This window comes from Hyphomicrobium sp., from assembly GCF_035687085.1.
Classification (GTDB): Bacteria; Pseudomonadota; Alphaproteobacteria; order Rhizobiales; family Hyphomicrobiaceae; genus Hyphomicrobium_B.
On sequence record NZ_DASRYS010000010.1, the window covers coordinates 57168 to 113838 of the forward strand.

Consider the following 56671-nt stretch of genomic DNA (forward strand, 5'->3'; position numbering starts at 1 on the left):
TCGCGAACTCGATCGACACGGCGGTTGGCTATGCGGGCACCGGCCTCGCGGCCGTGATTGCAATCTCGTATGCCGGCTTCAACATCACCAATCTTGCCATCGTCGCCGGTGCGCTTTCGGTTGGTATCGGTTTTGGCCTGCAGTCGATCGTCAACAACTTCGTCTCGGGCCTCATTCTGCTCATCGAGCGGCCGATCAAGGTCGGCGACTGGGTGGTCGTGGGCAACGAGCAAGGGACGGTGCGCAGCATCTCCGTGCGCTCTACCGAAATCGAGACGTTCGACCGCGCGAGCCTCATCGTGCCAAATTCCGAGCTGATCACGGGCCGCGTTCTAAACTGGACGCATCGCAGCGCGCTCGGCCGTGTGGTTCTGAAGTTCTCGGCGGGGCCGGACGTCGATCCGCGGCGGGTGCTTGCGATCTTGACCGAATGCGCCAACCGGCATCCCAACATCCTGCGCGAACCAGCGCCGGTCGCCGTCTTTGACGGGTATACCGCCGATACGACGGATTATTCGCTCAGGGTTCTGCTACCCGATATTACGCATGGGACCAGGGTGCAGTCGGATCTTCGCGTCGCCGTTTACGAGGCGTTGCGGCGTTCCGGCATTGTCGGCACCACCGGATTGCCCGCCGCGGCCTCGTGAGGGGCCGCTTCGACGCCTCCCGGCGGTGTGCGGCTTTCTGCCCGGAGATTCGACAACGGGGCCAGCCGCTTGCCGTTAGGGATTGACGGCGGCTTGCCGCTGCGGCTAACCCAAAAACCATGGATCACGTCGCGCACCGCTCTCTTTCGACGAGCCTGCCAAATATCCTGACTTATGGCCGGATGGTGGCGGTGCCCGTGCTCGCGGGCGTCCTGTTTTTCGGAAACAGCGAGGGCGCGCGTTGGCTGGCGTTCGCGATCTTCGTCGCGGCCTGCGTCACGGACTGGCTCGACGGCTATCTCGCGCGGATTTGGGAGCAGCAGTCCAATCTGGGCCGCATGCTCGATCCGATTGCGGACAAGCTGCTCGTCGGCGCGACGTTGCTCATGCTCGTTTACACCGACACGATTAATGGATGGGCGATCTGGGCGGCCATCATTATTCTCTCGCGTGAAATTCTGGTCTCTGGTCTCAGGGAATTCCTGGCCGAGCTCAACGTCAAAGTTCACGTCACGCAGCTTGCGAAATGGAAGACGGCTGTACAGTTCGTCGCCCTTGCCATGCTGCTCGTGGGGCCGGCTGCGGAACGCATTGTGCCGGGAACGACGAATGCCGGCGTTCTTTTGCTCTGGATCGCCGCACTCCTGACGCTGGTGACCGGCTATGACTATCTAAAGGCTGGAATACGCCACGCGATCGATCGCTGAGAGCGCCATGACCGACATTTCGAACACCGCAAAGCCCAGCGCCGACGAAGTCGTGCTGCGCTATTTCGCCTGGCTGCGAGAGCGTACGGGTCTCAGCGAAGAACGCCTGGTTCTGCCGCCTGAGATCCTGACCGTCGGTGATCTGCTGCTCTGGCAATCGCGGCGCGGCCATCCCTTCGATCATGCCTTTGCCAAGCCCGAAGCGATTCGCGTGGCGATCGATCATGCGCACGTCAAACCTGGCGCCAAGGTCGCCTCTGCGCGGGAGATCGCATTCTTCCCTCCTGTCACCGGAGGCTGAGATGACCGTTCGCGTCTCGACAGCCGACTTTGATATCTCCGCGGAGATGTCGCGGCTGACGGCGGGTGATACCGGGATCGGCGGCGTCGCTCTTTTCGTCGGCAAGGTGCGGGGCGAGGTGGACGGCGAGGCACTCGCCTCAATGACGCTCGAACATTATCCGGGCATGACGGAGGCCGAGCTCGAACGCATCGAAGGCGAGGCACAGCGCCGCTTCAAGCTCTCGGCTTCGTTAATCATCCATCGTGTGGGCGAATTGAAGCCAGGCGACAACATCGTGCTGGTTATGACGTGTGCACCGCATCGGAATGACGCGTTCGCTGCGGCAGAGTTCGTCATGGACTATCTTAAGACGTATGCCCCATTCTGGAAAAAAGAGACATTCGCCTCCGGCGTCACCAGATGGGTGGCTGCACGCGACAGCGATGATGAAGCGGCCGCTGCTTGGGCTGCGCAAAGCGAATAAGACCGCTCACGACGTCTCTCGAAAATTCATTTTATAGCCCTTAACGAGGGATTAACTGCTGTTGCCTGATAACCTTAACTTCCCTAACAACCGTTTATTCCGACCCGTAAAAAGCCATCATCCTTTTGCAAACAAGTACGTCTTCGGCGCACTAGGTTTGGTGAGCGCGCCTAGGGGGATTGCACTAATGCGTTCTATGGCTCGACGCGCATCACGCAGCGTCTTGGCAGCGGTTTTCGCCGCCGGGGCCGTGGGCTCTGCCTTCGCCAATGTCAAAGCTGGCACTCAGCCCGCCGATGTCCAGATGGCGGCGGTTACGCCCGATAATACGCCTGTTCCTGAAACTCCGGCTTTGGGAACGCGATTCGTCATCGGTCTTGCGAACAAGGTCGATTACAAAGTCTTTTCGCTTTCCAACCCGAACCGGGTCGTCCTGGAGCTGCCTGAAGTCAACGTGCGGCTGCCTTCGATCGAGGGCAACGGCCCCACGGGCCTCGTCAAGAGCTTCCGCGGCGGACTGGCGGCTCGCGGCAAGATGCGGATCGTGATCGACGTCACGCAGCCCGTCGTCGTCGAAAGCTCGAAGATGAGCAAAGACAAGGACGGTCACTACCGGCTCTCGCTCGCTATCGTTCCGGCGGACGCGGCGCTCGCCGGCTCTAAGAAGGCTTCCACGAAGAACTCCCTCGTCGGCGCCACCGCCGCCCTGCAGCCACCCGTTCCGCGCCTTGCGGAAAATCCGAAGGAGAGAGCGGCCAAGGCCTTCCGGCCGATTATCGTTCTCGACCCTGGCCACGGCGGCCACGACTCAGGCGCGATGAAATTCGGCACCGTCGAGAAGGATGTCGTTCTGGCTTTCGGCCACGTGCTGCGCGAAATCCTCGAAAAGAGCGGGCGATATCGTGTCCTCATGACGCGTAGCGACGACACCTTCGTACCGCTCGATCAGCGCCCGGCGTTTGCCGAGCGCAACAAGGCGAACCTCTTCATTGCCATCCATGCCGACTACTCGGACAACGGATCGCGTGCGCGCGGCGCCACGATCTATTCGTTGCGCGATGGCGTGGCCAAGTCGCTTGAGCGTTCCGCGAAGGGCAGCGTGGCCAGCAAGGTTCTGACGCCCGACGAGATCGATACCGTCAAGAGCGTCAACGGCGACGTCAATATGATCAAGGACATCCTTGCGGATCTCGCCAACCGCGACTTGGAAATGACGCGTGAACGCTCCGGCATGTTTGCGAAAACCGTCATCGAGAACATGGGTGAAAGCACACCGCTTCGTCAGGAGCCCGACCAGCAGGCGGCGTTCCGGGTGCTGAAGACGGCGCAGTTTCCGTCCGTTCTCATCGAGCTTGCTTACGTGACGAACAAGGAAGACGCGAACAACCTCAAGTCCGACGAATGGCGCGAGAAGGTTGCGCAGTCGATTGCGACGGCGATCGACAACTACTTCGCACAGAACATCGCACGGCTGCCTATGTAAGAGCTTTTCTTTGCGCCTTGCGACTCCCCTCCGGGGAGCCGGCCGCAAGGCGCAGAAAGCGGAAGCGAAAATAAAAAAGAGGCCGACTCGGGAGAGCCGGCCTCTTTTTTTATGCGTGGCAGAAGCTCGTCGCACCGGCTTCTGCATGCATCAGTTACCTCCTACATGGAGGATACTTGTGGTGTTGTCGCCAGAGCAGAAACAACCAACGTCTCCTCGACATATCGTGCGAGGGACGAGACTCGCGCGATGGGAGAAAACCGGTTGGCTGGTGACAGCGCTTCTGCATGAGGCACTCCATCTTCCAGGTATCCGCCACCACGCTCAGTAGAGCGGGTTGTCCAACACCGGGGCAACGCACGCAGTCTCTCAGCACACGGGCTCGCTGAGCGGCGCGCTAACGTTTCAATGCCGGAATTGGAAAAGCGGAAGGGGTTGGACAGGAACGTGAAGCTGCCGAACCTCGACCAGAACGCCGCTCCCTCGGACAGCCCTATCCATTGCTGCCACGCGCCGTTCGAAGCCATCTGCCGGTCCATCCGGACCCGGTTCAGAGAGAAAAAGGGCATCGACCCTTGGTTCTCGCTCTGACGCTCGCACAAAGTTGTAAGGACACGCCTTACAACACTTCACGATTCCTAAGCTAAGCGATTCGCGCTGGAATTCGTGAGATCAGCAACATAACGCGATGCAGCATATGGAAATGGCGGCACCCGAGGGCGCCGCCATGAATTCTTAGCGCGTAGACAGCGCGGCTTGCGCCACACTCAGTGGCGGGCGCCCTCCAGCAGGGCCGGCGATTCCGCCTGCCGAGCCGTGGATGTGACCGCCTTCTGCACCTTCTCAAAGGCTCTCACCTCGATCTGGCGGATGCGTTCGCGGCTGACGCCGAACTCTTCCGACAACTGCTCGAGCGTTGCCGGGTCCTCCGCGAGGCGGCGAGCTTCGAACACCCGGCGCTCGCGATCGTTCAGGACCGACATCGCCGACGACAGATAGGACTTACGCCGCGTCAGCTCTTCGTCCTCGACGAGGCGATCTTCCTGCGTCGGCGTGTCGTCGACCAGCCAGTCCTGCCATTCGCCCGATTCTGCCTCTGCCCGGATCGGCGCATTGAGAGATGCGTCGCCGCCCAGACGGCGGTTCATGTTGACCACGTCTTCCTCGGGCACGCCGAGGCGCGTCGCGATCTTCTTGACGTGCTCGGGCTTCAGATCGCCCTCGTCGAGCGCCTGGAGCTGGCTCTTGGCGCGCCGCAGGTTGAAGAAGAGCTTCTTCTGCGCTGCCGTGGTGCCCATCTTTACAAGGCTCCACGACCGCAGGATGTACTCTTGAATTGACGCGCGTATCCACCACATGGCGTATGTTGCCAGGCGAAAGCCCTTGTCCGGATCGAAACGTTTGACGGCCTGCATGAGGCCTACGTTTCCTTCGGAGATGACTTCGCCGATTGGCAAGCCGTAGCCGCGGTAGCCCATCGCGATGCGGGCGACGAGACGCAAATGCGACGTCACGAGCTTTTCGGCGGCGTCTGAATCCTGGTGTTCCTGCCAGCGCTTGGCGAGCATAAATTCCTCGTCAGGCGCAAGCATCGGGAATTTGCGGATCTCTTCCAGATACCGCGTGAGGCCGAGCGAACCGCCGGCCAGTGTCGGAAGACCTTTAGATGCCATTGCCCTCTGCCGGACCTTCACCCGTTTCCGGTTCGGCCCGTGCTCCCTTCAGATTGTGGGAGTCTCTACGCTCCCCCCACGTCTGATGTTACATAGTAGTCAAATCTAGAAATTCACTAGGAGTTCCCGTCACCTCATGTTGATCAGGCCGTGAAGGCTTCCCACATACGGAAACTTTTCATTTGGAACGCCGGCGGGTGCTCTTTTCCGTCGGCTCTCGTCGAGTAGGCTTCAAGGCCTCTCCAAGCCGTTCAAGGTCTGACGGCAATTTACTGCTAAATCTCAGTTTTTTGCCGGAAATGGGATGCTCGAACTCGAGCGCGGCAGCGTGGAGCGCTTGCCGGGTCAGGCTGGACGCCACGTCTTTCGCCCCCTCATGAAGCGCCGCCAGCCGCGTCTTGAATCCCGCGCCGTAAGTCGGATCACCAAGAACAGGATGGCCGATATGCGCCAGATGCACGCGAATCTGGTGGGTTCTGCCGGTCTCGAGCACTAGGCGCAAAAGCGAGACGTCGCCGGCCGGCTTTTCTCCTGGAAAAACATCGAGCACTTCATAATGCGTCTTGGCGCTGCGGCCGGCCTCCCCGCGGGTGACCGCGATTTTCATGCGATTGGCGCGGCTGCGCCCTAGCCGGGCATCCACGGAGCCCGACGGGAGCGGTAGCCGTCCCCAAACATAAGCAAGGTAGCTGCGGTGGAGACGCCCGTCGCGGCCGTGGCTTTGGAACTGTTCGGCCAAGCCCTGGTGCGCCTCATCGGTCTTGGCGACCACCAGCAGGCCCGAGGTATCCTTATCCAAGCGATGGACAATGCCCGGCCGTTTGACGCCGCCGATGCCTGAGAGGCTGTCGCCGCAGTGGGCAATCAGCGCGTTCACGAGTGTGCCCGTCTCGTGCCCCGCGGAGGGATGCACGACAAGGCCGGCCGGCTTATCGATTACGATCAGATCGTCATCTTCATAGACAACGTCGAGCGGGAGGGCCTCGCCCGCGACACCGGTTTCTTCCGCCTCTGGCAGACGGACCGTGTAAGTCGCGCCGGATTTGACCGGTGTGCGCGCCTCCCCTATCGTCTGCCCTGCCGCTACGAGCCCGTCGCGGATGAGCGTCTGGATGCGGGCGCGGCTCATGCCCTCGATTTTCGAGGCGAGCCACCGGTCCAAGCGCTGGCCGGCATCCTCGGGACCCGCCAGCACTTCGATGATGCTTGATATTTTCTCGTCGATGGGCACGGTGCTCAAAACTATCAGAAAGACATTCTCGTGATGACCAACGACCAGCCGCAGTCAACTACGGCCGACTTGATGCGCGAACAGCGCCTTCAGCGCAATCTCAAGATCGTTGTGGCCGGCCTGGCCCTGCTCATTCTCCTCGGTCTTGGGGCTGTGGCGGTCAAAGTCCTCGGATTCGTGCCGGATCGTTCAGCCGGGCAATCGGTTCAGACAGTTACCGTCTCGCCCGGTGCGACGCTGTCGTTGGAAATCCCTGCGGGTGCACGGATTGCGTCCGTCGCGCTGTCGGGCAATCGTCTCGCCGTGCATTATGAGGGCCCAAGCGGTCCTGGCATCGCGATCATAGATATCGGCACCGGCCAGCGCGTGGCCGATGTGAAGCTGATGGAAGCGTTGCCGCGGAACTAGCTGCTGCTGCTTGCCGGGAAACGGGAGATTTCTGTCATTCCCGGAAGCACAAAATCGGCTTGAGTTGCAGGGCCCGTCCTATGGGGACTTGATCGGGCAGGAATACTCGACTACACGTCCCTTGCGCCTGCCCCGTTCGTCTAGTGGCCTAGGACACCCGCCTCTCACGTGGGCAACAGGGGTTCGAGTCCCCTACGGGGCGCCACATCTCAACAAATCAGATTGTTGGCCCGGTGTTGCGGAGCAGTTGGTCAACTGCGTTCCGAATCCCTGCCGCTGTAGCGCGATGCCAAAGGCGGCCGCATGGCTGGAAAGCACGCCCAGCGCCTTGGCCCCTACGACCTTTACGGCAACGATTGTTGGCCGTTGGCGCCTCGGGCGAGACTTCCGCTCGCCGGTGATCATTTGATCTTCCGCGTTAGTCGCGCGTTGTCCTCTAAAATGTATGGGTGTTGAAAATCACCGACGCGCGAGGGCGATGGCATGCAGCACAATGCCGAGCGCCAGCCAATAGATCGGCGACAGTTTGTCGAGCGGCAGATCGAGGGCCGCGGTGTTCGCGACCCTCTCGTCCTCGATGCGATGCGAGCCGTGCCGCGCGAGACCTTTGTTCCGCATGAACTTGCCGCGGAGGCCTATGACGATACGCCTCTGCCCATCGGCGCCAGACAAACAATCTCCCAGCCCTACATCGTGGCCTTCATGATCGAAGCGCTCGGTTTGCGGGGCGGCGAGAAGGTCTTGGAGATCGGCTCGGGATCTGGTTACGCCGCTGCGGTTTTGGCGCAAATTGCGGGCGACGTTTACACGATCCAACGCATCGGCGAACTGGCGGCGCTAGCCAACAGAAATCTGGCGGCCGCCGGCTGCGGCCATGTACACGTGCGGCACGCCGACGGCACGCAAGGCTGGCAGCAGGAAGCGCCATTCGACGCCATTCTCGTCTCTGCAGGCGCGCCGGACGTGCCGGGCACGCTCCTGCATCAGCTCAAGATCGGCGGGCGGATCGTCGTACCGATTGGAGACAATCCGCGGGCCCAAGAACTCGTGCGCATCACGAGAACCGGCGATGACGACTTCGAGCAAGAAGATATAGCGGACGTCCGCTTTGTGCCGCTGATCGGAAAAGAAGGTTGGGAAACCGCGGAGGACGAATGGGAAGTCAAGCCACCGCGCGTCGTTCGGGCGCGACCAGCTGTGAGCATCTCGGTGCCATCCCTGATCGCGAAGCATTCGCAGATCTTCACTCAAATTCGCGATGCGAAGTTCGAACCTCTTCTCGACCGGATCGGCAACGCACGCGTCGTTCTGATCGGCGAAGCCAGTCACGGCACTTCCGAGTTTTACCGAATGCGGGCGCGCATTACCCAGCGCTTGATCGAAGAGAAGGGATACAGTTTCGTCGCTGCCGAGGCTGACTGGCCAGATGCTGCGCGCATCGACCACTATGCCCGGCACCGAAACGTCCCGCCGTCGGAATGGACGGCGTTTGCGAGGTTCCCGACGTGGATGTGGCGGAACGCTGAAACCCGCAACTTCGTCGATTGGCTCCATAAGCACAACGAAACGCGCTCCTACGATCAGCGGGCGGCTTTCTACGGGCTCGATCTCTATAGTTTATATAACTCCGTACGCGTTGTTCTTACGTATCTCGACGCTGTCGATCCAGAACTCGCGGCCGTTGCGCGCGAACGTTATGGCTGCCTCAGTCCTTGGGAAGCCGACCCGTCTGCATACGGTCGCGCGGCACTTTCCGGCGCCTATCGGGAGTGCGAGCAAGAAGTCTCACACGTCCTCGTGGCTTTACTTCAAAAGCAACAAGCCTATGCGATGGACGACGGCGAGCGCTTCTTCGATGCCGCACAAAATGCACGTCTGATTTCGAATGCCGAGCGCTACTATCGCACGATGTATTACGGCTCGCGCGCATCGTGGAACTTGCGTGACAGCCACATGTTCGAAACTCTGAACCAGCTGCTCGAGCATCATGGCGCCAGTTCGAAAGCGGTCATTTGGGCCCATAACTCCCATATTGGCGATGCATTGGGAACGGAGATGAGCCGGCGTGGCGAGCACAACATCGGACAGCTCTGCAGACGGAACTTCGGAACGGATTGCTACAGCATAGGCTTCGGCACGAACGACGGCACGGTTGCGGCCGCCTCGAACTGGGACGCCCCCATGCAGGTCATGAATGTCCAGCCGGCGCACGCGCAAAGCTATGAGCGGCTCTTCCATCTGACGAACGCACCGGGATTGATGCTTCCGCTTCAGGAAGAGAGCGAACTCCGCGAAAAGTTGCTGCGACCGCTGCTCGAACGGGCGATCGGCGTCATCTATCGCCCCGAAAGCGAACTCGCGAGCCACTACTTCGAAGCAACCCTGCCGCTGCAGTTCGACGAGTACATATGGATCGACCGGACGAGCGCCGTTAAGCCACTCGATAGCATCGAGCTTGAGGGTATGCCTGAGACTTATCCGTTTGGCGTTTAGACAGCGCAGGACAGGCCACGTTCAACGGAGGCGTGTGATAGCCAATGAAGGCACTTGTTTATAAAGGTCCCGGTCAGAAGGCCGTTGAAGACCGGCCCATTCCCGAAATCAGAGACCCTAACGACGCCATCGTCAAAATCTCCAAGACGACGATCTGCGGAACGGATCTTCACATCCTGAAGGGCCATGTTCCAACCTGCAGCCCGGGCAGGATACTTGGTCACGAAGGAACGGGAACGGTCGAGAAGACCGGCGCGGGCGTCACGGCCTTCCGGCCCGGCGATCGCGTACTCATCTCGTGCATCTCAGCCTGTGGCAGGTGCGAATACTGCCGTCGCGGCATGTATTCTCACTGCACGACGGGAGGTTGGATTCTCGGAAACGAAATCGATGGAACGCAGGCGGAGTATGTGCGAACTCCGCATGCGGATACGAGCCTCTATCACATCCCGGATGGCGCCGACGAGGAAGCGCTTGTGATGCTCAGCGATATCGTTCCGACCGGATTTGAGTGCGGTGTTCTCAACGGCAAGGTTGCGCCCGGCAGCACCGTTGCGATCGTCGGCGCGGGCCCGATCGGCCTTGCCGCCCTGCTGACGGCGCAGTTCTATTCGCCGGCCGAAGTCATCATGATCGATCCGGACAAAACTCGCCTGGAAGCGACCAAGCATTTCGGGGCAACAGCAACGGTCAGCGCGACGGGCCCTGAGGCGGCAGAGGCCGTCATGAAAATGACTGGTGGACGCGGTGTCGACACAGCGATCGAGGCTGTCGGCGTGCCCGCTTCGTTTTTGACGTGCGAAGATATTATTGCTCCGGGCGGTACGATCGCCAATGTCGGTGTGCACGGCGTCAAGGTCGATCTCCACCTGGAGCGCCTCTGGAGTCAGAACATCAGCATTACGACGCGGCTGGTCGATACCGTCACCACACCCATGCTGCTCAAGATCGTTCAGGCCCATAAAATAGATCCGGCGAAGCTGATCACCCACCATTTCAAGCTCGACAAAATCCTCGATGCCTACGAAACTTTCAGCCGCGCTGCCGAGACGCGCGCTCTCAAGGTCATCATCGAAGCTTGATGAAGATTGCGCGCGGTTTGGTTCTCCACCAGAAGGGCGATGAGCCGGAATACGCGCGCCAAGCGCGGATCGCGTCCCATTCCGCCTATTTCTTTTGAATGGACTTCACGTATTTCAGCAGCTCGATGACTGCGGTGCGCGAATAATTGCCTCCGGCTCTTCCTCCGCCACCTTTTTTGCTGAAGACCTTGCCCCAAAGCGGCATTTCGCGCGGTCCGTGGCCGGGAATATCGCCGCCGTAGCGGAGAATCTCGGCGATGCGCGCGGCTGGGAACTGTCCATTGGCGCGCTTGCTAATCGTGGTCAGGTCGGCTGGCTTAACCTTTAGGTACTGGGCCGTCGGCCCATTGCCGCTGCCATCTTTCCCGTGGCATTGGTAGCAGTATTCGAGGTAGAGGCCTTCTCCCAATCGCACAGTCTCCGGCGGAGCTGCGTGCACGGCGGTGAGGAAAAATCCTGACGGTGCGATGCCGGAAGCGGCGACAAGCGTGATCTTCCACATGCTGCTCATGATCACTCGCCCCGACCGCCATCTCAGATCATACGGGCGAAACAGCGAAGCTGCGGTCACTCACAATACCGCAAGCCAAAGCTTCAGTGGCGCTCTTCCAAATCCAATCTAACCAATTGGTGAAAGCCCGCCGGACCGCTCGACAGGCCGGCACACTTCGCCAGCTCTATGGAGCCGGGGCAGGAAGCGGCGCCAGACCGAGCACTTCTCTGACCGGTGCGAACGAGCGGCGATGTATGGGGCAAGCGCCGAGCGTCTTGAGAGCCGCGAGGTGCTCGCGAACCGGATAGCCCTTGTGTTTCGCAAAACCGTAGCCCGGGTGCTCGGCATCGAACTTGTCCATCAGCGCGTCGCGTGCCGTCTTGGCGAGAATGGATGCTGCAGCGATCGTCAGGCTTTTGCCATCTCCGCCGACGATCGCCTGCTGCTCTATTTCGATCTCCTTGATCCGCCGGGCGTCGATCAGAATATGCGCAGGCGGCGATTGAAGCCCTTCGACTGCGCGGCGCATTGCGAGAATACCGGCCCAGTAGATATTTATTGAATCGATCTCGGCAACTTCGGCGAAGCCGACCGACCAAGCGAGCGCGGATTCCTTGATTTGCACGGCCAGCCGGTTCCGGGCCGCCACGTTCAGCTTCTTGGAGTCATCGATGCCAGGAATGCGCGAGCCCGGTTTGAAAATGACGGCCGCTGCGGCGACCGGGCCTGCGAGCGGACTCATCCCCGCCTCGTCGACACCGGCAACGTGCACAATGCCTTTCGCCCACAGCGCGTTCTCATACCGCAGCAAGTTCCGAAGCCTCTGGCCTTCAGAGCGGTTGGCAAAGCGACGGCGCGCGATGGCTTCCAGGATGGCTTTGGCGCCCGGACGAGGGTCAGCCGAGAGCGCTAACTCAGTGGCCGTGTCGAGAGGCTGCGCTTCGATCAAATAGCGCTGTCGTATGTAGGCAAGTGAGATCGTCATAACCAATTATATTCAGAACGAAGGCCACGCGGTTAGCGTCATTTGATTGCAAATTTCGGTCAAGTTGTGCTCCGGAGACGCGAACATGCCTTATCCGACCAATAATAGCCTGCCGCCGTCGGTTCGGGATCACCTTCCCGAGCACGCACAGGATATCTATCGCGCCGCTTTCAACCATGCGTTTGACGCGCACATGGGTGATCCGCGACAGGAGGAAGCCGCGCACCGCATCGCTTGGGCGGCCGTCAAACGGGATTACGTCAAGGCCGGTCCCAACTGGGTCGCGCGAAGCGACCTCGGTTGACCCTGCTTCTCCAAACTTGGCGTGCGCGACTGCGTCTTACCGGGTGCGGACATCGCAATCAATTGTTGTCCATCCTATGGCGTTGGCCATGAACGATGCACGGGTTCGCAGGTTCTTCGTTCAAGTCGCGGCGCTAAAGACGCATCGCCGTGGTGATGACGTACGCCAGCCGCTCAAGAGTTTCGCGAACGCAATGCATGAAAAGGAGCCGTGCCATGAAAGTCAGGGAAGCCATGCACAAAGGTGCGGAGTGGGTCAGTCCAGATACGCCGATCGCCCAGATCGCGCAGACGATGAGAAACCTCGATATCGGCTGTCTTCCCGTCGGGGAAAACGACCGGCTCGTCGGCATGGTGACCGATCGTGACATCATATGCCGGGGGCTTGCTGATTCTTCCGATGCTTCGGACCTCACCGCCGAGAACGTGATGACGAGGGGTATTGTCTACTGCAATGCGGAAGAGGACCTTGAGGACGCCCTTCACCTCATGGAGGAGAAGCAGATCCGGCGCTTGCCTGTCATCGACGAGAACAAGCGGATGGTCGGAATGCTGAGCCTGGGTGACATCTCGCATGCGGTGGCTCGCGAGCTGTCGGGCGAGGTCGTCTGTGCGGTGTCTGCTCATCACCAGTGACGGGACGCCAAGGTCCGCATCAGAACCGGTTCGAGGACATCAAGCGGCGGCGGTGGCCGCCGAATAGCTTGGCTTCGACCGGAGCTTTTTCGCAAGTTCCCCGCCAAGAAGGTTCGATGGCCTCTCGATGGCTCGATGGATCACCCATGAGATCGCAAAGAACACAGCGACATAGGACACGACGATCGTGCTCGAGGAGAAGCCAAACTCGACCAGCATCCGCATGAAGCACCACCCCGCGTAACAGTGAAGAGCGTAGAGCGGATAACTTATGTTTGCCAGAAATGTCGTCAGTACCATTGCACGGAAGTAGTCGCGCAGGAGATAGCATGCCCAGAACACGCCGACTGCGACGACGTACGACCAAAGCACAAACGGTGCAAAGATCGCCGATTCCAACCGCAGATGCATCGCTACGAAGATCGAAAGTAGCGCTGCCACTATAGCGCAAAGTGTCTTCGTGCCGATCTCGCGCGCATAATGAAATTGGAACGCGACGCCAACCATGAGTATCGGCAGAAGAAGGGAAAAGAAGACGAACGACCAAAGCGTGCGAATGCCAAAGAGGCCGAGAGCAAGCCGATCCGGGTATAGTTGCCAAATTAGATATGGGCCGAGGCTCACGGCAAGGGCGACGGCGAACACCTTCAAATCAGCGCGCCGGAGCATGCCCACACACAAAGCAGCAAAAATATAGAACTTCAATTCAACCGCCAGCGACCACGATATGCCGTCTAGGCTCAGTACTCCGAAAATTTCATTCAGGCCGGGCACCAGGTGAACGAGGATTGCGAACTCGTCGAATGGAGGCGCTTTGCCGAAATACCGGCCTGTCGCATAGATCGACAGGAGCATGATCGCAAAGCACGTCAAATAAGTCGGCCACAAGCGGAAAAATCGTCTTACGGCGAACGCGGCAACTGGCGTCTTGACCAGAGATATCGAAATGACGAAGCCGCTGATGACGAAGAAAATGCCGACGCCAAACGAGCCGAGATCCAGGCCGATCGCATGAAGGTGATGGCCCACGAACCAAAGCGCGTTCGGCATTTCGGGAGGCGGGACGATTGCATCGGCGTTGATCGTTTGCGCAACGAAGGCCGGATTTCCCCAAAACCCAATCATGTGAGTCATCATCACGCAAAGAGCAGCGATGCCGCGCAATGTGTTTGCGAACTCGACTCGATCTTCCCGCATCCACTTCTGTCCCCCAGGGCGTAGATGTCAGCGCTGCTCAACTCGATCAATACACACCGAGCCGTTGTCCACGTGTTCGAGTTGCGTCATAGCGGCGGGCCGGCGCTTGAGCGGAGGTGGGCTTGCGAATGCGTGTCGTCAGCCCATGCAGGCCGCCGTGAAACTGCGAAGGCATTGGGGATTGCTTTCGCCGCCAAGCAAGAGCACTTACTTGACGCGCTCTTGAACTCCCGCTCGTGGATGCCCGATGATGCCGGCATTCCCGACGCTAGACGCCGATCGCATCATAACGCTGTGGATCACTCGATATTATCCAATGATAATGTCCGTGCGTCGGCTATGAACGCTGTTATGAAACTAACCGAACCAAGTACAACAGCGAAGTATGTTACCCCACGTATGGTCTTCCTGGCGGCGCAAGCAACGCCGCCGATATCAACGGCGGTTGGTCCAAGGTGACGCTCTCGCTCGTACATGGCCTAAGAAAGACGCCGAGTTCGATCCCCGCTCACAGCTGCGCTTCATCGGCGACACGGAGACGATCAACGGATTATCTCGTGCCTATCGCTACGAGGTCAGACGGCACATCCTGAAGCACGGCACGGCCAATGCTGACGGCAATCAGGTTCTGATTCTTGGCCAGCCTTGGGACTATCCTCGCCTGCTGGCAGACCCTCCGGATTGGTTCCACGATGCATACCGGATCGGCCTTTGGGTGTGGGAGCTAGATCAGTTCCCCGGTGACTGGAAGTTCGCCCTCGATATCGTCCACGAGATTTGGACGCCCTCATCATTCAGCGCCAACGCCCTCAGGCGCGGGACCGACTTACCGATCAGAGTCGTTCCCCACGCCGTCGAGTGTCCTGAGGTTCGTCCTCTGTCGCGCGCAGAATTCGGCGTGCGGGAGGACCAGTTCCTTGGGTTGGCGATCATGGATCTCGCCGCCTGCCCGGATCGCAAGAATCCTTTGGCCCATGTTCGCGCGTGGCGGCTTGCTTTTGGCAATGACACGTCCAGCCATCTCTTGATGAAGGTTCGTTTCAAAAAAAATACGAGCTTTGCTCAGCGAGAGCTTCTCAGGGAACTCGGCGACGCGAAAAACATAACTCTCGTGGAGCAGGTCTTCAGCGACAGAGAGATGGCCGCGTTTCAACGCATGGCCAACGTCTATCTTTCGCTGCACCGTGCTGAGGGCTACGGGTTGAACATCCATGAGATGCTCGAACTCGGTGTCCCGACTTTAGCCACGGCCTGGTCCGGAAACATGGACTATATGGAGCGCTACCCGCATTCCGTGCCGGTCCCCTTTCGTCTGGTTCCTTACAACGACAGAACCTTTGCCTATCAGGGAACGAACCTCGCTTGGGCTGAACCTGACATCGAGTTTTCCGCTCGCGCCCTACGTGAAATCAGGGCGCGCTGGCAGAAAGAGCGTTCAAGCACGACGGCCTCACGGGACCCGATCGATCTACCGCGCAACGTCATGCCCGCTTTAGTGGGCAACAGCGCCACTTCTCCAAATATCAATGAGGCTCTCCCGGCATGAGTGTCGCTCACGACCGATACTGGCAAGACGCGGCTGCATTTGTTGGCAGCTGCGATATCGACGACAAGCTGGCGGTGGGACCTGCTGACTTCCGAACTTTGGTTCCCGGCATTCTTCCATACGATCAGCTGCCGGGCATCGGCACGCCCGATCTCCTCGTCGTCCATAAAGGTCAGATGGACGTTATCGGCGCCGATAGCTTGGCGGAACTGACAAGGGATCTCGCGCCTGCGTTTGCAAACGAGGTTTTTGTGATATTCGCGCGCGACAAACACGATCGTTCGGTGATGAAATCCGATCACTTCAAAGCATTTCGGCAAACGCTGTCGGCGATGCTCCGGCCGAAGGCGGCACCGGTCGCTCAGGAGACACGGCCAGCAATTTATCTGGGGCAGAACGTAGCGCTCACAAAAACGATCTACGGGCACAAGATCTACGTCGACACGCGCGACTGCTCGTTAACGCCCCATCTTTTGCTCGATGGATATTGGGAGCAGTGGATCACGAACGTTTTCCGGAATTTGGTACGACCCGGGATGACGGTGATCGACGTCGGTGCGAATGTCGGATGGTATTCGCTTCTGGCAGCCGATCTCATTGGTCCATCGGGGCGGCTGGTGTCGTTCGAAGCCAATCCTGAATTGTCGGAGCTGACGTACAGGAATCTGATGGTGAATGGCTTCATGGATCGAAGCACGGTTGTGACTAACGCCGTCTACAGCGAGTGCAAGCAAATCGACTTCAAAATTTGCAATCGCAACATCGGATCAAGCGGCATCTTTGTAACGCCCGAATCTGCTGCGGCATTCAATGACTCGGTCAGAGAGTTGCCGGTTAACGCGGTGACGCTGGATTCTCACTTTCCGGCGGGCACCAAGATCGATCTCATCAAGATCGACGCCGAGGGCGCAGAGCCGTTCGTGTTAAAAGGCGCGACGCGTCTTCTTCGCGAAAACCCTCACATTCAGATCATGATGGAGTTCGCGCCAGCCATGGTAACCGGCGCTTACGGTACAATCGAGAAGTTCTACAGCGAGTTGAAAGGGTACGGCTTCACGATCTTCAGAATAGAGCATGACTCGTCTCTGGCGCAGGCTTCTTTGCAGGAATTGAGAGCCACGTCTCACTGCGATGTCGTGCTGAAGCGCTGATGCTTAGTCAAATGCAAAGCCGGCGGCCGCTTGTTCATCTGCACATCCAAAAGACCGGAGGCCAGACTTTCGGATTACGGCTAGCGACTGCGTTCCCGCCAGAAAGCGTTCGCTACATGGAGCCCGACCTCAGCGTAACTGCGGACGCCGAAACCTTCAAAGGACTGCTGAAGTCGAAGCAGTTCATTTCCGGGCATGTGCACGGCCATCTCCTTCAAGAGCATAGCGATCTGGATATCGTTTGCTTGGCACGCGAGCCCATTGCTCAGATCATTTCTTACTATCGGCACATCCGGAGAGAGCCCGCGCATCCGCTGCATGCCGCGTTGAACAAGCTGTCCTTCTCCCGGGCGCTCACATTGCTGGCCGATAGGTTCTTCAACTTCCAAGCGCGAAAATTGGTTGGCGCCTTTCACCCGCTACAAGAGCGCGATCTGGTCAAGCCTATCGAGCACTGGCTGTTGCCACGCCTTTACGAATCTCTCGACCGCATCAGATGGGTTGCTCCGACGGATCACCTCGATGACATGGTGGATTTCATTTCCATCGAATTGGGTCTGTCTTCGGGAGGAAAGCGAGCCAACACCAATCAGGCGCCAGACACGGATGCTGCTGAACATCAGAGGATGCAGGAGTGGCTTCGGCGCCGCGCTGACCTGTTCGCTGTGGATCTCCTTTTATATTCGGAAGTGTGCCGCAGGTTCGAAGCCTATCGCCGTCAGTTCATTCAGCGCCTATGCGCGCGAAATGGAGTTCCGGCGTATGACTCCGACGTGATCCTCCACGACAGTGAAAGCACGATCCGCCTCATATCTGGCTGGTACCCGCCACGGTCGACCCCGAACTGGGGAACTGAAATTCGAATGGGCCCGGGCAAGGTTGCGTCAGTCGCTTACCGCCGGAATGAGACGCAAAGGAGCATCGCATTCAAGGCAGCATTCATTGCCGGAGTTCCGGCGGATGCTGTGACTTTCATCGATGGCGAAACATTGCGGAAGCTGGACGTCACCGTGCGCTCCGGGGACCCTGCGAAAGTATTCGTTTCACTCCCTCCTGATCGCCGGGAAGGCGTGCTGATGATCGCAGTTCCTGAAATCTATCCGCTCTGCATGTTTTCCGGTGATTATTCAGATAACGATCGCGTGGCGTTTTCGACGGGCGACTGGCGTTTCACTAACGGAGTTCAATGAAGTTTAAATGCCGAGTTCGCCAGCTGTCCGGCGCGTGAGCGCGTCGCGAAGAATTGTTATCGACATCACCGATTGGAACAGGTTCTTGTTCGCAGGCAAGCCGATATCCGGAGTTCACCGGATCGCGCTTGGACTGCTGCGCGCATGGAAGGAGCTTGGTCTGCCGTTCGTCATCATACGGCATGACCCCGAAACCAACCGTCATAGGATCATCTCACACCGGTTCATCGAGGAAGATTTTTCGGAACCGATCTACATCGGTGGAGAGGGGATAAAGTATTCCTACAACAAGTACGTGCAGCGCCGAACGCGCTATTACACCGAACTCATAAAGGCGCGGCTACTCCGATTTGTTAAAAAGAAGGAGACCGTGCACGCGGATTTCATCGAAGGTGACTACTGCCCGCAGGCGGACGACGTCCTTTATTTCTGCGGTGCCGGTTGGGATGCTCCTGAAACGATGGAGGCTGCGCGCAAATGGAAAGCCCGGCATCCTGGCTTCCGATTTGTCGTCTTGCTCCACGATTGCATCCCGCTCATCAAGAAGGTCTACAGGAACCGGCTCGGCACCAGGCAATTCCGGCGCTGGCTGCGCGATGCGGCGGGCTCGGCGGATGAGTTCATCTGCATCTCCGACAGCACGAAATCGGACTTGATGCGCTATTGGCCGCGGTACGGTGGGCAAAGTGCTTTGCGCTGCAAGGTCGTGACCAATCCTCACGAATTCCTTGCGGTGTCCGACAGACGCCACCAGCCAATGCCGGACGAAGCGTCTTCGGCCGAGCAGTTCCTTGCTCATAGAAACAGGCGCTATCTGCTGACCGTTGGCACACTCTCCTCACACAAAAACCTTGAACGCCTTTTGTCTGCTTGGGCTGCGCTGAACTTCTTTCGGGATCCGGAAGCGGATCTCGTCATCGTTGGAGATAACGATCTCCAGCAGGTGAGATCGCTGTCGCCGATCCGGCGCAACGTTTTCGTTTTCCGCAAGCCGCCCGACGACATTCTCGAGCTTCTCTATTCGAATGCGTTCTGCAGTATCTTCCCCAGTTTGTACGAGGGCTGGGGACTGCCCGTCGGCGAGAGCTTGTGGTTTGGAAAAGTGTGCCTGTGCTCAGATAGCTCCTCGATCACAGAGGTCGGCCAGGACATGTGCCCCTACTTCAACCCCTACTCTACAGAAGAGATATTGCACGCCTTGACGAGGACGCTTTTCGAAAAAGACTACATTCCCTCCTACGAAAAGCGCATCGATAGGAGGAAGATGAAGTCGTGGGCGATGTATGGTTCGGAAATCCACACCACACTATTGAAGACGGCGTAGGCTCCGCAGCTGGCGGAGAGCAGGATATTTGGCCGATGCTCTCAACCGCTATTTCAGGACTTCTTGCAGCTGACCGCTACGGTTTTATGGGACGCGAAGGCGACTGATGCCCCGCCGAACTGTTCGATCATAGCAGCGCCCAGCTGTTCGGTTTGATCGTCAGTCTCTTTTACCTCCGGCTCGACAAGGGCCGCCGTGCATCCCGGCGGTGCCGACGCCGTTTTGATCGGGTCGTCCTTCTCCGGCTCAAACGCAATGAAGTAGGACGGATCAAAAACTGCGAACGTCAGGCCTTCAGCATCGGCAAGCACGGGCTTTTCGAGCGGCAAGCGAAAATGAAGCCGCAGGATCTTGTTGTTGTATTCGAGGCGGGCATTGGCCGGCGACGCAAACGCAAGCTCGGCACCTGCGAGCTTGGCGACGGTAAAGTAATTGAATTCCTTCAGGCCATCCAAGTTGACCTTGAGAAGCTCGGCAAGTTCGGTCTCGTCGTACTGTCCATCGTTGTTCTTATCGAGCCCTTCGAGAGCCATCTCGGTATAGGCGTCATCGAATGCCCAGACGTGATCGACACCCCTCACCGAGCCGCCGTCGTAGTCGACGGTCAAAGCGTAGGATACCCACACGTGCGGATGGGCTGCGGCAGGCTGCGTTACCATCAGCACAGCGAGTGTAGCCGCTGCTGCAGCGGGTAATTTCGGCATGGAAGGCATACTTTGAGCTCTATCTGGTTCTTGGGAATTCGTGTTGCAGAAGTTTTCATCCGTCAGGGCTTGCGCGCCTCGATGCTGTCGGCGGCGATGGTATAGCCGGCATCGGCTAAACCGGTGGACGCAGCAGACGTACTGATCCTCCCGGTCACCGTGACGGGGTCGAACGCGCCGCCGATTTCAAAGCCCTTGTCCGCTTTGACGTAAATGATTTGATTGGCGGGCGGCGGCGGCACATGGATGCATGCTCCAACGAACGGCACGAGCAGGAACTCCTTCACGGTGGTGGCGTCGAAATCGAGCGGCACGACATAACCGCCGATCGAGACGCTCTGGCCTTCAAGCTCTGCCACTACGGCGGCCGGCCGGTCGCTCCCCGGCTGACGGCGTTTTACCGACATGAACTGGCCTTCCGCGAGTTGAGGGGGCGGCTGTCCAGAATCCGGCGACGGCATCGGCGTCGCGCCGCTGAAGAATGTCTTTGGTGCTTGAGCAGCAGCTGCCACGGGTGCTTTCGGTATGAGATCCGCCCATTTGAGCTGACGCGGCGTGCCCGCGTTCGCCGAGGGCACCATCGATAGCGTGAGCAGCAGCGACAGCAGTCCGCGCGCCAGGGAGGCAATTGTCAGATGCATCGACTTCCTTCTCCCACGGTCAGGTCCTCACCAGCATGCCGTCGGCAAGCGACAGGCGGTAAGCTCGAATGGCCGGCAACAGGCCAGCGATGAAACCGGCTAAGACAATCAATGTCAGCTTGATCCACTCGCTGGCTTGCAGAGCGCCGATCGTCAGGCTTAGGCCGTAGGTGTGATCAATGAATGGCCGGGCGAGATAAAGGGCGGCATAAAGACCTAGCGTTCCGATGACGACGCCGGCGAGCGACAACAGCCCGCCTTCGGCTGCCAACAGGCTGAGCACCGTCGCCGGTGTCGCCCCTACGGTGCGCAGAATTGCCATCTCCCGGCGGCGTTCGTTCAAGGTGGTGAGGATCATCGTCACCATGCCGAGAAGCGCGGTTACGACGACCATCGCGGAGACCGCCGAGAGCGCGGTCTCTGCCGTGCCGACCAGATTCCAAAGCTCCTGCAGGGCCACGCCGGGCATGATCGCGGAGAGCGGCTCTGCCTGGTAGTCGTTAATCGCACGCTGCACTTTGAAGGTCGCGAGCTTGGATTTCAAACCGACCATGGCGCCCGTAATCGCGCGCGGCGTCAGATCCATCTTCCGCACATCATCGGCAGAGACACTCTCGCCGGGCACCGGCGCGCCGTTCTGCCAATCGATGTGGATGGCTTCGATGGCTTCGAGGCTCACATGCACCGTTCTGTCGATGGGCGTCCCAGTCTTCGCAAGAACGCCGGAAACCCGGAACGGTTTATTCTCGTGCTCCACGAAGGAGATTGAGCCAACGCCATGGCCGATGACGATCCTGTCGCCGAGCTTATAGCCAAGTGCTTGCGCGACATCAGCGCCGATGACCGCGTCGAAGAGATCCGCGAACGGCTCTCCCGTTGCGAACGTAATGCTCTGCCCACGCCGGAACTTGTAGTGCGTGAAATAATCGGCCGTGGTGCCGAGCACGCGAAAACCGTGATGGCTATCGCCAAGGGACAGCGGCACGGCCCAGGCCACGTCGGGCTGCCTGGCGATGTCCTGATAGCTCTTCCACGTCACGTTGTTCGTGGCATTGCCAATGCGGAATATCGAATAGAGCAAGAGATTTAGACTGCCGCTTCTTGCGCCGACGATCAGATCCGTTCCCGAAATCGTATCGGCGAAGCTTTGGCGCGCGCCGGTGCGCACCTTTTCCACGCCGAGCAGCAACATGACGCTGACGGATATGGTGAGCACCGTCAGTAATGCCGTGATCTTCCGGTTGAGTAACGATTGGATGGCGAGGCGGAAGATCATCATCGCGGCGTGTCCCGGGTTGCAACGGCAATGTCCTCGAGCCGTACGACCCGGTCGAAATAGTGCGCCAGTTCCTCATCGTGACTGACCATGATCACGCTCGCGCCGGCCGCCGCGCTTTGTGCAAAGAGAAGCTCCAGGAAGCCTTTCTCTGCATTGCGGTCGAGCGCCGAGGTCGGCTCGTCGGCGACGATGATTTGCGGCGCGCCGATCAGAGCGCGCGCGGCGGCAACGCGCTGCTGTTGACCGACGCTCAAGCTCGCCGTCGTTGCAGACGCGATGACGTTCGTCTCCAACCCCAGAGCTGCAAGAAGCCGGAACGCCACGTCATGCAGGGAGCCTTCGGTAAGCGCGCGATCGCGCCGCGACTTGGAAAAGCGCACGGGCAAGAGAACGTTGTCGATGAGCGATGCGTACGGAAGCAGGTTGAACATCTGGAAAATGATGCCGAAGTACTCCACGCGAAAGCGATCTCGCGCCGCTCGGCTCAACTTGGCCAGGTCGTGGCCCAGCACATCGATGCGCCCGCTGTCAGGCGTGAGGATCCCTGCGAGCAGGCTCAAGAAAGTGCTCTTGCCGCTTCCAGATGGGCCGAGCATGAGCAGCTTTTCGCCGCGCGCGAGCGAGAATTCGCTGATCCTGATCGTGAACGGCGAGGCGCCGGGCCACGTGTAGACGACGCCGGCGAATGACACCGCGTCGTTACGAGGATGGCCCTGCCCGCGTGTTTCGACGGGAGCGATCGCAAGGTCAGTCATCGCCTACATCACACCTGCGAGATCGAGCCTCGGCTTATCTCGTGTCATCTGCGCCTGCGTTTGGCCCTTGGACGTCGTGACGTTGACGTTCAAAAGCTGCGCGCCCGAGAAGTTTTCGAAGTACGCGGTTTCGAGGCCGGTCAGACTTTCGGGAGCCTTGCAGGAGATTGTCCAGGTTGCGTGAAACTCGGCATGACCGTGACTGGGCTTTGCCGCTTCAGACTCGTGATCGTGGTCATGGTCGTCTTTCGCGCCGGACTGATGTTCGTCGTCACGGGTTTCGACGTTTGCAGCGTTCGCTTCGCAGTTGGCCGCCGCCGGCAGTTTGAAGAGCGCAAGAACGTCCGTGAGCTTCGCCTTGGCTTTCTCGACCAAAGCCGTTTGCTCCATCGTCGCGGCCTCGTGCTCGAAGCCGACAATATCCACACCCGGTGCGACCAGTTCCATTTGGATTGTATTTCCCTCGACCGCGATGTCGAGGGTGCCCTGGCCATGCGCATGCGCGCCAAGCTCGCGGCGCTTGGTGTCGTCCGCCAGCGCCGCGGTCGTCAGAGTGAAGGCTGCGAATGCGAGACCCGTGAAAATTTTCAACATGGGTTTCTCCAAGATCAAACCAGTGCTGCGTTGCTCGTCACGTGCAAACCGGCGTGGCGGTGCGAGACGAAGGGCGAGCGCTCATCGCGCGCGCAGTGATGGATGGGGGAGCAGTTGAGAACTTGCGCCAACCGGCGTTGGCGGGGTTCAAGCCCGTGCTCAGGTAGCCACTTCGACGGGAGGTCCTCGGGCTCGAACACATTCGCGGGCCATGTGTGTCACGGCCGGTCCGGTGAAGTCGCCAAGCCATGCGGTGAGGACGGTTGGCGGCGGGTGAAGCTCAATGAGCGGAGGTGTTAGGGATGTTGCCGACGTGGCGGCCGCCCAGCACAGGAGGCACCCGGCGTGTTTTTGCTTGTGATCGCCATCACAGGGATGCCCACTGGACGCCGCGCATTGCTCCGCCGCCACCGTTTGCGCCGCGTAGCTTGTCGCGTGCTCCGGATGGTGATGGAGAACTGCGACGGCAAGCTGCACGTTCAAAGCGACGAGCGACAGCCAAAGCAGTCCAAACCTGGTTCGCGGCCCCTTCATTCCACTCCTGTGATCTTTGCCCGATGCTGGGACTATCTCAGCGTGTGAGAGAATCGTGGCAGTTGTAGGAATTCTAGCACGCGGCACGTTAAAGCACGGCGCGCAGTTGTCCCTCTTCTCAGCAGATCCTGGAGAGCCCCCATGCGGCAGCCAGTCCAGCAGCCGTCGTCATTTCGTGTGCACCGGATAGCCCCTCGTCAGGCGCGCCAAACTTGACAAAAAGGCGCGATATCATAACCTGCGCGTTCATTATTCGATACATTTTGGGCCCTCCAGTTGACCGCCCCGCGGAGAGAATTTGTGCGCAAGACGAGCAGGAAATCTGCCCCTCGCGGAGCGAAGAGCGGGAAGGTCAGGCCTGCTGAACTCGTTCTCGAGGCCTTGCGGAAGGAGCGCCGTCCGTTGGGCGCCTATGATCTTCAAGCGAGCCTTTCGCAAGTTCAGTTGTTCGCGCCGCCGACGATCTATCGCGCGCTGGATGAGCTCATCGCTGACCGGCTCGTCCACAAGATCGCTTCGCTGAACGCTTTCATTGCGTGCCACTGCAATCACCGAAATCATCATGGGCGGTCCGCGTTCACGATCTGCGATCACTGCGGCGACGTAAACGAAATTTCGGCTCCCGACATCGGCTCGATCGTCGACGCCTGCTCCCGAAAAAGTGGCTTTGCCGTCGCTGGCGCCATGATCGAGCTTCATGGCCTCTGTGAGAAGTGCAGCGAACTCGCGCTTCGCGCCGAGAAGTCGGCTTCGTAACGCTCGCCGGAAATTTGATTACTCGGCAGTGCCTCGCAGCTTTTCCGACCAGTCGAAGCTCCGCCGCGAAGCGTCCAACGTTCTTAGAACGCTAGACTTCCAAACAAGCGAACGTTCGCACCCGGCTGCAGAACTTCGTCTTTCTTGAACGAGGTGCTGAGACGCACGTCCTCGTTCAAAAGGTTCTCGCCTTTGACACCAATTTTGAAGGTGGGAACGATCCCACCGTGCGCGACCAGCGTCATCGTGTAACTCAGCTCCGCATTGAGCAAGGTGTAGCCCGGCGTCGATGTCTCGTTGGGCGCGGTCTCGTCCTGATTGAACGCAAACAGAGATGAGACCTTGGCCTGCCAAGCGTCGTCTCGGTAGTAAAGGCCGGCGCCGAGCCGATGCGGCGGCATTCTCGGCACGTACTCACCATTCGAAAACCGTGCGTGCACGAAGTCATATTGGCCGGACAGACCCCAAACACCTCTAAACACACGCGCGACGTCGTATTCGGTTGCGAGTTCCACTCCATAGAACGTCGCGTCGCGCTGATTGAAGATGGCCTCATCTAGCTCGTTATCGGGATCACCCTTGCCGCACGTATCAATGGTATCGCCGCACGTCTCGCCGGTGAGATCCCGGAAAATAAAGCCATCGTACTTCGTGTAGTATGCGGACGTATCGAAACGCCATCGCCCCGCCGTCTTGCTGAAGCCAAGTTCAATGGACTTCGCCTTTTCGAGGCCGAGATCGGGATTGCCGATTTCGAAAGTGGCGGTCGCTTCGTGAGCACCTTTGGAGAAGAGTTCCTGCGCGGCGGGAGCTCGCTCTCCATACTGCCCGGTCACACGCGCGGTCACACCGAGAGGCAGATCGTAAAGCACGCCTACGCTCGCGCTCTTCGGATCGAATGATCTATGTTGAGCTACAACGGCGGAGAATGATGGGTCGACGATGCTGTCGTACATCGTCCCGTGAACGCTATTATGCTCGATGCGAAATCCCGCCTGGAGGCGCCACGCATCCGTGACGCGCAACTCTTCCAAGAGATAGCCGCCGACAACGTCCGTGGTGTTGGGCTCGAGCAGACTGTCGCCTTCGAAGCTTGTGCCCGCGAGCTTGCGGTTGCTGACTTGAATTCCCGCCGTGGTGGTGAGCGCGCCGAGGTGCGTCGCCACCGGAATAGATGCGGCTTCGATCCGGCCTTCCGTATATTTGTTGGTGAAGCGCGAGCCTACAGCATCGACATTTTCTTCCGCCTCGAACGCGAGTTCGTTGTGGGCATAGTTATCCCAACCGAACCAGGCTTTGACTGCTGCTAGGCCGATTTCGGGTGCGCGCCACTCACCCTTGGCGCTAATTTTATCTTGCCACATATCGATGCGCGTTTGCTCTTCCGCGGATTCTATACCGGGGATGCCATAGAGACTGTCGAAACGCGTGTAACTGACGCCGAAGAAGCCATTGTGCCAAATGAGCGATCCGCCGACCGATCCGCCATGACTGTCGACGAAGGAATTCGCCTGCGTGCCCTCAGGCGTCAGGTAGTCATTTGCTTTGCGGTTGAAGCCGTCAGCATGAATGGCAAATCCGCGAGATCCCGCGGTCACCTTGAACGCACCATCGCGGCCATCGTCGACCGAACTCAATCCGCCGACGATCTCGCCACTCAATCCGTTCGTTGGAAGATAAGTAGGAATGCGCTGATTTTCTGCGCTCACAACGCCGCCGATTGCTTGCGATCCATAGCGTAGGGTTGCAGTTCCTCGCGTAACCGTCACGCTATCGGCGCTGTAGGGATCTACCGGGAATGCGTGATCCTCGCTGATGTCGGAGACGGCGCCTGCGGAAATCCCGTTTTCCTGGATGCGTATGCGATTGCCGTCGAGACCACGAATGATCGGCCGGTTGGCCCCGGGGGCAAACGCGGATCCGGCGACGCCCGGCTGCTGAGCCAGGGTGTCCGTGATGGTCGCACCGTGGTTTGGGGTGATGTTCGCAGCCGTCGTCTTGGTCGTAGCATTGAGACCACGCTGAGGCGTGATGAGCGTGCCGGGAGGCGGCAATACCTTCTCACCGAAGAATTGCGAATCGTCTTGTGAGTTCCCTGCTTCGGGCGAGTTCGCCGGTTCTTGCGCCCCCGGCACCGGCTGCACTTCCGCGTTCCTCTTCGACACGGGCGTCTTGGCCGGATGCTTCTTTTTCTTGGGCGCCGTGACGACCACTGGCGGAAGGTCCACCGCAGCGGATTGAGACTCGGACAGGCCATTTGCGTGAGAGCTTGGCGCTCCTAGCGTCGATTCCTGCGCAAAAGCCGGGCTCAAAAAAACTAGGGGAACAACTGCTGTCGTGATGCAAACACGCTTCTTCATTCCACTCAGATCTCCCCCCAAGAACGACCCGAGTTGCGTATATTATAACATCCGTACAGTCAACGCGGGGAAGACATGCGCGCAACTTGCCTCCGGTGTGCCGCCTGCTCGCAAGATTTTTCCGGGTGAGAGTTTTGCTGTGCTTGTGTCCGCGCAAGTGCGCGAGGCCGAAGACTTCGCGTTGTGTCACGCTTGCACGCTTCGTGAATTCCCTAGCAGGACTGCTGCACCGTTGCGACAGGCAGCGCTGTCCAAATGATTGCGAGTGCGGACAGGGCGGCGAGCGCCAGCGTCAGCATCCCAAGGAACGTGTCCTCGCGATCGTCACGTCCTTGGCTTAGGAGGCGGACGCCGTTCTTCGTGAGGCGAGCGATCATCGCAAGAGCGAGGAACGTCAACACGAGCACCGCGATCCTCACCGTGGTTTGAGGATCGGCGATCATCGGCTCATTCCCGCGCGACAACACACAGCCAAGCGTGGCGACGAAATATGACAGCCCGAAAAAGCCAAGATAGATGATTGGCCCGAGCAACGTTTCAACGAACTCCCAGACATGGCGCGATCGCCGGTTTTGCATACTCATTCTCCCACCAGCCGTGGGAACCCGCGCGTAAGCAGTAGGCCGAACAAGCCCTGGCCGACCGCATAGACCCAAAGCAAATACAGGGTCTGCATCGAGAGACGACGCGCCGCATCGAGCTTACCGGCGACGTAGCGCGCAATCACAAAGCCGGCGCCGATCACGAGCGTTAGAACCAAAAGCCCCTGCAATGCGATCGCCAGATAGGTCATGGCGGAATAGCTATCCCTACTCGGCATGAGCCCAGCGTCGAGCTGAGATTTGAAGTCCACTGCGAGGGAACCGACGAGGAGAGCTGCCGCGGCCGCGACCATGGCGGGGAAACCGATCTGCCGCGCGCCGGGCTCCGGCAGAAGATGACGCGCTAGGTGAATGAATACGCCGCTCGCCACGAGCAAAACGCCAGCCGCGATCGCCCATCCTACGTGCGAGATTTCCCTGAACTTCGGGTTGGGCCAAACCTGGGGAGAGACGGTCCAGAGATAGAAATAGGAAAAAACGTACGCGAGGTAGAGGGCCGCGCCGACGACCATCAGCAGCACCATCGCCCACCAGGAGATCGATTGCGGTCCCGTGTTGTAGGTCGGCAAGCGCACGCCGTCCGCGATCTCAACCAGGCCTTTGTCTGGTCCCGGATCCGTATCCCACAGCCAGACGAGAATGGAGCTCACCGCGAGCGCCGCGAAGATTGCTGCTGGGATAATTAGGCTGACGGTCAGCGAGAGAAACATGAAGGCGACGAACACTGCCGCGAGCACATGCGGCCAGCCCGGCTTGGGCAAGCGCATGACGAATTCGGGCTCGCCGTCGATCGCGGAGGTGGCAAGCGTTTCGCGTCCGCCGGTTGGGTTACCCGGCAGATAGTAGCGTCCCGCCTCCACGTCTTGCGCCAACTTCGGATCGTTCCACAGCGGATAGCGGCTGGTGACAATCGGCGTGGAGCGGCTGCCGTACGTGTCGTTCGGAAGCCACTCGAGTGTTCCGGCATTCCAGATGTTGCCGATCGTTTCTTTGGATGTGATCCGGTAGCGGCGTAGGAGATCGTAACAGACAAGCAGGACGCCAGCTGCGACCGCCACGGAGCCCACTGTCGAGATCATGTTGAGCGTGCCCCAGCCGACTTCCGCAGGATAGGTGTACACGCGCCGCGGCATGCCCATGAGGCCGGTCAGGTGCATCGGAAAGAATGCGACGTTGAAGCCGATGAACATGAGACCGAAAGCCCATTTGCCGAGCTTCTCGGAGAGCTGATGCCTACTGAACACCGGCGTCCAGTAATAGATCGAGGCGAACAGCGGAAAAACCATGCCGCCTATGAGCACGTAATGGAAATGCGCCACGACGAAGTAGGTGTCGTGAACCTGCTGATCGAACGGCACCATGGCAACCATCACGCCGGTCAGGCCGCCGAGTACGAAAATGAAGATGAAGCCGAGTATGAAGAGCGAGGCCACTGTGAGCTTGAGCCTCCCCGCCGCGATCGTGGCGATCCATGAGAACACCTGGATGCCGCTCGGAAGAGAAACAGCCATGCTCGCCGCCGAGAAGAAGCTTTGCGAAAGAGCCGGCAGCCCCGTGGCGAACATATGATGCACCCACAGGCCAAAGCTGAAGAAGCCCGTGGCGACGAGAGCGATGACGATCAAGCTGTAGCCGACGAGCGGCACGCCAGCCATGGTCGGCAAGATCATCGAGACGGCGCCTGCTGCGGGCAGGAAGATGATGTAGACCTCGGGGTGTCCGAAGAACCAGAACAGATGCTGCCAGAGCAACGGATCGCCGCCACGCGTTGAATTGAAGAAGGGCCAGCCGAACGCGCGTTCCAATTCGAGCATCATCGTGGCGAGAATGAGCGAGGGAAACGCCACCATGACGATGCCGGCAAGGACTAGCATGCTCCACGCAAAGATCGGCATGCGCGAGAGGGCCATGCCTGCCGCGCGTGTGCGCAGAACTCCGATGATGATCTCGATCGCACCGGCGATGGCCGAGATTTCAATGAAGCCGATGCCGAGAAGCCAAAAGTCGGCGCCATAACCGGGCGAGAACTCGGAGTTGGTTAGCGGCGGATACATGAACCAGCCGCCCGACGGCGCCAAGTCCAGAAACAAGGACAGGAAGAAAGCGGTGCCGCCGATCGCGTAGGCCCAGTAAGCGAACGCCGTGAGCCGGGGAAATGGAAGATCGCGCGCGCCCAGCATTTGCGGCAGCAGCAGTACGCCCAATGCTTCCACCACGGGCACGGCGAACAGGAACATCATCACCGAGCCGTGCATCGTGAAGATCTGGTTGTATGCCTCCTGCGAAAGGAAGGTGTTGCTCGGCACGGCGAGCTGAAGGCGCATCAGAAGCGCGAGAATCCCGCCGAGCAGAAAGAAAACAAAGGCCGTGCCGACATACCAGACGCCCACGCGCGTGTTGTTGATGTCGGTGAGCGAACGCCATCCTCGCGGCGCCTCCCATGCCTTCTGAAGCGCCTCGAGTTCGCCCGGCGGACGCGGCAGCTTATTGGGATAGCCGCTCGACGCGACGGCGGACGTTGCTTCTTCAGCCATTATTTCAAGCTCGCGAGGTAGGCGACGATCGCCGAGAGGTCATCGGATGGGAGGTGCCCAAACTCGGGCATTCGATTGTTGGGCTTGAGCCGATCGTTTTCGCGCAGCCACAGATCGATGTTTTCTGCGGACATCGGCAGCACCTCACCTGCGAGGGCGCCGCGGCTCGCGAGATGAGTAAGGTCAGGCCCGAGCCGTCCGCGGGCGTTGGTTCCGCGGATTTCGTGGCAGACGACGCAGGCGGTCTTGAAGACCTCTTGTCCACGAACGAGTTTCTGGTCATCAGCCGGCGAGGCTGCCGGGCGAAGTTCTGCTTTCAGCCACTCGTCGTATGCTTCCGGTTCCATAACAACGACTCGAAGCGCCATCATCGCGTGTGGCCCGCCGCAATACTCTGCGCATTGGCCGCGGTACGTCCCCGTCTTCGTCGGCGTGAACGTGAGGGTATTCGTGCGGCCGGGGATGAGATCGATCTTTCCCGCAAGCGCCGGAACCCAGAAGCTATGGATGACATCGGCCGACGTCAGCTGAAGCCGCACCGGCCGGCCGGCGGCAATGCGGATCTCATTGGCGCTCGAGAGCGCGGTCGCACTCGCGTCCGGTTGCTTATAGGTGACGCGCCACCACCACTGCTCGCCCTGGACGGTGATGTCCTGCGCCGCCTTTGCCTCAGCGCTTTCGGACCAAGCCATCCAGAGCCCATAGCCAAGCAGAGCCGTCAGGACGACGACCGGGAAGGCAACGCCGCCCAATACGATTGCGCGGTTGTTGCCAAGTGGCCCTCGAAGCTTCTCGCTCCCGAGGGCGGCCAGTACGAGAAGTCCCATCACAATGAGAAAAATGAGCGTGCCGCCAACGAAGAGGGTCCACGACAAGCGCGTCACTTCAGCGGATTCGAGGCTTGCGGGATGGAGCGCAGACTGCACATCACTGCAGCCCGCCAGAAGCAGAAGAAGAGGAATCACGAGAGCCGATCGCTTCGGGATTTCGGGGTATGCCAGCTCAAGGGCCGAAATCCACCGCACAGCAATGGCAATGCCGGCGGCGACATAGGTGAGCGGGCAGACCGCGATCATGATCAGCCCGGCCAGCTGCTGGTCGGCGAGCGCGGTGTATGCGCCATGTCCACCGTGATGAGCATGCGAGTTCGCTAGCTCGTAGAGCGGACGCGGAGAGAACACCAGGATGGCTGCGAACAGGCAGAAGAGCTTGCCCGTGATGAGAAGGCCAAGGATCGCTTGCCAGCGTGCACGCGCCGCAACTCCAAGAACGGCGCACCAAAAGAATAAGCCTGCCGCAAAGAGCGAGCCCACCATGACCAAATGCGCGATGAGATCGGCTTGGGCCGCCTCGAACACAGGAGGCAGGTGCCAGATCCAAATCAGCGCGATCTGAATGGCAGCTGCTGCTGCCAGCATCCGGCCCGACACCGGCGGAAGATTGCGTTGCAACACCCATGCGCTCGCTGGCGCGGCGAGGCCGAGCAGCGCAATGTGATCGAACATGTGCTGGGAAAGCGCGCCTAACGCAAAGCTGTAGCCGAGGGCGCGCGCGAGGATAAGGCTACCGCAGATAAGCGCAAATACGGAAAGCGCGGCTGCCAACGGACGGGCACTGGAAGATATCCGCAAGGGTCTCCTCAAGGCTTCATCCCGCCGGACTCCAGTTATCGATCCTTTTTCGCACTAACGTGCAGAATGAAAAATTCGTTCCCGTTCGGGAACATTCTTCTATCGCCATGCATTGCGTTTCGAGCAGCTGACGCATGGAGGATCGCCGGTGGCCCTGCGCCATTCTACTCTCCCCTTCTTTCTTTCTGCATTGACGGCAATTGCCCTCGGCCTCACACTCAGTTCCTCGCAAGCACAGCAAACATCGCCTCCCGACGAAGATCAGGGCGGCGTGCCGCATAATTCGAGCACCAGCAAGCCGCGAGCGCCCGCTTTCGCGACGACCGGCCCAGAGTGGGCGTCGCCTGGGAAAAATCCAGCACTGACGCGCTACAGTGAGCTCAAGCAAATCACTGCCGAGAACGTCAAAGATCTGAAGGTCGTCTCCAGCTTCTCGACCGGCCTCAACAAGGGGCATGAGGCTGCGCCACTTCTGGTTGGCTCTACGCTCTACTTCGTGACGCCCTACCCCAACGTGGTTTACGCGCTCGACGTGACGAAGCCCGGAATGCCACTCAAATGGAAGTTCGAGCCGAAGCCGCTTGCGGCCTCACAGGGCGTGGCATGCTGCGATGTCGTCAACCGCGGCGCCGCATACGCCGACGGGCGCCTTTTCTTCAATACGCTGGACGGTCAGACAATCGCACTCGAAGCGGAGAGCGGAAAGGAGCTCTGGCGATCTCAGCTCGGCGACATCTCCAGAGGCGAGACGATCACGATGGCGCCTCTCGTGGCAAAGGACAAAGTCATCGTCGGAAATTCCGGCGGCGAAATGGGCGTACGCGGCTGGGCGCAAGCGCTCGATGTTGCGACCGGCAAGACGGTGTGGAAAGCCTATAGCACCGGGCCCGATACCGAGGTTCTGATCGGCGACGACTACAAGCCCTTTTACGAAAAGGAGAAGGGCAAGGATCTCGGCGTCACGACCTGGCCCGCCGGCATGTGGGAGCAAGGCGGCGGCACCGTCTGGGGCTGGATCAGCTACGATCCTGAACTCAATCTCATCTACTACGGGACGTCGAATCCGGGGCCGTGGAATTCATCGATGCGGCCAGGGGACAACAAGTGGACGGCCGGCATTTTCGCGCGCGACCTCGATACCGGTCAGGCGCGCTGGTTCTACCAATTGAGCCCGCACGACGTCTCCGATTACGACGGCGTCAACGAGAACATTCTCATCGACTTGGAGTGGAAGGGCGAGCAGCGGAAAGTACTCGTTCATCCGGACCGCAACGGACACGTCTATGTCATCGATCGCACTAGCGGCGAGGTGCTGTCGGCCGAAGCGTTTCATTTCGTCAACAGCTCGCATGGCGTCGACTTGAAGACAGGCCAGCTTCTCTACAACGAAGAGAAGAGACCGCAGACCAACAAAAAAGTGACCAACATCTGCCCCGCTCCACCGGGCGCGAAGGATTGGCAGCCCTCCGCGTTTTCACACGACACAGGGCTCCTCTATATGCCGCAAAACAACCTCTGCATGGATCTCGTTGAGACGGAGGTTGGCTACATCGCCGGCACGCCTTACGTCGGCGCGGACGTGCACATGAAAGCGGGACCCGGCGGCCACCGCGGCGAATACAGCGCGTGGGACATCACGGCCGGCAAAGAAGTCTGGACCATCAAGGAAAACTTTCCGGTGTGGAGCGGGACTGTCGTGACTGCCGGAAATGTCGCGTTCTACGGCACCATGGAAGGCTGGTTCAAAGCCATCGACGCCACTACTGGCAAGGAGCTTTGGAAGTTCAAGACCGGCTCAGGGATCATCGGCCAACCGACCACGTGGGCAGGTCCGGATGGCAAGCAATACGTCGCCGTGCTCTCCGGTGTTGGAGGCTGGGCAGGGGCAATCGTCTCCGGACCGCTCGACGGCCGCGACGGTACGGCGGCACTCGGCTTCGCCAATGCGATGCGCGATCTACCCGAGCACACCACCGCGGGCGGGTCATTGTATGTCTTCGCGCTTCCTTAGTTTGGACGCCGGAGTTTCCTTATGCGGCGAGAATTTTCGCTAGCACGACGGCTTCGTTGTGGTCCTGGTCGCGCGCGCCAAACAGAAGGGTGACTGTGCCTTTGCGCGTCTTCGCTCTCAGTTCGGCAAGATCCGTCTGATGGCCCTTCAGCTCCGCGCGGTAACGCGTTTGGAATTCCTTCCAGCGGGCCGGATCATGCCCAAACCAGCGGCGAAGCTCGTCTGAGGGAGCTATATCCTTCATCCAGAGGTCGAGGGCCGCGCGCTCCTTGCTGATGCCGCGTGGCCATAGACGGTCGACGAGCACGCGAAAGCCATCGGACGCCTGCGGCGGATCGTATATCCTTTTGATCTGGATTTTGCCCATGGGCTTTCCCAGATTGCGGCGGATTGCTCTGAGGCTCGCACAGCCTCAATTGTCTCACGAATATCTTGTTTTCGGCCTAGTCCGTTGGAGACAGAGTTAAGTTGAGGTCATTTGAGGTTTGACGAAGCTTGATACCCTCCTGGCCGAGGTGCGCGCCTGCCGCGCCTGTGCGGGCGTTCTTCCGCTCGGCCCGCGCCCTGTGCTCCAGGTTTCGGCGACTGCGCGCGTGCTGATCGCGGGCCAAGCGCCCGGCACGAAAGTGCATGCAAGCGGCGTTCCCTTCGCGGATGCGTCGGGTGCCCGTCTTCGCGAATGGATGGGCGTGTCAGCCGACGCGTTCTACGACGCGAGCAAGTTTGCGATTTTGCCGATGGGCTTTTGTTATCCCGGACGGCTAGACGGCGGCGGCGACGCTCCTCCGCGAACCGAGTGCGCTCCCCTGTGGCGAGACCGGCTGCTCGCCTTCATGCCCGACTTGCGGCTGACGTTGCTGGTCGGCTCGTATGCCCAAGTCCACGCGTTGGGCCGGGGAAAAATGACCGAGCGGGTGAGAGATTTTCAGGGCCATCTGCCGAGCATGTTTTCGCTGCCGCATCCCTCATGGCGCTCGCGGCACTGGGCGACGCAAAATCCGTGGTTCGATGCGGAGGTTCTCCCCGAACTGCGGCGCGCTATAAGGTCAGCGCTCACGTGATGGGTTCTACATCGCACATCACGACCTGCCGGAGCCCGACGTGCCCGCTTCCAAGATCGAGACGATCGAGAACAGCGTGAAGCACACTGCGCCAAGTCCGACCATGACGCGGGAAGGTACGAAGTATGCTGCGTTGGTGTCGGAAGCTTCAAACAGGAAAGCCGCAGCAAACAGACATGTTAAAGCGGTTAGAACCGGCAACAGTGGAATGCGATTTGCCAGCGGAAAGCTTCGGCGCCAGACGAGCGCCAGAAGCAGCGCCTTCGACAGAATGCTGAAGCAGATTAGCCCCAGTCCGATTAGTACGATGCCTGGTGCGAGGCGATAGGCGTGATCGTTGCTGATCAGCACATAGATGCCGAGCAGGATATTGATCGAGCCCATGACGATGACCAGCCAGCTCCAGAGCATACGCTCGCCCTTCGTGAACTCGTTGCGGATTTGGCGGACGATGGTTGCGACGAGCGCCGTCAGGCTGAGACAGATTGCTGAGAGGCCGAACACCACATGGCCCGCCACGTAGCCGGGCTGATCGCCTCGCATCAGAAGCCGATACGTCAGCACGAATCCTACGATCGCGCAGATCACGGGAATGGCTATCAGTTGCAGGGCCACGCGTTTCGTATGCGCGCCATCGGGCGGCCCATCTTCGGGCTTTCGCCCAGCACTGACGTTGATGAGCGTGAACACGGTGGATGCCGTTGCGACGGTGCTTACGCACATCGCTATCAATCCGACCCCGATTGCAATGTGTCCGGCGACGATGTGTTCCCCCGTATGACTTGAAGCCACCAGGGCGATGCCATAGGCGATCGCGGCAAGCGAAACGACGTAGCCCGATGTTGGCAGGGCCCAGCGCCAGAACTCACCGTAACGATGAACGAGCTGACGAATGATCGTCGCCGCCGTAGTGAAGAGTGCGTAACAGATCGCCGTCAGCGCAATATTCACGTGACCCGCCACAAAGTGGTTGGCGCCGGTCCCGCCGTACAAAATGTAAAGACCAAATGCGAGACAAATCGCTCCCATCACCAGAGGGATGGCGCGGAACAGTACGCTGATCTCGAAGTTCATGACGGCCTCTTCAGGTACCCGCGCGCGATATCGGTTTGCGGGAGCTGGCGTCAGGCGTCGTGGAAGTGACGGCACACATTCAACATGCACCGTCTACTGCCGTTCCCCCTATCCGATGTTGCGGCTAGTCATTCGCAATTGCCTTGCCGTTTGGGATCGGGTTCTCGCCGCCCGCGAGGATGGGGAACCTGAAATTGCTCGGCACGCAGGATCGGCAACAGCCGGTCATCCGGCATGCGCAAAGGCGTCCGGGTTGCCGATCGCACTCCCTTCGACGAGTGGCCACGCGGCTCGCCGCACCGGCAGTGCCTTGTTTTTTCGCAGAATGCTCAACAGATTAGACAAAACCGCCGAATGGAGGCATCAATCCATTCAAAAAAATCCTCCCGCTCAAGGTGAGATCGCAGCATGGCGGCCAAAGGCCAACGTTCCAACAGTCAACCAATCCAGCTTGGCCAGCGGCTAAAGACTGCACGAAAGGCAAAAGGTCTGCTCTTGCGCGAGGTCGCAGATCAGGTCGGGTGCTCAAAGAGCCTGCTCTCGAAGTTTGAGCACGGCGCGGCTTCGCCTTCGCTCTCGACGCTGCATCGGATCGTGCAAGTCCTCGGCATCAATATCGGCGCCCTGTGCGACCATGTTCCGGCAAGCATAGTCCATGTCTCGAAAGCCAATAGCAGACCAGTCATCACCACCGCCGCCAATGGCTCCGACGTGGGTGTCGTTCTCGAGCGATTGGTACCGCACGGTGCCGGACACCAGCTGCAGGGAAATATCCACATCGTCCCGCCCGGCCACGGCAGCGTGGGTTCAATCACGCATGAGGGCGAGGAGATCGGTTATATCCTGGCTGGCCGTTTGGATTTGACGATCGGCAAAGACACCTTCCGGCTGAAGGAGGGAGACAGCTTCGTTTTCTCGTCTGGCATCGATCATTCCTATCGCAATCCAGGACGCAAGACCGCGAAGATCATCTGGATCAACACGCCTCCCACATTCTGAAGTTCGAGCACCGCGAAGTTTAGAATTCGCGCACGCCTGCGACGAGTTGAAAACCGCTCAACTTCCAAGTTGCGAGTCGAGTTGAACTATGCTCAACATTTTTCACGTACGAGATACGTGGAGTTGAAGCATGGCCGCGGGATCCGGCGAAACCCCTCTCACTATTGCTTGCATTCAGATGGAGCCAAAATTTGGCGACACGGCAGGCAACGTCGAACGCATCGTTCGCCTCATTGAAGAAGCCGCCGACAAGGGCGCTGAGCTCATCGTTCTTCCAGAGCTCTGCAGCACCGGATACGTTTTCAACTCACGCGCTGAAGCTTTCGCATTAGCCGAAAGCATTCCGGATGGACCGACCGTCGAGGCATGGTCGGCCGTCGCAAAGAAGCGCGGTTTGTACCTCGTGGCAGGCATTGCCGAGCGCGACGGCGAGAAGTTGTTCAACTCCGCGGTAATGATCGGCCCTGAAGGCTATATCGGCACGTTCCGCAAGGTGCATCTCTGGGGCGACGAGAACCTCTACTTCGAGCCCGGTGATCTCGGCTTTCCGGTTTTCCCGACGCCGTTCGGCCGCGTCGGCATTATGATCTGCTACGACCAGTGGTTTCCGGAAGCGTATAGATCCTGCGCGCTCAGCGGCGCGGATATTGTGTGCATCCCGACGAACTGGGTGCCGATCCCCGGGCAAGATCCCAAGCGCGAAGCCATGGCGAACATTATCGCGATGGCAGCCGCCCACACGAACTCGATCTATGTGGCCGCCGCCAATCGCATTGGCACGGAGCGCGGCCAGCCCTTCATCGGACAGAGCCTGATCGTCAGCTACACCGGCTGGCCCGTCGGCGGACCGGCCTCTCCCGACACACAAGAGATCATCCTCGCCAGCGTCAATGTATCGGACGCGCGAAGAAAGCGCCGCTGGAACGATCACAATCAGGTCGTGCGCGACCGCAGGCCAGACCAATACCACAACGATCTATAATCGGATCCCCACTTCATGAAACTCACGAGCAGCCCGCCTCCCTTCACCTTTCTCGGCGCACCTTTCGTCGAAGCTGACGCCAAGCTTTTAAGGGAGAGAGGCACCAAGGCCGCCCTTCTCGGCATGCCCTACGACATGGGCGGCATCTGGCGGACGGGAACGGCCGATGGTCCGCGCGGCTTGCGCGATGCTTCCCGCCAGTACGGTTCCTACTTCTTCGACGACGACGTCGATCTGCTGGAAACGTTCAAACTCGTCGATTGCGGCAACGCGCCGATGGTTCCGGCTAGCCCCGAGAAGTGCCGGGCCGCCATGAAGCATGGCGCTTCCGAGATCATCCGCTCGGGCGCCACGGGAATCTTTATCGGCGGCGATCACTCCATTCCGATTCCCATCGGCCAGGCGCTCTCGGAAGCAACGCCGGGCAAGATCGGCTACATCGTCTTCGACGCCAATATGGACGCCGAAGAAGAGGTCGACGGCGAGCGCTTCTCGAACTGGTCGGAAGCCTGCCGCCTCGCCGAGATGCCGAATCTCGATCCCAAGAACATGGTGATGATCGGCATTCGCGGCTCGCTCAACACGCGCCGGCAGTTCGAGTATGTGAAGTCGAAGGGCATCACCGTCTTCGCGATGCGCGATATCATCGAGCTCGGCATCGTCGAGGTCATGAACAGAGCGATCGCCATCGCCGGTAACGGCACCGAAGCGCTGTACGTGAGCTTCGATACGGATGGCGTGGACGCGGCTTATGCGCCTGGCACAAGCGGACCGGAACCGGGCGGCCTGACCTCACGCGAGATCATCACGGCAGCGCGCATGCTCGGCCGGCATGGCGTCACCATTTTCGACATCGTGGAGCTCTGCCCCGCCTACGATCCCTCCGGCATCACCGCGCGGCTCGCCTGCTACATCATCTTCAATCTGCTGGGCGCCTCACACGCGGCGAACGAGCTGCGAGCTCGTTGACCTGTCTCATTTCTCGATAACACTGGAGGACTTGCGAGTTGATCAAGAAAGTATTTGCGGCCCTAGCCATGGCTGCAGCCATGATGGGTTCACCGGCCGCTAAAGCCGATGACGCGCCGTTGCAGATTGGCGTGACCATCTGGCCGGGCTGGATGCCGTGGTGGATCGTCGAAGAGAAGGGATACTTCGATGAGGTTGGCGTCAAAGCCAAGATCGTGAAATTCAAGCGTCATGCCGACGACATGTCTGCCTTCGCGGGCAAGCAGCTCGACGCCACGCACATGATCCTTGCCGACGTCATCATCCCCGCATCGAAGGGCGTACCCGGCCGCATCGTGCTCGTCACGGACGAGTCGTCGGGCGCCGACGGGATCGTTGCCAAGACCGGCATCGAGAGCATCAAAGACTTCAAAGGCAAGCGTGTTGCCTATGAACTCGGCGGCGTCAGCCAGCTCATCCTGATGCGCGCGCTCGAGAAGGAAGGTCTCAAACTCGAGGATGTCACCTCGGTCAACATGTCGGCGGAAGACGCAGGCACGGCGTTCCTCGCCGGTGCGGTCGACGTCGCCGTGACCTGGGAGCCCTATCTCAGCCAAGCTTCGAAAGACGGCAAAGGCCGCGTCGTATTCTCGACTGCAGACACGCCAGGCCTGGTCCCGGATCTTCTCGTCTTCCGCGCCGAGACGATCGAGAAGCGCCCTGCCGATGTGCAGAAAGTCATCGCGGCTTGGAACAAGGCGCTCGCCTTCATCAAAACCAACCGCAAGGAAGCCGTGGAGATCATGGCGAAGGGCGCGGAAATCAGCCCCGAAGAGATGGAGCAGAATCTCGCGGGCATCAAGCTCTACTCGCTCGCCGATAACGTCCGCGAGTTTGGCACGGCTCCGGATGGCCCCTTGTTCAAGACGGCCGCCGAGCAGGCCGACTTCCTGCTCAAGAGCAACCTGATCGACAGCAAGCCCGACGTGCCTTCGCTCGTTGCACCCCAGTTCGTGGGCGCGGTGAAGGAATAACTCAGACGGCATAGTTCGGCGGCGGATGCAGACGTTCATCCGCCGCCCATTTTTCTCCCTCGAGGATACATCCGGTTAAATGCCCACTTGGTTGAGCCAAATCGGCCGCATTCGCGCTCCTGTTCCGGCGGCGCTTTATTGGACCGTGGCTGCGGCGACGTTCGTTCTACCGGCCCTGGCGTGGTGGCTGGTCGCGAACGGCGGCTACGTCGATCGTCTCTTCCTGCCCAGCCCTGCCGAGGTCGCCAAACAGGCGATCGTCCTTGCAGAAAATGGACGGCTATGGGGCGATATCGGATGGAGCGTCTACCGGGTGTTCGCCGGCTTCGCCCTTGCCGCGATCATCGCCATTCCCGTCGGCATCTTGATGGGCACCTATCATATCGCCGACGCCGTCTTCGAGCCGATGACGGACTTCATCCGCTACATGCCGGCAGCTGCCTTCATTCCGCTCATCATGCTCTACGTCGGCATCGGTGAGACCGCGAAGATCCTGATGATTTTCATCGGCACCTACTTCCAGCTCGTGTTGCTGGTGGCTGCAGTCGCGCGCACCGTTCCGATCGACGTCATCAATGTCGCTTACACGCTCGGCGCATCGCGCCGGCAGGTTCTGACGAACGTCGTCATTCCGGCGAGCCTGCCAGGCCTCGTTGAGAATCTGCGGATCACGCTCGGCTGGGCTTGGACCTACGTGATCGTTGCCGAGCTGATCGCCGCGCAGCAGGGCTTGGGCTTCAGGATCATGGAAGCGCAGCGCTTCCTGAAGACCGATACGATCTTTCTTTACATCGCGATCATCGGCATTCTCGGCCTCGCGTCCGATCAGATCATGCGGCGGATCTCAGCTAAAACCATGCCGTGGGCGGAGACGTTTCACCGATGAACATCGCTGCGAAATTGGATACGGCGACCGCGACGAGCGTCGCGAAGCTCTCGGTTCGCGACATCAGCCGGAGCTTCTCAACGCGCGGGAAAACCGTCGAGGCACTGAAAGGCGTCTCGTTCGACGTGCCGAGCGGCAGCTTTTATTCGATCATCGGCCACTCGGGCTGCGGGAAGTCCACGCTTCTCAATATCGTCGCGGGCCTCGATCAAGCCACGAGCGGCGTCGTCGCTGTCGATGGCGTAGTGCGGCGGAGCCCCGGCCCCGACCGCGGCATGGTCTTTCAAAGCTACACGCTGTTCCCGTGGCTGAGCGTCGTCGAGAACGTCGCGTTTGGCCTCAGGATGAGCGGCATGGGCAAGAAGGAACGCCGGGAAGCAGCCTTGCACTACGTCGAGCTCGTCAAGCTCGGTGCGTTCGTCGATGCCTATCCGAAGGAACTGTCAGGCGGCATGCGTCAGCGCGTGGCCATGGCCCGCGCACTCGCCAACAAGCCGGCCGTGCTGCTGATGGACGAGCCGTTCGGGGCGCTTGACTCCGAGACGCGCGAGCAGATGCAGGAGCTTCTGCTCAACGTTCGCGCCAAGGAGTTCATGACGGTTCTTTTCATCACCCATGACATCGAGGAAGCGATCCTGCTGTCGGAGACGATCGGCATCATGGCTGCGCGGCCGGGCCGCGTCGCTCACGAGTTCAAGATCGACCTGCCCTATCCGCGTGACGCTGAAACGAAGATTTCCGATGCGTTTGTGCAAACCAAGCGCCGCCTCATCGAAATTTTCAAAACCGTCTGAGCTGGGTTTAACTCTCTTATGTCAATTCACCCGGCCGTTCGGCTGACGCAGGATCTGGTACGGGTGGACACGGTCAATCCGCCCGGACGGGAGGAAGCATGCGCGCGGCTTCTCGCGGATCGTCTCGAGAGGTCCGGTTTCGAGATCGAGCTCAGCTCTATTGCGCCGGGCCGTCCCAACCTCGTTGCCCGTTTGCGCGGCGCGTCGCAGAAGCCGGCGCTATGCTTCAGCGGCCATCTCGATACTGTCCCGCTCGGTGCTGAGGCTTGGACGTGGCCACCGCTGGGCGGAGACATCCACGATGGCCGCGTTTGGGGTCGAGGCACCACGGACATGAAGGCTGGCGTTGCGGCATTCGTCGTCGCGGCCGAGGCCTATGCTGACTGCAAGCAACGTCCTGCCGATATCGTATTGATGCTCAGCGCTTCGGAAGAGACCGGTTGTCAAGGCGCCGCAGCCATTGCTGCGGACCGCGCTAAATATGGGAAAATCGGTGCGTTCGTCGTTGCGGAGCCGACTGCAAACGGCGTGGTGCATGGTCACAAGGGCGCCGTGTGGGCGCAGCTCAGTGCCAAAGGCAAGACCGCGCATGGCTCAAGGCCGGATCTTGGCGTCAACGCAATTTATAAACTTGCCGATGCCGTGAGCGCCCTCCGCGCTTTCAAGTTCTCGGAGGATCTGCATCCGCTTCTGGGTTTGCCGAGCCTCAATGTCGGCACGATCACGGGCGGACAGAACGTCAATTCGGTTCCCGATACTGCAAGCCTCATGCTTGATCTCAGGACGGTCTGGCCAGGAAGCACCGATCGCATTCTGAAACAGATTGCCAGCGCCGTGGGCCCGGACATCGAGATCGCGTTGCAGCTCAGCGTGCCGAGCCTGGCAACCGATACGGGCGATCCCTGGGTGAAGCGCGTCGAGCAGCTCGTACAATCGGTGACGGGCGAAATTCAGAAGCCGAGCGCTGCAACGTTCTTTACGGATGGGCCGATCCTGCGGGAAGCCTTCAACCTCCCACCAACTCTCCTTCTCGGCCCGGGCGAACCTTCACTTGCTCATCAGACAGATGAAAGCTGCCGTCTCGACAGGATCGAAGCGGCATGCGAGATGTACAAGCTCATTATCGAGGACTGGCTGCGGGCGGCATAAACACCGAGGTTAGCAAATGTCTGAGACGTCGCAAGCGAAGGGTCCCGACCTGACACAAGGGATCGATGCCTCGGCGATCTCCAATGGCATGGTGCTCGGCCACGTGGGCGACGATGCCGTGCTGGTGACGCGGTACGGCGATGAAGTCTTCGCAATTGGTGCGATTTGCACGCATTACCAGGGCTGCCTGGCCGACGGGCTTCAAGTCGGCGATACGGTTCGCTGCCCGCTCCATCACGCTGCCTTCAACCTGCGCACGGGCGAGGCGATCCGCGCCCCTGCTCTCAATCCAGTCGCTTGCTGGCGTGTCGAACATGAGGGCGGCAAGCTCTTCGTCCGCGAGAAGATGAAGGTGGACCGCAGCCGTGCGCCGAACGGCGCGACGGTGCGTTCCGTCGTCATCGTCGGCGGTGGGGCCGCGGGAAATGCAGCCGCCGAGATGCTGAGGCGGCAGGGATACGACGGCCGCATCACCATGCTGAGTGCGGACGATGCCCTGCCCTACGACAGGCCCAATCTTTCGAAGGATTTTCTGGCCGGCACCGCGCCTCAAGATTGGATACCGCTGCGTTCGGCTGACTTTTATGAAAAGAAGCGGATTGACGTTCGCCTCGGTGCGCGAGGCGCCTCGATCGACCCCGCAGCGCGATGCGTGACGCTGGCCGATGGATCACGTTTTGAATACGATGCCTTGCTGCTGGCAACCGGAGCGTCGCCGGTGCACCTCGATTTTCCCGGGGCTCATCTCCCGAACGTGCACTACCTTCGCACATTCGACGACAGCGTTTCCCTGATCGACAAGGCCAAGGGCGCGAAACGCGTCGCCATCATCGGCGCCAGCTTCATAGGGCTCGAAACAGCGGCGTCGCTGAGGGAACGCGGACTCGAGGTTCATGTGATCGGCCCGCAAAAGCGGCCGTTGGAGCGCATCCTCGGTCCTGAACTCGGCGACATGATCAGGTCCATCCATGAGGACTATGGCGTGCGCTTTCACCTCGGATCGAGCGCCGCCTCAATCGACGACAATGGCGTCGCGCTTCAGAACGGCGAGCGGATCTCCGCCGATCTTATCGTCGCTGGCGTCGGCGTGCGGCCGGACACTGCACTCGCTACTCAGGCCGGCCTCACCGTCGACAATGGCATTGTCGTCGACACGTATTTGCAGACAAGCAGCCCCGGCATCTTTGCGGCGGGAGACATTGCCCGCTGGCCCGACCCGCACACGGGCAATTCCATTCGCGTCGAACATTGGGTCGTCGCCGAGCGGCAGGGCCAGACTGCAGCGCGAAACATTCTCGGGCAAAACGAGAAGTTCGACGCCGTGCCGTTCTTCTGGAGCCAGCACTATGACGTGTCGATCCGGTACGTTGGATTCGCGGACCGCTGGACCAGAAGCGAAGTGTCTGGCGATCCGGCTGCGCGCGATTGCCAAGTCACGTACTTTCAGGATGGCAGGATGGCCGCGATCGCCACAGTAGCCCGCGACGTCGCCAATCTGCGTGGCGAACTCGAGCTAGAGCATTCGCTCGCTACCGGCTGGTAGCGAAAAATTCCGATCAGCCCGTGGTTCCCGATTTCCGTTCGATGACGTCGATGGGGTTGGAGGATTTCTGCTTCCTCTTCTCCTTGGCCTCACGCTCCTCGTCGGCCTCAGCGTAGAGATCGCGGGTGGCGTCGTCCTGTGCGTCCGCGACAGGGCTCCGGCTCTTCCACGTTCGCGAGATCCCATAGATAATCATGACGCCCAAAACGACCGGGCCAACCATATATGCCAGCACCTGAAGCAGGTTGCTGCCCCACTGGGTGATTACGTCACTCATCATTTTACTCCCGAATTCTTCTGAAGCCGTAACACCTGCTCAACCCTGGGAGTTCCAGCGTTCCCGCGCATCGGCAAACGAGGCGTCAGCGGGCGGGACAGCCAAACGCGCCCATCCGGGGAGCCATCTCGCCATTTTATTTTTGCCGTGTGCGCCGCGATTGCTTCGCGAGGGCGCCAAAGCCCGCAACTTCCTGCCTTGCTGCAAACGAACGGGAGAGCGTGAAGAAGCCATGCGTCTGATGGCGGAAGCGCGCTCGAGCAAGACGAGGCGATCGAGCAAACGAAATTCCACTTCAAGCCGGCCTAAGGCGAGCCTGGCCCAACGAAGACGGTGACACCGCTCCCGTTCATCTCACGCTGGAACAATGTTGCCGAGATCCGGTTCTCTTGCCGGAGCCCAATTCTGTTAAGGAGAAAATGCATGAAAGCACTGGTCTGGCATGGGAAAGAGGACATCCGATGCGATCAGGTTTCCGATCCAGAGATTGAGCATCCGCGAGATGCGATCATTAAGGTAACGAGTTGCGCCATTTGCGGCTCGGACCTGCATCTCTTCCATAATTTTATCCCCGCGATGTTGCCCGGCGATATCATGGGCCACGAGATGATGGGCGAGGTCGTGGAAGTGGGTTCGGGCGTAAACGGAAACTTGAAGAAGGGCGACCGGATCGTCGTTCCCTTTACCATCTTTTGTGGTGAATGCGATCAGTGCAAAGCCGGTCACTACTCCGTGTGTCAGCGATCCAATCGCAACAAGGATCTCGCCGACAAGGTGTTCGGGCATACGACCGCTGGCCTCTTCGGATATAGTCACCTGACGGGCGGCTATCCCGGCGGGCAAGCGGAATACCTGCGCGTGCCGTTTGCGGACACCACGCACATCAAGGTTCCAGATGGCCTCACCGATGAGCAGGTTCTGTTCCTCGGCGATATCTTCCCGACGGGATGGCAGGCCGCCAAGCAGTGCGACATCCAGGATACGGACACGGTTGCGATCTGGGGATGCGGCCCCGTGGGCCAGATGGCCATTCGCAGCGCGATGCTTCTCGGCGCCAAGCAGGTCATCGCGATCGACTATCTTCCCGAGCGCCTCAGCATGGCTGAAGCGTGCGGCGCCACGACCATCAACTTCAAAGAGGAAAGCGTCGTGGAGCGGCTCAACGACCTCACGCATGGCGTTGGGCCCGACAAGTGCATCGATGCGACCGGCATGGAAAGCCACGTCTCGTTCTCGCAACCCGACACGATCTACGATCGCGCCAAGCAGATGATGATGATGGAGAACGACCGGCCCCACGTGCTGCGCGAGATGATCTACGTCTGCCGGCCGGCGGGCGTTATTTCCATACCGGGCGTCTACAGCGGCCTCATCGACAAGTTCCCGATGGGGATCGCCATGAACAAGGGGCTGACGTTCAAGATGGGGCAGACGGATGTCAACCGCTGGACGGACGATCTCGTGCGCCGGATTGCGGATGGCGAAATAGACCCCTCATTCGTCATCACACACACGGCCAAACTCGAGGACGGACCCGAAATGTACAACGTGTTTCGCGACAAGCGCGACAGCTGCATCAAAGTCGTTCTCAAACCCTAGCCCGATCGTCAGAGGGATCTCGAAATGAAACTTTTGAACCAACTTACCAGGAACCCGTCCGATCCTAAGATCATCAAATCGGGCACCAGCAGCGCCGGGCCAGCAGATAGTTTGACGCGCGGACTCGCGTGGTTTGGCATCTGCCTGGGTGCTGTCGAACTCATCGCTCCGCGGCGCATCAGCCGAGCATTGGGCGTCGATTCCCCTGGCGCGCGCATGCTCATTCGCGCCTTCGGCGTGCGCGAGATCGCGGCCGGGGTCTTGACGCTGTCGACGGAAAAGAAGATCGGACTGTGGGCACGCGTGGGCGGCGATGCACTGGATATCGCAGCGCTGACGTCGGCCCTCAACACCTACAATCCGCAGCGGAAGACCGTGGGCGCGGCGCTGGTGGCCGTGCTCGGCGTGACTGCCCTCGATCTTCTTGCTGCAGGGCAGGTCACCGCGCGCTCGGCGCGGAAGCAGCCGGCACGCAATTATTCCGACAGGTCGGGCTTTCCCAATGGGACAGGCCGCACGCGCTTTGGAAGCGTGCAAAGTCCTGCGCGCGAAATGCAGATGGGTGTTCCGGGCTCTCAGCGGAGACACTGACGCTGAGAGCTGGCGCTATCGGCAAGGGTGCGATCCGTTCGGGCTCAGGACAAATCTCTAGGTTTTCTTCATCGGACTTAAACGCGCTTGGCAAAGACTTAGGCCGCAACAGGACGTGCTCACGGCGAGCCGGCGGCCTAGTCGAACAGTCAAGTGCGATGCCAACCTTGGAGCCTCGCTGCCGTGATGGGGGAGAAAACGAGGGAGCCGTTCAAGAAGTCTAGATAAGGAACGCACCCATGAAACTGAGACCGCTAGTTCCCTCAACGCAGCAAGGCGGCGGCGAAGTTCGCTCCGGCGCCATGCTCTTTGGGCCTTTGCACCGCGAAATCGACCGCCTGTTCGATGACTTCGCACGGGTGCTTCCGTCGCACGCGGCGATGCCCATGAACCTGCTGCCCAGCATCGATGTGGCCGAAAGTGATCAGGAAATCGATGTTTCGGTGGAGATGCCCGGTTTGGAACGCCGCGACGTCGACATCTCGCTTGAAGATAATGTGCTGACAATCCGCGGGGAGAAAAAGCTCGAAGCCAATCGCGAGAAGAAGAACGTGTTCGTCCGCGAGCGGGCCTATGGGAATTTCCTTCGCACGATCGAGTTGCCGGCAGGCATCGACAGTTCGAAGATCAGCGCGACGATGTCGGACGGCGTGCTGCGCATAACGATTCCGAAGCCCGCGAGCACAGAAGCAAAGAAAATCGAAGTGAAGGAAGGCAAAGGCGGCAAGGGTGGCCAACAGTCCGAGCCTTCCCAGTCCCACTAACTCCCATTGACGCGTTCCGGATTCCGGATGAAAGCCTCGCCCGTCCCGGCGAGGCTTTCATTTGCGAGCCTGTCCTCATTGGTTCGATTTTTGCCCCTTCAATCAGGACCTGCGAGGAGTGTGCCGACATCCACGCGTTTGCTTCCTGCGGGCGCCGAAAATTTGAACGTGGCCGCGTCGATTTTCGGCGCTTTCTTCCAGGTGAATTCGTTGACCTGTACCGTTCCGGCCGGACCGTTCACGTCACTGCTCACGAGTTTGCACGGCAGATTTGGCGCTGCTTTTTCAACCCAAACATCCCATTTCTCTACTTGCGTCACGACCGCAAAGCGATCGCATTGGCGGCCATTCACGGATTCGCTGCCGGCGGCCGTTATCTTCACGCCACCGCCCAAAACTGCCTGATCGAGCGCCGCTAGGAAATCGAAGATGCGCGACTGAAACGACATCAAGCCTGCGATGAAGGTCATGTTGCCGATCACCGAGGCGCGAGCCGCGGTGTCCGCATAGTCATTGCTGCGCGCGTTATAGATTGTGAGCAACGTTCCATCGGAGACATACTGGTATGTGTTGCCGCTGCTTTTGAACGAAACCCGCAAGAGATTCGGAAGCTTGGTGAGAAAATCGGCTGTTCCTTGCGATTTCGTATCCAGAACACTGCTGGAGGCGCGAAACGTGGTTTGGAAATCCATCTCGGGTTGGGTTTCCATGTAGCTTCGAAGTGCCCTCAGCTGTGGCGGCAAGACCGAGGCCGGATCCGTGCCCGAAGATGGATTGCCGGCATCCTGTTGGGCCAGAGCCGGCACGGCGGCCACAACGAACAACAGATAAATTAGCGCGCGAGAAAACATACAAAATCCCCTTATTCCATACGCGTGCGGGATGCTGCTCCGTCCAGCGATGCTCGGCTATTTGAATCATGATGCCCGTCAACATCGCTTAGCTTTTGATTTTCCCCGCGCGACTTCTGAGCTTGTCGTCAACGCGACGTAAAAAATTCATATCAACACCCACGCATGGATCCAGAGGGAACGGGGCCAGACGTCCGCGATTGACCGGTGGGAGCTTCGTGTCCCGCTTGGAGGGAAACATGCTTTCCCCAAAGGCGCTTTTGCCTACCTCCGACGCCTGGAAAGCCGGTTTGCGCTTCGCGGTGGCTGGTGGGTTGGCGTACGCGGTCGCAGAATACTTCGAGCTCGCGGAAGGCTTTTGGGCAGTTGTAACGGCGATCATTCTCATTCAGCAGCCGCGCATCGGCGGCACTGTCCAAGCTAGTGTCGATCGCGTCATCGGAACGATTGCTGGCGCTGTGGTCGGTTTCATCATCGCGTCGCTGACGCCATCAACCACGCTCGGCACCGCGGTTGCGCTTACGCTTTCGGTGGGTGTTCTCGGCGTGCTGTCGTCCCGCGTTCAAAGCTTCCGGGTCGCGCCTATCACCGCAGCGATCGTCATCCTCAGTCCTTCCAGTCACGCCGTGGCCTGGATCTCAGCCTTGCATCGCGTCATCGAAATCATGGTCGGTTGCGTGATCGGCCTAGCGGTCTCGCTCCTCGTCGCTCCGACGCGATCCGACTCCAGCATGCGCGAGGAGTCTAGCCATGCACTGGCGCTGCTTGCGCGCCTCATCAGCCTTGCGCTCGACAAGCAGGAGGGAAAGCCGGCGGACGCAGAAATTGCGAAGCTGAGCAAGGAACTCGACACGTCCTTCCGCGACATCGCCAAGATCGGCAAGGAAGTGCACGAGGAAGAAGCCAGCCATTTTTCGAGGACCGGCCTCGATCCGATCTGTCTCAGGCTGGGGCTGCTTGATTTGCAAACGGCCGTCTTCGTTCTTCTCAGCTTGGCGCGGAAGCCATGGCCGGACTCGATCCGTGATGTGATGGCCGGTCCGACGCGGGCGGTGGCCGATGCCATCTGCGACTACATGCTGGCGCTCGGCTCCTCGCTGACGGCTGCTCAACCCTCGCCCCCCAAAGACGAGATGAACACGGCATTTGTGGCGTTCTCCTCATCGGCAGCTGCCGGTGTCGAAACATGGCACACGGCGAGAGACAGCGCTCAGCTTAGCAAGAGTTCAAAAGATGCCCTGGCTGATCCGCCAGCTCTCGATGGAACGGCGCCTAGTTACATTTCCAACGTCTCGTTTGCATTGGAGCAGCTTCGCTACGCTCTGGATAAGCTCGCCGAATGCACCGACGGAACTTCCACGGGAGCAAACCGGACGCAATGACGGTTCAAGGCTCGAAGGAGCTCCGAAATGAGAGCCTTAGATGTGGTGTGGGTTGGGCTCGGAGGCGGGATCGGATCTCTGCTGCGCTGGTGGGCCGGGCACGTCACCGGCCAGCATTATCATCCTAGCCGCTTTCCGCTCGGTACGTTCATTGTCAACATCACCGGTGCCTTCCTCATCGGATATCTGTCCGAACTGTTCCTAGTCGATTGGCGTGACCGATATGGAACGCCGCTTCAAGCGGGCGTTCTGACGGGCTTTCTTGGCGGCTACACCACCTTCAGCAGCATGGAACTCGACGCCGCCAAACTCAGCAATGCCGGCCGAACCGGCTATGCTTGGTTTTATCTCATTTTCTCGGTCGTGGTTGGCTTGGCCGCAGCTTGGCTGGGCGTCGCTCTGGCGCGGCTGCAGCACTAGGCAAGGATAGACGATGCTCAACATCATCATTCTCGTCTTCGTCGGCGGCGCCATGGGTGCCATGCTCCGCGAATTCCTGATGCTGTCGGTTCCCAAGATCGAGGGGTTTCCGCTCGACATTCTGGTGGCAAACGTTGTGGCGGCATTCCTGCTCGGCTGGGTCACGGCCTTGTACAAGCGCAACATTTTGAGCGGCGACGTCAACACGCTTGCGGGCACGGGCATCATGGGCGGATTGTCGACATTCTCAAGCATGGTGTATGGCCCGATGGTGATGCTTGGCACCGGCCAGACGCGGGATATCTGGACCGCGATCATCTACCTGCTCGCAAGTATCATCCTCGGCTATATCGCCGTCATCATCGGCTTGAAGCTCGGCGGCAGCGACATGCCTCAGCCGCCGGTGCCCATGCCCCGCAGGGACGGCGCGTGACATCGGGATCGTTCGATCTTCAGACGGTCGGCACCGTCTTGCCGCTGACATCGCTGCGTGGGTGCGGGAGAATCCAAGGTTCATCGACGGGCATAAGCGTCGAATTTGCGATGACGCGAACGCTCGGCTCGAACTCGCCGCGAAAGCTCAGAAATCGCGACCGGCATTGTTCCTTGTCGCTCAACACCGGCAGACCCATTTTGACGAGACCGTCGTAAAGCGTGTCGAAGTTCGCAACGACGTTGGGATCGACGCTGTGGCCTGCAACGGCGTCGGGCGTGTCTCTCGGATTGAGTTCCTGCGCGATGCTCTTGAGGCAGATGGTGCCGATCGTCCGGCAAATGCGCGCAGACTCCGTATCCTTCTCATCGAGACATGCGACGAGCAGCGAGGCGGAATCAAGCACAGCGGCGGAAGCGCCGAGCCAACTCGCGCCATGATAGATAGAGGGCACATAGGCCAGAACCGGCACGATGGAATGCGTTTCGTAGACGCCGCGGAACCAGTGTTCCCAGGTCTCCCAGACGCTATTTGCATTCTTCAACCGGCCCGCGCGGTGCAGCGCATCCAGCAGGCTTGACGTCGTCGGACGACTGCCTGTGCGCGCATAGAGCCAGCCCACCTTCCGCTCGCGCACTTGAACGGCGGTCTGATAGCCCGGCACGAATGTGAACAGGAGAATGACGACCGCGAGGCCAATTCCGGCTTCGAAAACCGCGAGATATTGGCCGAACAACATCGGCGGAGTCTTGTAGCCAAGCGTACTCAGAGCAGAGCCGCTGGAGCTGAAGCTTTCGGGCCAACCCCGTTCCAGCCGGAATCCCCAGAGAATGAAGGCGAACGAGAGCTGGACGATCACAAACCAGCTTACGACGGCGACGAACAGAAAGATCGGCAGCACCCATGCCTGCAGCCGCTGTATATGCCCGTAATCCCTTTCGCCGCCGATGAGCCAATGGACAAAGGACACTGCAGTGGAGCGCGCGAACAGTTCAACGAAGTCGTGTTCGCGCCGGTTGATCAGCATCACCCTGACGATCGAATGGAAATAATAAAATACTCCGACCGCTCCGAGGATGACGGCAGCTGAGCGGACTAATGTATCCATTGAGTCCTCCTGGGCGCGATACAGAACGCAATCACACCCAACGAGCTGATGTTCATAGCGCCGGCCGGTTCTGGGTCACAGGATGCTCGTGATGTTCGCCCACGATTCCACCCCTGATCTGCGTATGGGGCTCCGGCCTCAGGTTGACCCGCGGCAATAGGAAAAGCCAGGTCGCGAAGTTGAAAGGCCCCGTGAAGGTTGGAATGCCCAGGGGCGAAAGGCCGGCGTCCAACGCGGCCTGAACGATGACGGTAAAGACAATGCCAAGCAGCGCATACAGCGTCACGCGCCAGGAGGGCGTGAGGAAGACGCAGCCCAGACCCACCGCGGTCAACACGGGGCTGAACCCATAAAGGCCGTTGAAAACGGAGTGCGGATCCGCGCCGAAGATAATAGCCGTGATGATCGCGACGGCGGAACCGACGAGGGCGAAGACGGCTGCGTACCAGGAATTGAGCAGCAGCCCTATGACGACCAGCACACCGCTCACCGCGTTATTTATCAAGAAAACTTGAGCGGGCCCTTTGAACAAGGCCTCGATGTAATCCATGGCCGATCCCTTCAGTGCCGGGAAGGTGCCCTGATGGGCAAAAGCGGGTGCGGCCAATGTCGTGATGTGCAGATGTTGGAACTGATAGGCGCTGAGCATCAAAAACCAGGTCGTGAGTACGAAGGGAAACGTCATTGCCGACAGCCCCCAGGTCTTCATCACGTTCGAGACGGCGAGGAACACGACGGTAACAATCGCTGCGCCCAGAATGAGCAAGAGCCACATCGCCCAGTTGTTTCCCAGGAACGTCGGCACCGCAGCGCCGACAAGTATCCCGTTGAATCCGAAGAGGCCCTCGCGCAGAGATTCCTGATTCGAGCGCAGGACGATGGCTGTGGCCGTCGCGATCATCGTGGCTATCGTCGCGCCGACCGCCACCTCGATCTGGCCGGCGACGGCGGCGCCCCACCAAATGCCGAGGAGGAAAAACAGTCCGGTCAGCGGACTGTTCTGAAAAATGACCTGACCCGCCCCACGCAAACACTCATCAATGAATAGAACGGCGGGGCTGCGGTTCGCCATTCGGTCCCAAGCGCTCGCTGCGTCGCTCATGCTTCACCTTTACGCCCAGAGGAAACGATCAGGCGCGGGGACGCCGACGACTTCTTTGCGAACGCGCGACCAGAAACTACGCATTACCGCGTTGACTGGAGCGGATTCCATGCCGAGCACCTTGAAGACGATCCCCGCATCATTGGGCAGGCGGCTGGCTCCGGCTGCCAAGCGCTCTGTCTTGTCGAAGGCTGGCTCTATTGCCTCGAGCAACCGGTCCGCATGCGCCTTTGGCGTCAGCACGATCGCGTTGCCGAATACGTCAAACGATCCCATCGCGCCCAAGCGCGAAACGCCCGTGCGATAGGGCTCGACCAGAAATTTCTCGGTGAAGAGCGAGGTGCCGTCGGGATAGGCCGCATGTACGGTTGACGAAAAGACGTCGTACTGGAACCGCTCGCTCAAATGGTATTTGCGTCCCGCCATCAGCACTTCGGAATAGATCAGCGTGGCCGTGGGATCGATGCAGATTTCGGTGCGCTGAATAAAGCGCGAATGCTTGTGCGGGATGATGGGGTGCAGGATGTATTCCAGGTAGGCCCCCGGACCGAGCTTCAAGTTCTGCGTTTGCGCCGCGTAGTTGGCGTCCATCTCATGAATGCGGGTTGCTGCCTGCGTGGTGACGTGCGCTGCAGTGCCGGGCGCAAGATCGATGTCTATCAAATAGCGATCGCCCTGCAGGATGCCGCCCGAATTGGACATAATCGACACGCACGGAAGCGCCGGCATCTCCTCGTCCCAATAGAGCGCTTGGTGGACGATGAGCGGGGCGCGGCGATGGATTGTGGCCAATACGGTGCGGTCCGGCCGCGGCTCAAAGCCTAAGCGCGCTAGCCCGGTCTTGCCGAACGAGCCGCTGCGAAGCTGCTTTGGCTCATCCTGATAATCCGCCAGCTCTCGCGCATGTTCGTACATCAAGCGAGCTGCTTCTGATCGTTCATGTCGAATAGAACATTTTCGCGGATCAATTCGACGAGGCCGGGAATGCCTTCATTCGTCTTGCAGTTCGTAAAGACGAACGGCTTCGTTCCGCGCATCATGCGCGAGTCATCCTCCATGACCTGCAAGCTCGCGCCGACGTGCGGCGCCAGATCGGTCTTGTTGATGATGAGAATGTCGGAATGGGCGATGCCGGGGCCATTCTTGCGTGGGATCTTGTCGCCGGCCGCGACGTCGATCACGTAGATGAAGAAGTCGACAAGGGCAGGACTGAACGTAAGGGTGAGGTTATCGCCGCCGCTCTCGATCAGCACGATATCGGAATCGGGGAACTTGGCTTCCATCTCTTCGACGGCAGCGATGTTCATGCTGGGATCTTCGCGTACGGCCGTATGCGGGCATCCTCCGGTTTCGACGCCGATGATGCGCTCTTCCAGCAGAACGCCGCGCAGCGTCCGCTGAACGTGCTTGGCGTCCTCCGTGGTGACGACATCATTGGTGATGACGAGCACGCGGCTTCCCAATTCGACCAGGGCTGGCGTGATCGCTTCGATGATTGCGGTTTTGCCGGAGCCGACAGGGCCGCCGATGCCGATGCGGGGGATTTTCTTCATCTCTCCTGCTCCATTAATTCATGAACATGCGCACGTGGCCCTTCACGTGGACGGCAGCGAGGATGTCCACCATGGGCAGGAAGCTGGCCATGTCGTTCAGCTCGGCGCTTGCGACTTCTTCGTACGCCGGCGCCACCGTGCCGGTCGCATCGAGAAGAATCTTCTGCGTATCGACGAACGAGAGGCGCATCAGCCGTAGGGCTGCGCCCAAGATGGTCGTCGCGATGCCGTATTGCTGGACGCCGAATGCATCTCGGGCGTCGACGCCAACGGCGGCAAGTGCGATCGCCAAGCTGACGGGATGCGTGCCGGGTGTCTGCCCCCGCTTAATGAGGCTCATCCACGCATGATTGACGCCATCCATCATGATGGCATCCGCAAGCTCCGTCAGCTTGCGGCCCATGCGCACCGTCATGAGACGCGTCTCTTCGTTGAGCTTGCGTTCGAAGGTTGCGCGATCGATCTCAATCAGCGCGTCCCGGTCCTTCTTCTTGGCGGCACGATGCGCGCAGAGCAAAGCAACGCCATCGGATGTCGCCGATTGATGCATGACCGTGAGGACGAACTCACGCAGGCTTTCGGCGTCGCAGACGATGTTCTGCTGAATGGCCGACTCAAGGCCGTTCGAGAAGGAGAAGGCGCCTACGGGGAGCGCGGAATCTCCGAACTGAAGCAGATGCAGAACTTCCGGCAAGCGCCGATACGAATCCGTCAAATCAGTGATTGTGGACGTGTCGTTGCTCGCGATGATGGTCATGGCCGTCATGGTGACCTACCTCATGCTCGTGCTCATGCTCATGTTCGTGTTGGTGCTCGTGGCCATGTGAGTGGCTGGCCTCGCTCGCGCCTCCGAAGAGCCGGCGGGATTCGTGGGGCGCCATGTAGGGAATAACTTCAGAGCCCGGCATGAACGCGTAGCTGATGCCCGGAAGCGCATGTGTCTTCATTACCGATGCCATGACCTTGCGATCGACAGTGAGGGGCACGAAAACGCGTGTGCCTTTCACGACGGCGGGCCAGTGCTGATTGCCGAGCGCGTGCCCGAGCTCAAACATCGTGCGCGCCACTAGTTCAAGCGGCTCTTCCATTACGGCGGTCAGGTCGACCACCATGACGTCCTTTAGATTGATGCGCGCGATCACCGCTCGCTGATCCTGCTCGTTCCAGAGGAGGATGTCGCCGTCATGGAGATGCGTATTGCGATCGAGCGAGAGCGCGAGTTCCACGTGGTTTTCAGTTGCTTTCCGCAGCCGGCTCTTCTGCGCTTCCCACTGGTCGAGCACGAGCCAGTCGATCGCTGCATTTCGCAAGCGGGCAGCCCAATCGGGTTCGCTCGCATTGCCGATGGTGCTTTCGATAATGATCATGATCTTCTCCGCTCCGGCGGGCATTACCGCTCAGGAGAAAAAATATGTCTGGTTGAACGCGATCGTCCGCGGTGGTTCGACGGTTATATGTTCGTCGTCGATCATCACTGCGAAGGTTTGGGGATTGACCCAGATGTTGGGCAGATAACTGTTGCGCACCATGTGCCTTTTTCCGAGCACGCGCGTGCCTTCGACAGGTATGATATGACGTCTCAGATCGTATTTTTTCGCGATGTCTTGGTCATATGCGGCGCGGGAAACGAACGTGATGCACGTTTCTTGAACCGCGGTGCCGGACGCGCCGAACATTGGCCGGTAGTAGCACGGCTGGGGCGTTGGCAACGAGGCGTTGGGATCGCCCATGTTGGCCCAAGCGACGAAGCCACCTTTCAGGACGAGCTTCGGCTTGGCGGCGAAGAAGGCCGGCTCCCATAGAACAAGATCAGCGATCTTTCCGGTTTCGACAGAACCGATCACGCTCGCAAGGCCGTTCGTCAAAGCGGGGTTGATCGTGACCTTCGCGATGTAGCGGAGCACACGAAAGTTATCGTTGTCAGCGGAATCTTCAGGCAGCTTGCCACGCGCCTTCTTCATTGCATCGGCCGTCTGGAAACTGCGCAGGAAAGACTCGCCGATGCGGCCCATCGCCTGGGAGTCGCTGCCGATCATGGAGATCGCGCCCAAGTCGTGAAGGACGCTCTCGGCGGCGATCGTCTCCGCCCGGACACGGCTTTCCGCGAAGGATACGTCGGATGGAATCTTAGGGTTCAGGTTGTGACAGACCATGATCATGTCGAAGAGTTCGGCGACCGAGTTGACGCCGCATGGAAGCGTCGGGTTTGTCGAACTCGGCAGAACGTTGCTTTGGCCGACCACCTTCAGCAGATCGGGCGCATGCCCACCACCGGCGCCCTCACTATGGTAGGTGTGGATCGTGCGGCCGTTGAAAGCGGCGATGCTGTCTTCGACGTAGCCGGACTCGTTGAGCGTATCCGTGTGCACTGCGACAGGCACGTCGTAGTCGTCGGCAACTTCCA

The 56671-nt window shown here is 59.7% G+C and carries 56 protein-coding genes and 1 tRNA gene (2 of these 57 only partly in view); 32 read left to right on the forward strand and 25 right to left on the reverse strand.

What is annotated here, in order from left to right:
• From VFG26_RS07455 to VFG26_RS07475, 5 genes are all read left to right on the forward strand, one after another.
• Positions 1–647: the 3' portion of a mechanosensitive ion channel domain-containing protein gene (locus VFG26_RS07455; protein ID WP_325023831.1), read on the forward strand. 2017 nt of this gene lie to the left of the window's left edge; only the last 647 of its 2664 coding nucleotides appear in the window; the start codon falls outside the window, past its left edge; the stop codon is at positions 645–647.
• A gap of 119 nt (positions 648–766) precedes the next feature.
• Entirely contained in the window at positions 767–1354 is a 588-nt protein-coding gene (gene pgsA / locus VFG26_RS07460; RefSeq protein ID WP_325023833.1) for a CDP-diacylglycerol--glycerol-3-phosphate 3-phosphatidyltransferase, read from the forward strand.
• Positions 1355–1361: 7 nt separating this feature from the next.
• Positions 1362–1655 (forward strand): molybdopterin converting factor subunit 1, encoded by a 294-nt coding sequence (gene moaD / locus VFG26_RS07465; RefSeq protein WP_325023834.1) that lies wholly within the window; start codon positions 1362–1364, stop codon positions 1653–1655.
• 1 nt (position 1656) lies between these two features.
• Positions 1657–2121: a molybdenum cofactor biosynthesis protein MoaE gene (locus VFG26_RS07470; RefSeq protein ID WP_325023837.1), complete on the forward strand. Its 465-nt coding sequence runs from the start codon at positions 1657–1659 to the stop codon at positions 2119–2121.
• A gap of 187 nt (positions 2122–2308) precedes the next feature.
• Entirely contained in the window at positions 2309–3604 is a 1296-nt protein-coding gene (locus tag VFG26_RS07475) for an N-acetylmuramoyl-L-alanine amidase (protein ID WP_325023839.1), read from the forward strand.
• Between the two features lie 767 nt (positions 3605–4371).
• Here VFG26_RS07475 and rpoH read toward each other — a convergent pair.
• Together rpoH and VFG26_RS07485 are read right to left on the reverse strand one after the other, a co-directional pair.
• Positions 4372–5277: an RNA polymerase sigma factor RpoH gene (rpoH, locus tag VFG26_RS07480; RefSeq protein WP_325023841.1), complete on the reverse strand. Its 906-nt coding sequence runs from the start codon at positions 5275–5277 to the stop codon at positions 4372–4374.
• Between the two features lie 178 nt (positions 5278–5455).
• Entirely contained in the window at positions 5456–6523 is a 1068-nt protein-coding gene (locus VFG26_RS07485) for an RluA family pseudouridine synthase (protein ID WP_414653267.1), read from the reverse strand.
• 18 nt (positions 6524–6541) lie between these two features.
• Between VFG26_RS07485 and VFG26_RS07490 the strand changes: the two genes are divergently transcribed.
• The 4 genes from VFG26_RS07490 (at position 6542) to VFG26_RS07505 (ending at position 10491) form a co-directional block, all read left to right on the forward strand.
• Positions 6542–6916 carry a hypothetical protein gene (locus VFG26_RS07490; protein ID WP_325023842.1) on the forward strand — a complete coding sequence of 125 codons (375 nt, stop codon included), beginning with the start codon at positions 6542–6544 and terminating at the stop codon, positions 6914–6916.
• A 129-nt stretch (positions 6917–7045) separates the two neighbouring features.
• A tRNA-Glu gene (locus tag VFG26_RS07495) sits at positions 7046–7121 on the forward strand.
• Between the two features lie 278 nt (positions 7122–7399).
• Positions 7400–9409, forward strand: coding sequence for a protein-L-isoaspartate(D-aspartate) O-methyltransferase (locus VFG26_RS07500; RefSeq protein WP_325023844.1), 2010 nt, complete (start codon positions 7400–7402; stop codon positions 9407–9409).
• A gap of 44 nt (positions 9410–9453) precedes the next feature.
• On the forward strand, positions 9454–10491 hold the full coding sequence (locus VFG26_RS07505; RefSeq protein WP_325023846.1) for a zinc-dependent alcohol dehydrogenase family protein: 1038 nt from the start codon (positions 9454–9456) through the stop codon (positions 10489–10491).
• An 85-nt stretch (positions 10492–10576) separates the two neighbouring features.
• On the opposite strand, the gene VFG26_RS07510 is transcribed toward VFG26_RS07505, so the two are convergent.
• On the reverse strand, positions 10577–11002 hold the full coding sequence (locus VFG26_RS07510) for a cytochrome c (protein ID WP_325023848.1): 426 nt from the start codon (positions 11000–11002) through the stop codon (positions 10577–10579).
• A 166-nt stretch (positions 11003–11168) separates the two neighbouring features.
• Entirely contained in the window at positions 11169–11969 is an 801-nt protein-coding gene (locus VFG26_RS07515) for a ribonuclease HII (RefSeq protein ID WP_325023849.1), read from the reverse strand.
• An 85-nt stretch (positions 11970–12054) separates the two neighbouring features.
• Between VFG26_RS07515 and VFG26_RS07520 the strand changes: the two genes are divergently transcribed.
• Both VFG26_RS07520 and VFG26_RS07525 read left to right on the forward strand, forming a co-directional pair.
• Positions 12055–12273, forward strand: a complete 219-nt coding sequence (locus VFG26_RS07520; protein ID WP_325023851.1) for a ChaB family protein — start codon at positions 12055–12057, stop codon at positions 12271–12273.
• Between the two features lie 215 nt (positions 12274–12488).
• Positions 12489–12908: a CBS domain-containing protein gene (locus VFG26_RS07525; protein WP_325023854.1), complete on the forward strand. Its 420-nt coding sequence runs from the start codon at positions 12489–12491 to the stop codon at positions 12906–12908.
• Between the two features lie 39 nt (positions 12909–12947).
• On the opposite strand, the gene VFG26_RS07530 is transcribed toward VFG26_RS07525, so the two are convergent.
• Positions 12948–14105 carry an acyltransferase gene (locus tag VFG26_RS07530; RefSeq protein WP_325023856.1) on the reverse strand — a complete coding sequence of 386 codons (1158 nt, stop codon included), beginning with the start codon at positions 14103–14105 and terminating at the stop codon, positions 12948–12950.
• 445 nt (positions 14106–14550) lie between these two features.
• On the opposite strand from VFG26_RS07530, the gene VFG26_RS07535 reads away from it, so the two are divergent.
• The 4 genes from VFG26_RS07535 (at position 14551) to VFG26_RS07550 (ending at position 19316) form a co-directional block, all read left to right on the forward strand.
• On the forward strand, positions 14551–15651 hold the full coding sequence (locus VFG26_RS07535; protein WP_325023858.1) for a glycosyltransferase: 1101 nt from the start codon (positions 14551–14553) through the stop codon (positions 15649–15651).
• A complete protein-coding gene (locus tag VFG26_RS07540) occupies positions 15648–16802 on the forward strand; it encodes an FkbM family methyltransferase (RefSeq protein ID WP_325023860.1) in 1155 nt (384 codons plus the stop codon). Before VFG26_RS07535 ends, VFG26_RS07540 begins: the two co-directional genes overlap by 4 nt.
• A gap of 116 nt (positions 16803–16918) precedes the next feature.
• Entirely contained in the window at positions 16919–17992 is a 1074-nt protein-coding gene (locus tag VFG26_RS07545; protein ID WP_325023862.1) for a hypothetical protein, read from the forward strand.
• A gap of 7 nt (positions 17993–17999) precedes the next feature.
• Positions 18000–19316 carry a glycosyltransferase family 1 protein gene (locus VFG26_RS07550; RefSeq protein WP_325023864.1) on the forward strand — a complete coding sequence of 439 codons (1317 nt, stop codon included), beginning with the start codon at positions 18000–18002 and terminating at the stop codon, positions 19314–19316.
• 53 nt (positions 19317–19369) lie between these two features.
• On the opposite strand, the gene VFG26_RS07555 is transcribed toward VFG26_RS07550, so the two are convergent.
• The 5 genes from VFG26_RS07555 to VFG26_RS07575 all read right to left on the reverse strand — a co-directional run bounded on the left by VFG26_RS07555 (position 19370) and on the right by VFG26_RS07575 (position 23289).
• Positions 19370–20020 (reverse strand): DUF1007 family protein, encoded by a 651-nt coding sequence (locus VFG26_RS07555; protein WP_325023866.1) that lies wholly within the window; start codon positions 20018–20020, stop codon positions 19370–19372.
• Positions 20021–20082: 62 nt separating this feature from the next.
• Positions 20083–20661: a DUF3299 domain-containing protein gene (locus VFG26_RS07560; RefSeq protein WP_325023868.1), complete on the reverse strand. Its 579-nt coding sequence runs from the start codon at positions 20659–20661 to the stop codon at positions 20083–20085.
• A gap of 19 nt (positions 20662–20680) precedes the next feature.
• Positions 20681–21940: an ABC transporter permease gene (locus tag VFG26_RS07565; RefSeq protein ID WP_325023870.1), complete on the reverse strand. Its 1260-nt coding sequence runs from the start codon at positions 21938–21940 to the stop codon at positions 20681–20683.
• Positions 21937–22695, reverse strand: a complete 759-nt coding sequence (locus VFG26_RS07570; protein WP_325023872.1) for an ABC transporter ATP-binding protein — start codon at positions 22693–22695, stop codon at positions 21937–21939. Before VFG26_RS07570 ends, VFG26_RS07565 begins: the two co-directional genes overlap by 4 nt.
• 3 nt (positions 22696–22698) lie before the next feature.
• A complete protein-coding gene (locus VFG26_RS07575) occupies positions 22699–23289 on the reverse strand; it encodes a DUF2796 domain-containing protein (protein WP_325023874.1) in 591 nt (196 codons plus the stop codon).
• Between the two features lie 834 nt (positions 23290–24123).
• On the opposite strand from VFG26_RS07575, the gene VFG26_RS07580 reads away from it, so the two are divergent.
• On the forward strand, positions 24124–24579 hold the full coding sequence (locus tag VFG26_RS07580) for a Fur family transcriptional regulator (protein WP_325023875.1): 456 nt from the start codon (positions 24124–24126) through the stop codon (positions 24577–24579).
• 83 nt (positions 24580–24662) lie between these two features.
• On the opposite strand, the gene VFG26_RS07585 is transcribed toward VFG26_RS07580, so the two are convergent.
• From VFG26_RS07585 to coxB, 4 genes are all read right to left on the reverse strand, one after another.
• Positions 24663–26807 carry a TonB-dependent receptor gene (locus VFG26_RS07585; RefSeq protein ID WP_325023877.1) on the reverse strand — a complete coding sequence of 715 codons (2145 nt, stop codon included), beginning with the start codon at positions 26805–26807 and terminating at the stop codon, positions 24663–24665.
• Between the two features lie 344 nt (positions 26808–27151).
• A complete protein-coding gene (locus VFG26_RS07590) occupies positions 27152–27517 on the reverse strand; it encodes a hypothetical protein (protein WP_325023879.1) in 366 nt (121 codons plus the stop codon).
• 2 nt (positions 27518–27519) lie between these two features.
• Entirely contained in the window at positions 27520–30075 is a 2556-nt protein-coding gene (gene ctaD, locus VFG26_RS07595; protein ID WP_325023881.1) for a cytochrome c oxidase subunit I, read from the reverse strand.
• Positions 30075–31706: a cytochrome c oxidase subunit II gene (gene coxB, locus VFG26_RS07600; RefSeq protein WP_325023883.1), complete on the reverse strand. Its 1632-nt coding sequence runs from the start codon at positions 31704–31706 to the stop codon at positions 30075–30077. Before coxB ends, ctaD begins: the two co-directional genes overlap by 1 nt.
• 154 nt (positions 31707–31860) lie before the next feature.
• On the opposite strand from coxB, the gene VFG26_RS07605 reads away from it, so the two are divergent.
• On the forward strand, positions 31861–33717 hold the full coding sequence (locus VFG26_RS07605) for a methanol/ethanol family PQQ-dependent dehydrogenase (RefSeq protein WP_414653268.1): 1857 nt from the start codon (positions 31861–31863) through the stop codon (positions 33715–33717).
• A gap of 19 nt (positions 33718–33736) precedes the next feature.
• Here the strand turns inward: VFG26_RS07605 and VFG26_RS07610 are convergent, their stop codons facing one another.
• Complete coding sequence (locus tag VFG26_RS07610; RefSeq protein WP_325023888.1) at positions 33737–34084, reverse strand: DUF488 domain-containing protein; 348 nt, start codon at positions 34082–34084, stop codon at positions 33737–33739.
• Between the two features lie 118 nt (positions 34085–34202).
• Between VFG26_RS07610 and VFG26_RS07615 the strand changes: the two genes are divergently transcribed.
• Positions 34203–34778, forward strand: coding sequence for a uracil-DNA glycosylase family protein (locus tag VFG26_RS07615; protein WP_325023890.1), 576 nt, complete (start codon positions 34203–34205; stop codon positions 34776–34778).
• Positions 34779–34796: 18 nt separating this feature from the next.
• On the opposite strand, the gene VFG26_RS07620 is transcribed toward VFG26_RS07615, so the two are convergent.
• Entirely contained in the window at positions 34797–35852 is a 1056-nt protein-coding gene (locus tag VFG26_RS07620; RefSeq protein WP_325023892.1) for a DUF2776 family protein, read from the reverse strand.
• A 408-nt stretch (positions 35853–36260) separates the two neighbouring features.
• Between VFG26_RS07620 and VFG26_RS07625 the strand changes: the two genes are divergently transcribed.
• The 8 genes from VFG26_RS07625 to VFG26_RS07660 all read left to right on the forward strand — a co-directional run bounded on the left by VFG26_RS07625 (position 36261) and on the right by VFG26_RS07660 (position 44187).
• On the forward strand, positions 36261–36851 hold the full coding sequence (locus VFG26_RS07625; protein ID WP_325023894.1) for a cupin domain-containing protein: 591 nt from the start codon (positions 36261–36263) through the stop codon (positions 36849–36851).
• Between the two features lie 130 nt (positions 36852–36981).
• A complete protein-coding gene (locus VFG26_RS07630; protein ID WP_325023896.1) occupies positions 36982–37833 on the forward strand; it encodes a nitrilase family protein in 852 nt (283 codons plus the stop codon).
• Between the two features lie 15 nt (positions 37834–37848).
• Complete coding sequence (locus VFG26_RS07635; protein ID WP_325023898.1) at positions 37849–38802, forward strand: agmatinase family protein; 954 nt, start codon at positions 37849–37851, stop codon at positions 38800–38802.
• Between the two features lie 38 nt (positions 38803–38840).
• Positions 38841–39815: an ABC transporter substrate-binding protein gene (locus tag VFG26_RS07640; RefSeq protein WP_325023900.1), complete on the forward strand. Its 975-nt coding sequence runs from the start codon at positions 38841–38843 to the stop codon at positions 39813–39815.
• Between the two features lie 79 nt (positions 39816–39894).
• Positions 39895–40701, forward strand: a complete 807-nt coding sequence (locus VFG26_RS07645; RefSeq protein ID WP_325023902.1) for an ABC transporter permease — start codon at positions 39895–39897, stop codon at positions 40699–40701.
• Positions 40698–41495, forward strand: coding sequence for an ABC transporter ATP-binding protein (locus tag VFG26_RS07650; protein ID WP_325023905.1), 798 nt, complete (start codon positions 40698–40700; stop codon positions 41493–41495). Before VFG26_RS07645 ends, VFG26_RS07650 begins: the two co-directional genes overlap by 4 nt.
• Before the next feature lie 18 nt (positions 41496–41513).
• Positions 41514–42644 carry a M20 family metallopeptidase gene (locus VFG26_RS07655; protein WP_325023907.1) on the forward strand — a complete coding sequence of 377 codons (1131 nt, stop codon included), beginning with the start codon at positions 41514–41516 and terminating at the stop codon, positions 42642–42644.
• A 16-nt stretch (positions 42645–42660) separates the two neighbouring features.
• The gene (locus VFG26_RS07660) at positions 42661–44187 is read left to right on the forward strand and encodes an FAD-dependent oxidoreductase (protein ID WP_325023909.1); all 1527 of its coding nucleotides are present in this window, start codon (positions 42661–42663) and stop codon (positions 44185–44187) included.
• A gap of 13 nt (positions 44188–44200) precedes the next feature.
• Here VFG26_RS07660 and VFG26_RS07665 read toward each other — a convergent pair whose 3' ends face one another.
• The gene (locus VFG26_RS07665; RefSeq protein ID WP_325023911.1) at positions 44201–44464 is read right to left on the reverse strand and encodes a hypothetical protein; all 264 of its coding nucleotides are present in this window, start codon (positions 44462–44464) and stop codon (positions 44201–44203) included.
• Positions 44465–44887: 423 nt separating this feature from the next.
• Between VFG26_RS07665 and VFG26_RS07670 the strand changes: the two genes are divergently transcribed.
• From VFG26_RS07670 to VFG26_RS07680, 3 genes are all read left to right on the forward strand, one after another.
• On the forward strand, positions 44888–46063 hold the full coding sequence (locus VFG26_RS07670) for a zinc-dependent alcohol dehydrogenase (RefSeq protein WP_325023914.1): 1176 nt from the start codon (positions 44888–44890) through the stop codon (positions 46061–46063).
• Positions 46064–46087: 24 nt separating this feature from the next.
• Positions 46088–46654, forward strand: coding sequence for a hypothetical protein (locus tag VFG26_RS07675; protein ID WP_325023916.1), 567 nt, complete (start codon positions 46088–46090; stop codon positions 46652–46654).
• A 239-nt stretch (positions 46655–46893) separates the two neighbouring features.
• The gene (locus VFG26_RS07680; RefSeq protein ID WP_325023918.1) at positions 46894–47418 is read left to right on the forward strand and encodes an Hsp20/alpha crystallin family protein; all 525 of its coding nucleotides are present in this window, start codon (positions 46894–46896) and stop codon (positions 47416–47418) included.
• 98 nt (positions 47419–47516) lie between these two features.
• On the opposite strand, the gene VFG26_RS07685 is transcribed toward VFG26_RS07680, so the two are convergent.
• Positions 47517–48233, reverse strand: a complete 717-nt coding sequence (locus VFG26_RS07685; RefSeq protein WP_325023920.1) for a DUF2092 domain-containing protein — start codon at positions 48231–48233, stop codon at positions 47517–47519.
• A gap of 275 nt (positions 48234–48508) precedes the next feature.
• On the opposite strand from VFG26_RS07685, the gene VFG26_RS07690 reads away from it, so the two are divergent.
• The 3 genes from VFG26_RS07690 to VFG26_RS07700 are packed head-to-tail and all read left to right on the forward strand — an operon-like array spanning position 48509 to position 50504.
• On the forward strand, positions 48509–49651 hold the full coding sequence (locus VFG26_RS07690; RefSeq protein ID WP_325023922.1) for an FUSC family protein: 1143 nt from the start codon (positions 48509–48511) through the stop codon (positions 49649–49651).
• Positions 49652–49678: 27 nt separating this feature from the next.
• Entirely contained in the window at positions 49679–50071 is a 393-nt protein-coding gene (gene crcB / locus VFG26_RS07695) for a fluoride efflux transporter CrcB (RefSeq protein WP_325023924.1), read from the forward strand.
• A 13-nt stretch (positions 50072–50084) separates the two neighbouring features.
• Positions 50085–50504, forward strand: coding sequence for a CrcB family protein (locus VFG26_RS07700; RefSeq protein ID WP_325023926.1), 420 nt, complete (start codon positions 50085–50087; stop codon positions 50502–50504).
• 19 nt (positions 50505–50523) lie between these two features.
• Here the strand turns inward: VFG26_RS07700 and VFG26_RS07705 are convergent, their stop codons facing one another.
• The 7 genes in view from VFG26_RS07705 to VFG26_RS07735 are tightly spaced (at most 52 nt apart) and all read right to left on the reverse strand, a layout consistent with a single transcriptional unit that may run on beyond the window.
• Positions 50524–51612: a hypothetical protein gene (locus VFG26_RS07705; protein ID WP_325023928.1), complete on the reverse strand. Its 1089-nt coding sequence runs from the start codon at positions 51610–51612 to the stop codon at positions 50524–50526.
• A 52-nt stretch (positions 51613–51664) separates the two neighbouring features.
• The gene (gene yut / locus VFG26_RS07710; RefSeq protein ID WP_325023930.1) at positions 51665–52714 is read right to left on the reverse strand and encodes an urea transporter; all 1050 of its coding nucleotides are present in this window, start codon (positions 52712–52714) and stop codon (positions 51665–51667) included.
• A gap of 9 nt (positions 52715–52723) precedes the next feature.
• Positions 52724–53629 (reverse strand): urease accessory protein UreD, encoded by a 906-nt coding sequence (locus tag VFG26_RS07715; RefSeq protein WP_325023932.1) that lies wholly within the window; start codon positions 53627–53629, stop codon positions 52724–52726.
• On the reverse strand, positions 53629–54267 hold the full coding sequence (gene ureG, locus VFG26_RS07720) for an urease accessory protein UreG (protein WP_325023934.1): 639 nt from the start codon (positions 54265–54267) through the stop codon (positions 53629–53631). Before ureG ends, VFG26_RS07715 begins: the two co-directional genes overlap by 1 nt.
• A 13-nt stretch (positions 54268–54280) precedes the next feature.
• The gene (locus VFG26_RS07725; RefSeq protein ID WP_325024278.1) at positions 54281–55024 is read right to left on the reverse strand and encodes an urease accessory protein UreF; all 744 of its coding nucleotides are present in this window, start codon (positions 55022–55024) and stop codon (positions 54281–54283) included.
• Positions 54984–55634: an urease accessory protein UreE gene (gene ureE, locus VFG26_RS07730; RefSeq protein ID WP_325023936.1), complete on the reverse strand. Its 651-nt coding sequence runs from the start codon at positions 55632–55634 to the stop codon at positions 54984–54986. Before ureE ends, VFG26_RS07725 begins: the two co-directional genes overlap by 41 nt.
• 30 nt (positions 55635–55664) lie before the next feature.
• Positions 55665–56671, reverse strand: the 3' portion of a protein-coding gene (locus VFG26_RS07735) for an urease subunit alpha (protein ID WP_325023938.1). Its footprint extends 712 nt past the window's final position; 1007 of the gene's 1719 nt are visible here — the last part of the coding sequence; its start codon lies beyond the right edge, outside the window — the gene reads right to left on this strand; the stop codon is at positions 55665–55667.

Bases quoted from the DNA above. Each gene is read 5' to 3' on its own strand.
- pgsA (WP_325023833.1), top strand. From the start codon at position 767: ATGGATCACGTCGCGCACCGCTCTCTTTCGACGAGCCTGCCAAATATC.
- moaD (WP_325023834.1), top strand. From the start codon at position 1,362: ATGACCGACATTTCGAACACCGCAAAGCCCAGCGCCGACGAAGTCGTG.
- VFG26_RS07470 (WP_325023837.1), top strand. From the start codon at position 1,657: ATGACCGTTCGCGTCTCGACAGCCGACTTTGATATCTCCGCGGAGATG.
- VFG26_RS07475 (WP_325023839.1), top strand. From the start codon at position 2,309: ATGCGTTCTATGGCTCGACGCGCATCACGCAGCGTCTTGGCAGCGGTT.
- rpoH (WP_325023841.1), bottom strand. From the start codon at position 5,277: ATGGCATCTAAAGGTCTTCCGACACTGGCCGGCGGTTCGCTCGGCCTC.
- VFG26_RS07490 (WP_325023842.1), top strand. From the start codon at position 6,542: ATGACCAACGACCAGCCGCAGTCAACTACGGCCGACTTGATGCGCGAA.
- VFG26_RS07500 (WP_325023844.1), top strand. From the start codon at position 7,400: ATGCAGCACAATGCCGAGCGCCAGCCAATAGATCGGCGACAGTTTGTC.
- VFG26_RS07505 (WP_325023846.1), top strand. From the start codon at position 9,454: ATGAAGGCACTTGTTTATAAAGGTCCCGGTCAGAAGGCCGTTGAAGAC.
- VFG26_RS07510 (WP_325023848.1), bottom strand. From the start codon at position 11,002: ATGAGCAGCATGTGGAAGATCACGCTTGTCGCCGCTTCCGGCATCGCA.
- VFG26_RS07515 (WP_325023849.1), bottom strand. From the start codon at position 11,969: ATGACGATCTCACTTGCCTACATACGACAGCGCTATTTGATCGAAGCG.
- VFG26_RS07520 (WP_325023851.1), top strand. From the start codon at position 12,055: ATGCCTTATCCGACCAATAATAGCCTGCCGCCGTCGGTTCGGGATCAC.
- VFG26_RS07525 (WP_325023854.1), top strand. From the start codon at position 12,489: ATGAAAGTCAGGGAAGCCATGCACAAAGGTGCGGAGTGGGTCAGTCCA.
- VFG26_RS07530 (WP_325023856.1), bottom strand. From the start codon at position 14,105: ATGCGGGAAGATCGAGTCGAGTTCGCAAACACATTGCGCGGCATCGCT.
- VFG26_RS07540 (WP_325023860.1), top strand. From the start codon at position 15,648: ATGAGTGTCGCTCACGACCGATACTGGCAAGACGCGGCTGCATTTGTT.
- VFG26_RS07545 (WP_325023862.1), top strand. From the start codon at position 16,919: ATGGAGCCCGACCTCAGCGTAACTGCGGACGCCGAAACCTTCAAAGGA.
- VFG26_RS07550 (WP_325023864.1), top strand. From the start codon at position 18,000: ATGCCGAGTTCGCCAGCTGTCCGGCGCGTGAGCGCGTCGCGAAGAATT.
- VFG26_RS07555 (WP_325023866.1), bottom strand. From the start codon at position 20,020: ATGCCGAAATTACCCGCTGCAGCAGCGGCTACACTCGCTGTGCTGATG.
- VFG26_RS07560 (WP_325023868.1), bottom strand. From the start codon at position 20,661: ATGCATCTGACAATTGCCTCCCTGGCGCGCGGACTGCTGTCGCTGCTG.
- VFG26_RS07565 (WP_325023870.1), bottom strand. From the start codon at position 21,940: ATGATGATCTTCCGCCTCGCCATCCAATCGTTACTCAACCGGAAGATC.
- VFG26_RS07570 (WP_325023872.1), bottom strand. From the start codon at position 22,695: ATGACTGACCTTGCGATCGCTCCCGTCGAAACACGCGGGCAGGGCCAT.
- VFG26_RS07575 (WP_325023874.1), bottom strand. From the start codon at position 23,289: ATGTTGAAAATTTTCACGGGTCTCGCATTCGCAGCCTTCACTCTGACG.
- VFG26_RS07590 (WP_325023879.1), bottom strand. From the start codon at position 27,517: ATGCAAAACCGGCGATCGCGCCATGTCTGGGAGTTCGTTGAAACGTTG.
- ctaD (WP_325023881.1), bottom strand. From the start codon at position 30,075: ATGGCTGAAGAAGCAACGTCCGCCGTCGCGTCGAGCGGCTATCCCAAT.
- VFG26_RS07610 (WP_325023888.1), bottom strand. From the start codon at position 34,084: ATGGGCAAAATCCAGATCAAAAGGATATACGATCCGCCGCAGGCGTCC.
- VFG26_RS07620 (WP_325023892.1), bottom strand. From the start codon at position 35,852: ATGAACTTCGAGATCAGCGTACTGTTCCGCGCCATCCCTCTGGTGATG.
- VFG26_RS07625 (WP_325023894.1), top strand. From the start codon at position 36,261: ATGGCGGCCAAAGGCCAACGTTCCAACAGTCAACCAATCCAGCTTGGC.
- VFG26_RS07630 (WP_325023896.1), top strand. From the start codon at position 36,982: ATGGCCGCGGGATCCGGCGAAACCCCTCTCACTATTGCTTGCATTCAG.
- VFG26_RS07635 (WP_325023898.1), top strand. From the start codon at position 37,849: ATGAAACTCACGAGCAGCCCGCCTCCCTTCACCTTTCTCGGCGCACCT.
- VFG26_RS07645 (WP_325023902.1), top strand. From the start codon at position 39,895: ATGCCCACTTGGTTGAGCCAAATCGGCCGCATTCGCGCTCCTGTTCCG.
- VFG26_RS07650 (WP_325023905.1), top strand. From the start codon at position 40,698: ATGAACATCGCTGCGAAATTGGATACGGCGACCGCGACGAGCGTCGCG.
- VFG26_RS07655 (WP_325023907.1), top strand. From the start codon at position 41,514: ATGTCAATTCACCCGGCCGTTCGGCTGACGCAGGATCTGGTACGGGTG.
- VFG26_RS07660 (WP_325023909.1), top strand. From the start codon at position 42,661: ATGTCTGAGACGTCGCAAGCGAAGGGTCCCGACCTGACACAAGGGATC.
- VFG26_RS07665 (WP_325023911.1), bottom strand. From the start codon at position 44,464: ATGAGTGACGTAATCACCCAGTGGGGCAGCAACCTGCTTCAGGTGCTG.
- VFG26_RS07670 (WP_325023914.1), top strand. From the start codon at position 44,888: ATGAAAGCACTGGTCTGGCATGGGAAAGAGGACATCCGATGCGATCAG.
- VFG26_RS07675 (WP_325023916.1), top strand. From the start codon at position 46,088: ATGAAACTTTTGAACCAACTTACCAGGAACCCGTCCGATCCTAAGATC.
- VFG26_RS07680 (WP_325023918.1), top strand. From the start codon at position 46,894: ATGAAACTGAGACCGCTAGTTCCCTCAACGCAGCAAGGCGGCGGCGAA.
- VFG26_RS07690 (WP_325023922.1), top strand. From the start codon at position 48,509: ATGCTTTCCCCAAAGGCGCTTTTGCCTACCTCCGACGCCTGGAAAGCC.
- crcB (WP_325023924.1), top strand. From the start codon at position 49,679: ATGAGAGCCTTAGATGTGGTGTGGGTTGGGCTCGGAGGCGGGATCGGA.
- VFG26_RS07700 (WP_325023926.1), top strand. From the start codon at position 50,085: ATGCTCAACATCATCATTCTCGTCTTCGTCGGCGGCGCCATGGGTGCC.
- VFG26_RS07705 (WP_325023928.1), bottom strand. From the start codon at position 51,612: ATGGATACATTAGTCCGCTCAGCTGCCGTCATCCTCGGAGCGGTCGGA.
- yut (WP_325023930.1), bottom strand. From the start codon at position 52,714: ATGAGCGACGCAGCGAGCGCTTGGGACCGAATGGCGAACCGCAGCCCC.
- VFG26_RS07715 (WP_325023932.1), bottom strand. From the start codon at position 53,629: ATGTACGAACATGCGCGAGAGCTGGCGGATTATCAGGATGAGCCAAAG.
- ureG (WP_325023934.1), bottom strand. From the start codon at position 54,267: ATGAAGAAAATCCCCCGCATCGGCATCGGCGGCCCTGTCGGCTCCGGC.
- VFG26_RS07725 (WP_325024278.1), bottom strand. From the start codon at position 55,024: ATGACCATCATCGCGAGCAACGACACGTCCACAATCACTGATTTGACG.
- ureE (WP_325023936.1), bottom strand. From the start codon at position 55,634: ATGATCATTATCGAAAGCACCATCGGCAATGCGAGCGAACCCGATTGG.